41 protein-coding genes and 1 tRNA gene (2 of these 42 cut by a window edge) are annotated in these 57,671 nt (G+C 53.7%); 26 read left to right on the forward strand and 16 right to left on the reverse strand.

The window, feature by feature from the left end; all coding sequences use genetic code 11:
• Positions 1–53: the start of a DUF1475 family protein gene (locus P8N76_04590; GenBank protein MDG2380929.1), read on the reverse strand. 295 nt of this gene lie to the left of the window's left edge; the window shows 53 of its 348 coding nt (coding positions 1–53); it begins with the start codon at positions 51–53; its stop codon lies off the left edge, out of view.
• A gap of 71 nt (positions 54–124) precedes the next feature.
• Between P8N76_04590 and P8N76_04595 the strand changes: the two genes are divergently transcribed.
• Positions 125–967: a histone deacetylase gene (locus P8N76_04595; protein MDG2380930.1), complete on the forward strand. Its 843-nt coding sequence runs from the start codon at positions 125–127 to the stop codon at positions 965–967.
• Between the two features lie 462 nt (positions 968–1,429).
• On the opposite strand, the gene P8N76_04600 is transcribed toward P8N76_04595, so the two are convergent.
• Together P8N76_04600 and uvrA are read right to left on the reverse strand one after the other, a co-directional pair.
• Positions 1,430–3,325 (reverse strand): DUF389 domain-containing protein, encoded by a 1,896-nt coding sequence (locus P8N76_04600; protein ID MDG2380931.1) that lies wholly within the window; start codon positions 3,323–3,325, stop codon positions 1,430–1,432.
• Positions 3,326–3,440: 115 nt separating this feature from the next.
• Positions 3,441–6,332, reverse strand: a complete 2,892-nt coding sequence (uvrA, locus tag P8N76_04605) for an excinuclease ABC subunit UvrA (protein ID MDG2380932.1) — start codon at positions 6,330–6,332, stop codon at positions 3,441–3,443.
• Between the two features lie 320 nt (positions 6,333–6,652).
• Here uvrA and P8N76_04610 point away from each other — a divergent pair, with 320 nt between their 5' ends.
• The 3 genes from P8N76_04610 to ligA are packed head-to-tail and all read left to right on the forward strand — an operon-like array spanning position 6,653 to position 9,266.
• On the forward strand, positions 6,653–6,826 hold the full coding sequence (locus tag P8N76_04610; GenBank protein ID MDG2380933.1) for a hypothetical protein: 174 nt from the start codon (positions 6,653–6,655) through the stop codon (positions 6,824–6,826).
• Positions 6,827–6,876: 50 nt separating this feature from the next.
• Positions 6,877–7,272 (forward strand): cupin domain-containing protein, encoded by a 396-nt coding sequence (locus P8N76_04615; protein ID MDG2380934.1) that lies wholly within the window; start codon positions 6,877–6,879, stop codon positions 7,270–7,272.
• Positions 7,269–9,266 carry an NAD-dependent DNA ligase LigA gene (ligA, locus tag P8N76_04620; GenBank protein ID MDG2380935.1) on the forward strand — a complete coding sequence of 666 codons (1,998 nt, stop codon included), beginning with the start codon at positions 7,269–7,271 and terminating at the stop codon, positions 9,264–9,266. Before P8N76_04615 ends, ligA begins: the two co-directional genes overlap by 4 nt.
• A 72-nt stretch (positions 9,267–9,338) precedes the next feature.
• Here ligA and P8N76_04625 read toward each other — a convergent pair whose 3' ends face one another.
• A complete protein-coding gene (locus P8N76_04625) occupies positions 9,339–9,785 on the reverse strand; it encodes a redoxin domain-containing protein (GenBank protein MDG2380936.1) in 447 nt (148 codons plus the stop codon).
• Between the two features lie 1,080 nt (positions 9,786–10,865).
• On the opposite strand from P8N76_04625, the gene P8N76_04630 reads away from it, so the two are divergent.
• Positions 10,866–11,882, forward strand: coding sequence for a metallophosphoesterase (locus tag P8N76_04630; protein ID MDG2380937.1), 1,017 nt, complete (start codon positions 10,866–10,868; stop codon positions 11,880–11,882).
• 117 nt (positions 11,883–11,999) lie between these two features.
• Positions 12,000–13,562 (forward strand): glycerophosphodiester phosphodiesterase family protein, encoded by a 1,563-nt coding sequence (locus P8N76_04635; protein MDG2380938.1) that lies wholly within the window; start codon positions 12,000–12,002, stop codon positions 13,560–13,562.
• 631 nt (positions 13,563–14,193) lie between these two features.
• Here P8N76_04635 and P8N76_04640 read toward each other — a convergent pair.
• From P8N76_04640 to P8N76_04650, 3 genes are all read right to left on the reverse strand, one after another.
• Positions 14,194–14,667: a hypothetical protein gene (locus P8N76_04640; GenBank protein ID MDG2380939.1), complete on the reverse strand. Its 474-nt coding sequence runs from the start codon at positions 14,665–14,667 to the stop codon at positions 14,194–14,196.
• A gap of 593 nt (positions 14,668–15,260) precedes the next feature.
• Entirely contained in the window at positions 15,261–16,700 is a 1,440-nt protein-coding gene (locus P8N76_04645) for a DUF1501 domain-containing protein (protein ID MDG2380940.1), read from the reverse strand.
• 3 nt (positions 16,701–16,703) lie between these two features.
• Entirely contained in the window at positions 16,704–19,940 is a 3,237-nt protein-coding gene (locus tag P8N76_04650; protein ID MDG2380941.1) for a DUF1553 domain-containing protein, read from the reverse strand.
• Between P8N76_04650 and P8N76_04655 the strand changes: the two genes are divergently transcribed.
• On the forward strand, positions 19,939–20,289 hold the full coding sequence (locus tag P8N76_04655) for a hypothetical protein (protein MDG2380942.1): 351 nt from the start codon (positions 19,939–19,941) through the stop codon (positions 20,287–20,289). The genes P8N76_04650 and P8N76_04655 overlap by 2 nt on opposite strands.
• Before the next feature lie 211 nt (positions 20,290–20,500).
• Complete coding sequence (locus P8N76_04660) at positions 20,501–21,886, forward strand: mandelate racemase/muconate lactonizing enzyme family protein (GenBank protein MDG2380943.1); 1,386 nt, start codon at positions 20,501–20,503, stop codon at positions 21,884–21,886.
• 152 nt (positions 21,887–22,038) lie between these two features.
• Here the strand turns inward: P8N76_04660 and P8N76_04665 are convergent, their stop codons facing one another.
• The 4 genes from P8N76_04665 to P8N76_04680 all read right to left on the reverse strand — a co-directional run bounded on the left by P8N76_04665 (position 22,039) and on the right by P8N76_04680 (position 25,722).
• Positions 22,039–23,130 (reverse strand): phytanoyl-CoA dioxygenase family protein, encoded by a 1,092-nt coding sequence (locus P8N76_04665; GenBank protein ID MDG2380944.1) that lies wholly within the window; start codon positions 23,128–23,130, stop codon positions 22,039–22,041.
• Between the two features lie 27 nt (positions 23,131–23,157).
• Positions 23,158–24,129: an NAD-dependent epimerase/dehydratase family protein gene (locus tag P8N76_04670; GenBank protein MDG2380945.1), complete on the reverse strand. Its 972-nt coding sequence runs from the start codon at positions 24,127–24,129 to the stop codon at positions 23,158–23,160.
• 781 nt (positions 24,130–24,910) lie between these two features.
• Positions 24,911–25,492: a hypothetical protein gene (locus P8N76_04675; protein ID MDG2380946.1), complete on the reverse strand. Its 582-nt coding sequence runs from the start codon at positions 25,490–25,492 to the stop codon at positions 24,911–24,913.
• Positions 25,450–25,722, reverse strand: a complete 273-nt coding sequence (locus P8N76_04680) for a hypothetical protein (GenBank protein MDG2380947.1) — start codon at positions 25,720–25,722, stop codon at positions 25,450–25,452. The genes P8N76_04675 and P8N76_04680 overlap by 43 nt, the downstream gene beginning before the upstream one ends.
• A 427-nt stretch (positions 25,723–26,149) precedes the next feature.
• Here P8N76_04680 and P8N76_04685 point away from each other — a divergent pair, with 427 nt between their 5' ends.
• The 12 genes from P8N76_04685 to P8N76_04740 all read left to right on the forward strand — a co-directional run bounded on the left by P8N76_04685 (position 26,150) and on the right by P8N76_04740 (position 38,894).
• Positions 26,150–26,617, forward strand: coding sequence for a hypothetical protein (locus P8N76_04685; GenBank protein ID MDG2380948.1), 468 nt, complete (start codon positions 26,150–26,152; stop codon positions 26,615–26,617).
• A gap of 302 nt (positions 26,618–26,919) precedes the next feature.
• Complete coding sequence (locus tag P8N76_04690; protein ID MDG2380949.1) at positions 26,920–27,816, forward strand: glutamine amidotransferase family protein; 897 nt, start codon at positions 26,920–26,922, stop codon at positions 27,814–27,816.
• A gap of 3 nt (positions 27,817–27,819) precedes the next feature.
• Positions 27,820–28,521, forward strand: coding sequence for a hypothetical protein (locus P8N76_04695; GenBank protein MDG2380950.1), 702 nt, complete (start codon positions 27,820–27,822; stop codon positions 28,519–28,521).
• Between the two features lie 33 nt (positions 28,522–28,554).
• Entirely contained in the window at positions 28,555–29,883 is a 1,329-nt protein-coding gene (locus P8N76_04700) for an FMN-binding glutamate synthase family protein (GenBank protein MDG2380951.1), read from the forward strand.
• Positions 29,884–29,989: 106 nt separating this feature from the next.
• Positions 29,990–31,348 carry a type III glutamate--ammonia ligase gene (gene glnT, locus P8N76_04705; protein MDG2380952.1) on the forward strand — a complete coding sequence of 453 codons (1,359 nt, stop codon included), beginning with the start codon at positions 29,990–29,992 and terminating at the stop codon, positions 31,346–31,348.
• 109 nt (positions 31,349–31,457) lie between these two features.
• A complete protein-coding gene (locus P8N76_04710) occupies positions 31,458–32,648 on the forward strand; it encodes an FAD-dependent oxidoreductase (protein ID MDG2380953.1) in 1,191 nt (396 codons plus the stop codon).
• Positions 32,649–32,654: 6 nt separating this feature from the next.
• A complete protein-coding gene (locus tag P8N76_04715; GenBank protein MDG2380954.1) occupies positions 32,655–32,930 on the forward strand; it encodes a sarcosine oxidase subunit delta in 276 nt (91 codons plus the stop codon).
• Positions 32,923–35,835, forward strand: coding sequence for a 2Fe-2S iron-sulfur cluster-binding protein (locus P8N76_04720; protein MDG2380955.1), 2,913 nt, complete (start codon positions 32,923–32,925; stop codon positions 35,833–35,835). Before P8N76_04715 ends, P8N76_04720 begins: the two co-directional genes overlap by 8 nt.
• A gap of 12 nt (positions 35,836–35,847) precedes the next feature.
• Positions 35,848–36,474, forward strand: coding sequence for a hypothetical protein (locus P8N76_04725; protein MDG2380956.1), 627 nt, complete (start codon positions 35,848–35,850; stop codon positions 36,472–36,474).
• A gap of 495 nt (positions 36,475–36,969) precedes the next feature.
• Positions 36,970–38,037, forward strand: a complete 1,068-nt coding sequence (locus P8N76_04730) for a tetratricopeptide repeat protein (protein MDG2380957.1) — start codon at positions 36,970–36,972, stop codon at positions 38,035–38,037.
• Positions 38,038–38,242: 205 nt separating this feature from the next.
• Positions 38,243–38,575 carry a hypothetical protein gene (locus P8N76_04735; GenBank protein MDG2380958.1) on the forward strand — a complete coding sequence of 111 codons (333 nt, stop codon included), beginning with the start codon at positions 38,243–38,245 and terminating at the stop codon, positions 38,573–38,575.
• 34 nt (positions 38,576–38,609) lie between these two features.
• A complete protein-coding gene (locus tag P8N76_04740) occupies positions 38,610–38,894 on the forward strand; it encodes a PEP-CTERM sorting domain-containing protein (GenBank protein ID MDG2380959.1) in 285 nt (94 codons plus the stop codon).
• An 84-nt stretch (positions 38,895–38,978) separates the two neighbouring features.
• On the opposite strand, the gene P8N76_04745 is transcribed toward P8N76_04740, so the two are convergent.
• The 3 genes from P8N76_04745 to P8N76_04755 all read right to left on the reverse strand — a co-directional run bounded on the left by P8N76_04745 (position 38,979) and on the right by P8N76_04755 (position 43,114).
• Positions 38,979–40,691, reverse strand: a complete 1,713-nt coding sequence (locus P8N76_04745) for a CRTAC1 family protein (protein MDG2380960.1) — start codon at positions 40,689–40,691, stop codon at positions 38,979–38,981.
• Between the two features lie 1,180 nt (positions 40,692–41,871).
• Positions 41,872–42,258 (reverse strand): hypothetical protein, encoded by a 387-nt coding sequence (locus P8N76_04750; protein ID MDG2380961.1) that lies wholly within the window; start codon positions 42,256–42,258, stop codon positions 41,872–41,874.
• A gap of 721 nt (positions 42,259–42,979) precedes the next feature.
• Positions 42,980–43,114: a hypothetical protein gene (locus P8N76_04755; protein ID MDG2380962.1), complete on the reverse strand. Its 135-nt coding sequence runs from the start codon at positions 43,112–43,114 to the stop codon at positions 42,980–42,982.
• A 614-nt stretch (positions 43,115–43,728) separates the two neighbouring features.
• Between P8N76_04755 and P8N76_04760 the strand changes: the two genes are divergently transcribed.
• From P8N76_04760 to P8N76_04780, 5 genes are all read left to right on the forward strand, one after another.
• Complete coding sequence (locus P8N76_04760) at positions 43,729–45,588, forward strand: arylsulfatase (GenBank protein ID MDG2380963.1); 1,860 nt, start codon at positions 43,729–43,731, stop codon at positions 45,586–45,588.
• Between the two features lie 35 nt (positions 45,589–45,623).
• Positions 45,624–47,594, forward strand: a complete 1,971-nt coding sequence (locus tag P8N76_04765) for an AMP-binding protein (protein MDG2380964.1) — start codon at positions 45,624–45,626, stop codon at positions 47,592–47,594.
• Between the two features lie 260 nt (positions 47,595–47,854).
• Entirely contained in the window at positions 47,855–48,994 is a 1,140-nt protein-coding gene (locus P8N76_04770; protein ID MDG2380965.1) for a hypothetical protein, read from the forward strand.
• A 338-nt stretch (positions 48,995–49,332) separates the two neighbouring features.
• Positions 49,333–53,871, forward strand: coding sequence for an amino acid adenylation domain-containing protein (locus tag P8N76_04775; protein MDG2380966.1), 4,539 nt, complete (start codon positions 49,333–49,335; stop codon positions 53,869–53,871).
• A 349-nt stretch (positions 53,872–54,220) separates the two neighbouring features.
• Positions 54,221–55,279 carry a hypothetical protein gene (locus P8N76_04780; protein ID MDG2380967.1) on the forward strand — a complete coding sequence of 353 codons (1,059 nt, stop codon included), beginning with the start codon at positions 54,221–54,223 and terminating at the stop codon, positions 55,277–55,279.
• A 1,000-nt stretch (positions 55,280–56,279) separates the two neighbouring features.
• Here P8N76_04780 and P8N76_04785 read toward each other — a convergent pair.
• Together P8N76_04785 and P8N76_04790 are read right to left on the reverse strand one after the other, a co-directional pair.
• Positions 56,280–56,792: a hypothetical protein gene (locus P8N76_04785; protein ID MDG2380968.1), complete on the reverse strand. Its 513-nt coding sequence runs from the start codon at positions 56,790–56,792 to the stop codon at positions 56,280–56,282.
• A gap of 209 nt (positions 56,793–57,001) precedes the next feature.
• Positions 57,002–57,074, reverse strand: a tRNA-Arg gene (locus P8N76_04790).
• Positions 57,075–57,482: 408 nt separating this feature from the next.
• On the opposite strand from P8N76_04790, the gene P8N76_04795 reads away from it, so the two are divergent.
• Positions 57,483–57,671 carry the start of a hypothetical protein gene (locus P8N76_04795; GenBank protein ID MDG2380969.1) on the forward strand. The gene runs 543 nt beyond the window's last position, so the window shows 189 of its 732 coding nt (coding positions 1–189); its start codon is at positions 57,483–57,485; the stop codon falls past the right edge of the window.

A 57,671-nucleotide genomic window follows, 5' to 3' on the forward strand; every position in this document is an offset into this window, starting at 1 on the left:
AACATGCCGGCTAGAATGCAGCAGAACATGACAAGAAGCAGACTTCGCATCATTTGGTTTCCTGATGAAGCTTTTTTACACAGACCATTTTGACCTACCGCTTCCTCCGCGGCACCGTTTTCCGATGGCCAAGTATTATAGGCTGCGAGAGCATTTGGCGAGCGGGGCTATCGCTGCCAAGTTAGAATTCTGTGAACCGCCGTCGGTCACGGACCGACAACTCCAGTTGGCACACGATCCGGTCTATCTGCGGAAGATTGTGGAAGGTGAGTTATCGGAGGTGGAGGAGCGACGGATTGGCTTTCCCTGGTCGACGCAGATGGTGGAGCGTTCGAGACGATCCGTGGGGGGCACGCTATCTGCCGCACGCGTGGCGTTGAAAGAGCGGATTGCGATCAACCTTGCCGGTGGTACGCATCACGCATTTGCGAAGAGTGGACAGGGCTATTGCGTCTTCAATGATACGGCAGTGGCAGCTCGTGTGTTGCAGTCTGAAGGCATGGTTCATCGTGTTTTGATCGTGGATTGCGACGTTCACCAGGGAAATGGTACCGCGTCGATTTTTGCGGAAGATCCTTCTGTCTTCACCTTTTCCATGCATGCGACTGGCAACTATCCGTTTCGTAAATATGCTGCCGATTTAGATGTTGCTTTACCCGACGGTACGGCCGATCAAGAGTACCTCGATCGCCTGGATCGATCTTTGAACCTCGCTTTGAAAGAAGCTCGGGCCAACTTGGTTTTTTATATTGCTGGGGCGGATCCCTACGAGGGTGATCGCCTCGGTAAACTGCGGCTCACAAAGCCCGGTTTGATCGCCAGAGATCGGATGGTGATGAGTCGGTGCCGTGATTGGGGAGTGCCCCTGGCCGTCGCGATGGGAGGAGGATATGCCCGGCAAATTTCCGATATTGTCGAAATCCACGCCAACACGGTGGCGGTTGCCCTGCCGCTGTGTTCGTCTTGAGTCAACCAACTTGCGAACAATGAGTCGCAAGAGCCCCTCTGATTTCCATTCAACAGGAGTGAAGATCTGTGGCAAATCGCAAACCAGTTGGTGAAAAATGAGAGTCTTTTGTCGAGCGGCTAATTCGCGAGGCGAAGGCCGAAGGTGAGTTTGATAACTTGCCAGGATTCGGCAAGCCTTGTGCTGCAATCGACGAACCTTTGACTGCCAATGATTGGCTCAACAAGAAAATTAAACGCGAACGGTTATCTGCGTTGCCTCCTGCACTCCAAATCAAATACGACATTGAACAAACCCTTGGCCGACTCCGTCAACTGAATTGTGAATCGCAAGTGGTTCGGCAGCTTGAGCTGCTTAATGAACGAGTTCGTTGCGCTAATTTGTCGTCAACTTGGGCCCGGCATCGACAGCAATGGAAATTGACATCTCACGGTATCTTGTTCGTTGGCGAGCGGGACGTTGTTAGTTTGGGTCGGATTGGGGCCCTAGCCGAATGATTTTTACCAGCGGGTTTTCAATTCGAATTTGCACGGGATTTGAGAAGTTTTCGTTCGCGATGTCGGTGATCATCTCAACCAGTTGATCAGAGATCGGTTTTTCACTGTCGATCACGATTGTTACGCGATTGCCTTCGCGCCTTTTCGCCTGAACGATCGCTCCCAAACTGACGCCTGGTGTTCGATCCATCAGCTGCCGAATGTTCTGCGAGAAACGGTCCGGGAGTTGCTGTTTGGGGATTGATTCATAGATTCCCAGCGCTACAAACAGGAGGACGAGTCCGATCGCCACGCGCAGTGATCGCGATTGAAAAGCTCCGTGCGCGTGACTGCCTCGAATGCCGACCGCTAAAAAACTACAGGCGGTTCCCAATACGATGGCGACGATATTGGTGAGAAACAAGAGGCCCGATCCGATCGCCAAGTGCCACTCTCCGAGGGGAATGCTTAAACCAAGGGTCGCAATGGGCGGCACCAGGGCTGCTGCGATGGCGACACCCGGTAATGCGGAAAGTAAATTCGGCCGTCCGATCGCGTAAGCAGCGGCCATGCCACTAATCAAAGCAACGATCAGGTCGAGTACGCTCGGTGCACCCCGAGCCGCCATTTCTGGCGTCACGGTGATGCCAGGCCAGAGCCAGCCGACCGTCAGACCCAGCGCAACGGCGAGGAAAAATCCTCGGATGATTGACTCGATCGCACTACGAAGTAATACCAAATTACCTTGAACCAGAGACAAACCGGCTCCGAGAAGCGGCGTCATGAGCGGTGCCACAAGCATGGCACCGATGACCACTGCGGACGAATTCTGAATTAGCCCACCTGTCGCGATCAGGGTGGATAAGCAGACCAAGGCAATAAAATCAAAATCCCATTTTGAACTCGATTGGATTCGCTCGACCACCGCAATCCGTTGCGCCCGTTCTAGTTGCGGCACGCCGTGACGTAATGCGCGGTCGATTGAGGATAAGACGCGGCCAGCAAGGGGGGTGGACGAACGCACTGAGAGGACCGCGGGGCCCTCATCAAGCGAGAGCAGGTCTTCTGATAGACCCCGAGCAAACCACCGGTGCATCCGACCATGGTAGCGCGATCCGATTATGATGACGTCATACTCGTTTGTGATTGAGCGAATGCCGTTTTGAACGCGGCTGTCCAGGACAACTCGCCGTTCCACTTCGTTCGCCTCTTCACCCAATGTTGCTTTCAAGCGACGATCGAGGATTTGAGCTCCCACTTGTTTGGCGTATTCATCGACATTGGGTTCGACGTAAACCGCAGAGAGCTGTGCTTGGTACTGGTCGGCAAGTTTTTCCGCAAGGGAGAGCGCTGTGGCAACGTGAGCTCCTGCGCCTGTAGGTACAGCGATGGTCGAACATTCATTCATCGGGACTTTGCCGACTCGAATCTGAATCACTTCACAAGGTGCGTCACTGACGATTTCGTGAATGATTTGCCGATCGAGAGATTGATCGAGGTCCTTATTGCCTCGCCGCAGCAGGATCGATTTGATCGAAGACTTCGCAATCTCTTCACAAATTGCCTGGGCTGCTTTCGGCTGTTGAAGCTTGATGATTTGAAAGCCAACTTTGTCGTCTGGTGCGGAGGCGTCGGCGTCTGGGACATGCACACAACCCGCTTTTTTTAGATCGCTTGCGATCTCTTCGAATGAGCCCCAGTCGATCCCTTGGCTTGGATCCGATTTGGAAGGCAAACCCACTTCAGTACGCTGAACTTGTTGGCCTTGCTGACTCAAGGAGAGGATCAACAGGGATTGGCTTCTCAAACGGGCCAGCCATACTGCCCAGGGCAGCATGGCAATCGCGTCTCGGTTGTCCGAAACTACCAGGGCGATTGACATCTTGCTATTCTCGCTGGTTCCGGTCGGTACTATTCCATTAGTCTGTTGTGCGACATGCTAAGCGATCCGTCGCCAACGTGCCAGCAGAGAGACAGCTGAGCCTTGTGGACATCTGTTAGAGACTGCTGTCTGCGATTCCTTCCCGATTGCTCAGATCCTGAGCGAGTGCCTCGGCCAGAAATCGTCCTGTCGCTGATTCAGGGTTTTCAGCAACCTCCTCCGGCGTTCCTTGGCAAATGACTTCACCGCCTTGGTCTGCAGCCCCCGGGCCGAGATCAATGATGTAATCCGCCGTTTTCATTAGCTGTAAATTGTGCTCGACGATAATGAGAGAGTGGCCAACGCTGAGCAACGCTTCAAAGCAGTCGAGCAGCTTGACAATGTCGGAGAAATGCAAGCCGGTCGTGGGTTCGTCGAGTAGAAAGAGTGTGCGATTTCGTTTTGCGGATGCCAAGTAACCGGCGAGTTTAAGCCGTTGTGCCTCTCCTGCAGAAAGCGTGTTTGCGGGCTGACCCAGTCTGAGATAATCGAGTCCGACGTCCATCAATCGCTTGAGGCGTGTCTGCACTTTTTCTTGGCCGCGAAAAAAACTAAAAGCTTTCCGGACGCTCATTTCCAAGACGTCCGCGATATTCTTGCCACGATAAGTGACATCCAGAATTTCTTTGCGATAGCGTCGACCACTACATTGAGAGCATTTCATGTAAACATCGGCCAGAAACTGCATGTCGATCTGAACGAAGCCATCGCCCTGACAGGCACCACAGCGGCCCCCATCGACGTTGAAACTGAAATGCCCTGCGGAATAATTATGTGTGCGGGCTTCGAGTGTATCAGCAAATACAGCTCGAATTGCGTCGAAAGCTTTAATGTAGGTGACGGGATTGCTGCGAGGTGATTTCCCGATGGGACTTTGATCGACCAAGATCAGGTCGTCAATTTGGCCATCGCCGAATACATCGTCATAGGGTAAAGGTTTGTCTGCATCCTTTCGTTTGCGACGACAGAGGGCTGGGTAGAGCGTGTCTTGAATGAGTGTGCTCTTGCCAGCTCCACTCACTCCAGTGACCAGGCAAAGGACACCAAGTGGGAAGTCAACCGAGATGTTTTTTAGATTGTTGCCGCGCGCCCCTGTCAGGCGGACCTTGCCATGCGTTGTCGGTCGGCGACGTTCCGGAGCCACTGATCCACGCCGTCCCGTGAGGTAATCGCCGGTCAGGCTTTGTCCGGGTTTTAGCATCTCTTCGGGATTGCCTTCGAATACGATTTGGCCACCATTCTCACCTGCGCCAGAGCCGACTTCGATGATGTGGTCCGCACCACGCAGGAAGGTTTCTTCGTGTTCGACAACGACAATCGAATTGCCCCGATTCCTTAACTGGCCGACCGCACGGAAGAGCTGCTCGGTGTCCTTGGGGTGAAGACCAACCGATGGTTCATCCAGGACGTACAGCATGTTGACAAGGCTGGAACCCATCGCTGAGGTTAAGGCCACGCGTTGCATTTCTCCACCGCTCAATGTCTTTAACGGACGGTTTAACGTCAGGTAGCCGACTCCGACGGTGTCCAGGTATTGAAGTCGAGCCTGGACCTGTTCCAACATCATCCGACCCACGGTTCGTTCTCGTTCGTTCAGTTCGAGGTCCGCGAAATACTCGATCGCTTCTTTGATCTTGAGGGCCGAGATTTCTGCCAGATTTCGTTCTCCGACGCGTACTGCTAGCGCCTCGGGACGAAGCCGGGCCCCTTGGCAGTCAGGGCAGGGGCGTGAGCTGCGCCATCGACTCAGGAAGACGCGTAGGTGCATTTTATACTTTCGCCGTTCCAACCAGGCGAAGAAACCTTGCAAACCTCCAAATTCGCGTTCCGGAACACCTTCCATGACAAGCGCGCGCTGGGGCTCCGTCAGATCTTGGTAAGGAACGTCGACGGGTAATTCGTAGTCACTTGCCAAGGCAAGTAACTCTTGAAGTTCGTGTTCGTAGGCCGGTGTGTTCCAAGGCGCAATCGCACCCTCTTTGAGTGATTTCTGAGGCTCTGGGACGATCAGGTCCATATCCAGGTCGATCAGATTTCCAAATCCTTCGCAGGTTGGACAGGCACCGAGCGGACTGTTGAAACTGAATAACTGGGGTTCGAGTTTTGGATATTCGATCTGACAATTCTCACACATCATCTTCGAACTAAAACCCAGGCGATAATAAGATCGGCCGTCAATGGTCTGTAAGCTCTTGCGATGAAATCTCGTATGCGTTGCCACCGGATTGTTGTCTGGATCAGCATTGGAAAGCACAAAAGCTAAACAACGGCCGCCACCATTGCGAAAAGCCGTTTCCAACGAGTCGCGAATTCGTTGTTCAGGAGAGTCACTGGTCAAACGATCCACAACGATGTGCAGCCAGTTCTCCTGGTTGCCATTGACTTTTAGCTCGCCCAGATCGCTGAGATTGCATACGGTGTCGTTGTGGATGGCTCGTACGTATCCGTCGGATTGAAGAGCTGTAATGACACTTTCAGCAGGCTCTTCCTCACCAATGCTCGGCACAAATGAAATCATGTAGCGTGTGCCGGCGGGTAGTTGAGTGAGTATATTTGCAGCGCTTTCAGCCGTATCGCGGTGCACGGGTTGGGCGCAAGAGTGACAGATCAGTTGACCGACGCGTGCAAAAAGCAAACGTAGATATTCGTGTGTCTCTGTCGCAGTGCCAATCGTCGAGCGACTCGAGCGAGAAGGTGACTTGTGAGTCACCGCGATTGAGGGTGGAATGCCGTCGATTCTTTCGGCCGCCGGCTTGTCCAGCCTTTCCAGAAATTGCCGAGTGTAAGCCGAAAAACTTTCGATATACCGTCGTTGGCCCTCCGCGTAGAGCGTGTCGAGTGCGAGGCTTGTTTTGCCACTGCCACTCACGCCGCAAATGACTACCAACTGACGATGCGGGATCTCCAGGTCAACCTTTTGAAGGTTGTGAACCTCAACTCCGCGAAGCGTAATATGTCGGGCAGACAAACCGTTCGTCCCTTTCTGCCACGAGCGTTCGATGACGGGTAATCCCGTATGATAACGGTTGATTTCACAATCGGCTAGGGTTTGCGACTGCCCGGGTCAACGCGCAAGCATGATTTGATATAATTGGACGGGTCGCCGAAAATCGGCTGCCAACAATTAGGATGCGGGTATTCAGAAATGGTAACGCGACTTTGTTGACTCGAATCATTTAGTAACTGCCTATGTTGTCGCGCAAAAAAAGAGTAAATCCTTTCTACGTACTTCTGGTGATCGCCGGGGTTGCGTTTTGCTTGACGGCCTGTGCTTACGGTGTTATGGCGGTGAAAGAATTGCATGCTCCGCGGGCGACGGCTGCTCAAATTGCTGCCGATTCACAGTTCGTCGCCTTGATGGACGAACATGGCCCGATGGCGATGTTAATCGAATTGGCCGTTTTGGGGTTCGCAACGGTGGCCGCCATCGGTACCGATCGATTTTGGTCCGGCGAATCGTAAGCGAATCAAACGATGAATCTTTAACAGATCGATGTTCGGGAGATTGATTGATGAAGGTGAAGAATTCGCAATCGGTGGAATCACAGGTCGTCGATATGGAAGGTGCTGCTGGTTGCACCGTGCGCTGGTTAGTCGGCGAAAAAGACGGTGCACCCACATTTGCCATGAGGCAATTTGAAGTGGAACCGGGAGGGCACACACCCAAACATCATCATCCCTACGAACACGAAATCTATGTGTTGGAAGGGGATGGGCTGGCACTCGAAGGAGACCAGCAACATCCGCTCAAACAAGGCGATGTGGTATTGGTAAAACCTGGTGAGGTGCATCAATTTCAAAACACAGGGACCCAACCAATGAAGTTCCTCTGCTTGATCCCCAATTCGGCAACAGGCAAGAACGTCACCGTGGTTCCTGAGTGTGGAATTGAAACGCCCAGCCAATGAGCTTTCTCGAGGAAATTAAACAGCTGCGCGATGAAATTCGGCAGCACGACCACCAGTATTATGTCAAAGCAGGGCCGACGATTTCGGACCTGGAATATGATCGGCTGCTAGAGCGTCTGAAGCAACTGGAGTCTGAGCATCCTGAATTGGTGACAGCCGACAGCCCCACGCAGCGCGTGGGCGATCAACCGGTGGGCTATCTTACTCAGGTTGACCATCGCGTTCCGATGTTGTCGATCGACAACACTTACAGCGTAGAAGAGTTGCGCAAGTACGGTGAGCGTATTGTCAAGTTGTTAGATGGTGAGCAGCCGGAATGGGTCGTCGAATTGAAAATCGATGGTGTCGCTGCTTCGATTGGCTACGAGCAAGGACAATTGAGCTTTGCTTTGACCCGTGGCAATGGTCGCACGGGTGACGATATCACGCACAATCTTCGCACTGTGGGCGATGTTCCGCTGAGACTCATCGGCAAAACGGTTCCTGCGATGCTAGAGGTTCGTGGTGAAGTGTTCATGATGAACAGCGATTTGGTTCGTCTTAACGAACGGCAGCAGGCGAAAGGCGCGACGCCCTATGCGAATACTCGCAATGTGACCGCCGGAAGTATTCGGCTTTTGGACCCTCGTGTTTGTGCTGAACGCACGTTGCATGTGTTTTGTCACGGGGTTGGTTATGTCGAGGGGTTGAAGGCAAAGACGCACATGGAGTTTCTAGATGAAATCCGTGCCTATGGTTTGCCGGCAACGCCTCATGTCAAATGTTTCCAGTCGATGGATGCCGCGATTGAATATTGCGAGCAAGTCATTCAAGAGCTGCATGATCTTGACTTCGAAGTCGACGGCTTGGTGTTAAAAGTCAATCGTTTCGATCAACGAGAGCGTCTGGGATCGACTTCAAAAAGTCCCCGTTGGCTCGTTGCCTACAAGTTTGAAAAATACGAAGGGGTGACCCGGTTGGAGGACATTCGTGTTCAAGTGGGTAAGACAGGAGCGATTACTCCCGTCGCTGAATTGTCCCCGATTGAGTTGGCTGGCACGACGGTAAGTCGCGCGAGTCTACACAACGCGGAAGAAATCGAGCGAAAAGATGTGCGCGTGGGCGACGTGGTGGTGGTGGAAAAAGCGGGGAAAATAATCCCTCACATCGTTCGTGTCGAAAAGCACGAACGGACGGAAAGCTTGCCACCGTTTAAATATCCAATCGTATGTCCCGAATGCCAAACAGAACTCGTGAAGGATAAAGGTGGGGTTTACATTCGATGCCCCAATCTTTATTGCGCCGCACAAGTGAAAGAACGAGTGCGTTACTTTGCCAGTCGCAATGCGATGGACATCGAAGGGTTGGGTGACAAATTAGTCGACCAGCTGGTTGGTGGGGAGTTGATCGCCGATTACGCGGATCTTTACCGACTCACGCTCGACCAGCTATGTGAGTTGGAACGGATTGGTGAAAAGAGTGCGAAGTCACTGTTGACCGCGATTGAATCGAGTAAAAATCGTGGATTGTCCCGACTGCTGAATGCTCTTTCCATACGACATGTGGGTGCTCGCGTTGCTACCCTGCTTGCCGAACACTTTGGCGCTATGAATTCACTGCAGGCCGCTACGGTGGAAGAGTTGAGCGAAATCAACGAAATTGGCGAAATCATTGCCCAGAGCGTCTTTGAGTTTGTCCACCAGGAATTCGGACGGCGGTCAATCGAGCAATTGATCGAAGTTGGTGTCGAAATGCACGTTTCCGAATCATCAGCCGCCGGTGACAGTTTGGCAGGTAAGACGTTGGTGGTTACCGGGAAATTGACTCAATACTCGCGAGATCAAATTCATGAAATGATTGAAGCTCATGGAGGAAGACCCTCGTCGAGTGTGTCGAAAAAAACTGACTATCTGGTTGCCGGCGACGATGCCGGAAGCAAACTGGAAAAAGCACAGCAGCTGGGAGTGCAAGTTTTGACCGAAGCGGAATTTCAATCGCTGCTCAGTCAAGACTAGGCTCTCTCCATCGCCGCAAGGCGTTGGGCCTATGGGCCCAACGCGAATTAAAGCTGGCGGTTGCAAGTTCGCTCACTTGGCCGAGTCGATCTTTAGCTCTTTCAGCTTCTCGATGATCTGCTCACCATGAGAGCCTGCTTTGACTTGCTTTTCAATCGCCAGAAGTTCTCCGTCTTTGCTGATGAAAAAAGTCCAGCGCCGGGGGAAAGCACGGCCATCATCGGTGACGCCGAAGCTGCGTGCCGTGTCTCCTGCTGGGTCGCTGAGGATGGGATAGTCCAGGTCGAGTTCTTTTGCGAATCGGGCGTTATCTTCAGCGCTGTCGCAACTCGCAGTGAAATAAGCGATGTTGTATTTGCGGAGGGCTTTACCGCTCTCACGGAGCGATTTGCATTGGGCCGTTCAGCCACCGGTAAACGCTTTCGGATACCAGGCAATCACGACTGCCTGTTTTCCCTTGAAGTCCGATAGCTTGTACGTCTTTCCATCACTTCCTTTTAACTCGAAATCGGGAACCATATCCTTCACCTTGATCGGAGTCACCTCGGCCGTGGCAGAGGGACTAAATAAACTGGCTGAAAAAGCAACGAGTCCTATACTCAGTGCAAAACGCAACATCGCGTGGTCTCCTCAAAAAAGGATCGCTTTACGACGGAACTGTCTCCGCCGGCGGTAAGCAGTATAAACGTCTTAATCCAAGCTGGCCAATCAGATCGTCTGATCTTTTTCTCGTCCGATGCAGATGACGTGTTGAGAGTCATTGGTCTCTGCTAGGGACACCCTACCCATCTGAGATGAATTTCGTCAGATTCAGGATGAACGACTCTTTTAATAACTGGCCGTTTTCCGGAGTGACGGTGCCGGATTTTGTCTCCCGCCAACTGGTGACGAGGGCTCCTGGTCATTGGTGGCGAGGCGGGCGGCTTGAATGACTTCAAATCGGGAAATGAAGCCAAAAACGTGCTCAGCTTCCACCGAAGGAACTTGAAGTAGTTCGATCCGGATTTCGAGGCTCAATGTCTGATTTCTAAATTTCGTCGATGCGTTGACATTGGTTTGTGCGGCCTTGTGAACGCGATGAATAGATTTGTGTGGACCCGAAATGTCGCTTTGTTGTTCGCGAGTTGCGCTTGCACAAGATGATTGCTGCCAATCGGTTGACGACGACTGCTGAGATTGAAATCATACGGCGTTCCATGGATCGGAGTCCTCTGCCTGTTATTTAGCTCATGCTTCCGCGAAGGATGTATGAGTCGCAGGGGGGCAGCGGATGGAAATTCCCGTCGGAGCGGAAGAAGTGTGTTTCCTGCCGATCGGATCGGTATCGCAGTCAGTTCGGAAACGCTGTTTGCTTTTCTAGAGGGAAGAAGCTGCATCCGATCCATGGGGGGAAATCAAGCTGCTGACTTGATTACCAACCCTACTTTTCTGTCGCGATGGCCGGCTAAAGGAATTATATTGACGAACGTTGCTGGTGTTCGTTTCTGACTGCGGTTGGAAAAGGGGCTGGCGTATTCCGCGAGAAAAAGATGGGTTCATGAGCTTACCCCAGTCCGACGGTTTCGTTTCAACTGCCAGCTATCATTTAAGGAAGACACGATGCAACGTCATGGAATAACACGTCGTCGTTTTGTAAACCTAACGGCATTGGGGGCAGCCTCCACTCTCTTACCGATCTCCGCGTTGGCCGACGAGGACGCCTCTGAACCATTGCGGTTTGGGGTGATCGCCGATGTTCACAAAGATGTGATGCATGATGCGGATCAACGATTACGCTTATTCGTCGAAGAAATGAAACGTGAAAAGGTGGATTTCATCATTCAACTTGGTGACTTTTGTGTGCCCATCGATGCAAACTTACCGTTTCTCAAAATCTGGAATTCCTTTTCAGGTCCCCGATATCACGTGCTGGGCAATCATGATACGGACGGTGCTGGAGATCATCCGGACCGGTTCAAGCGATCTGAAACGGTCGAATATTGGGGGATGGAAGATCGTTATTACTCGTTCGACAAGCAAGGGATTCACTTTGTGGTCTTGGACGGAAACGATCAGGGGCCGGGCCAGCAACCTTATTACCGCTGGGTTGCCGAGGATCAACTCAAATGGCTCACAGCCGACCTCGAAAACACCCAATTGCCGACGATCGTTTTCGTTCATCAAAGTCCCGAGCGACCTGAAGATGGCGGTCTGGAAAATGGCAAGCAGGTTCAGGAAATCCTTGAGCAGGCAAATCAGAATCAGGCGCGTAAGAAAGTTGTGGCTTGTTTGAGTGGACATCATCATCGAGACTACCTGCGCCAGATTAATGGCATTTTGTATTCTCAGATCAATAGCGCCTCGTATTATTGGTTAGGGGGCAACTATCTTAAGGTTCGTTACAGTCCTGAAATTGATAAGGCTTACCCCTACATCAAATACACGGTTCCTTATCAAGACCCACTTTTTGCAGTCGTTACCTTGGATAGGGCACATGGCTTCCTGCAAATTGAAGGGCGTCGTACTGAATTCGTGGGGCCATCCCCTTGGGAACTCGGCGCGTCTCGTGAAGAACTGGATGCTGCCACCTTAATGCCCAGAATCTCGAATTGGAAAACCCCTGTCGGGATGATTTAAAGAGATTGATAGGTAATCTTGTTGGACGTGAGATGAAGTGGGTCAATAAGTATTCTCCCATCGCCTCACGCGATTGGTGACAGTTGAAAACACGACGACCGCGAAGTAGGAAATGGAATGAAATGTCGACTCGTTTTTGTCTTGGTAGCTGTCAGCGTGTTGGGCATCTTCGATCATGCAGTCGCCCTGGAAGGACTGATTTGGCGCCAGACCGATGAATTAATGGCTGCCGAAGCCTTCCAGGCCGCAGCTGCTGACGCGAAATACGTGTATGCCATCAGCAGTCGAACGGTGGCCAAATATGATCGGTTGACGAAACGAGAAGTCGCGACGAGTCGCGGGGATGCAGCACATTTGAATAGCGGTTTTCTCTGGAAGGGGAAATTACTGTGTGCCCATTCGAATTTTCCGCGATTACCAGAACAGAGTGAAATCAAATCGCTCGACTTGAACAGCATGCAGTTGTCGACCTTCCATCAGTTTTTACAGCCGCCTGGTAGCCTCACCTGGGTCGTTCGTCACGCCGGACATTGGTGGTGCAATTTTGCGCATTACGGTGCGAGGAACTCCGAAACCTTGTTGATTAAATTTGATGATGATTGGTCTGAGAAAGAACGTTGGACCTACCCGATTGCGCTGATTCGACAGCTCGGTCGCTTTAGTCTCTCCGGTGGAATTTGGCGAAATGAACAGCTGATTGTGACTGGACACGACCGGAATGAGTTTTATCAATTGAAGTTACCTAAGAGCGGCGACGTGCTGCAATGGATCGGAACGCAGGAGATACCATTTACGGGACAAGGATTCGCGCAAGATCCGTTGACGGGTGGATTGATAGGGATCAATCGAGCCAAGCGATGTGTCGTGTTTGCTGAAGCGGAAGATAAGTCAACGCAAACTGGAGTTCGTATGCCTGATCGCGGTATTTGCGCTCACCGAGGTGCGAGTGATACGCATCCGGAGAACACTTTGGCGGCGTTTCGTGAAGCGATTCGTCTAGGCGTGGCGATGATTGAGTTTGACGTCGCGTTTAGCAGCGATGCCAAGTTAGTACTGATGCACGATGGAACCGTCGATCGGACCACGGATGGAACCGGTCCTGTCTCGGACTTGACCTTGTTGGAACTCAAGAAACTTGATGCGGGTTCCTGGAAGGGGTCCCAATTTGCAAATGAACGGATTCCCACGTTGGAAGAAACTCTTTCGATCATGCCAACCAACATCTGGCTAAATGTTCATCTCAAGGGGACGCCCGAACTTGCGGCCGCTGTCGCTGCTGAAATGATTGAAACTGGCCGGTGGAATCAGGCCTTTTTGGCATGTGGGACGGAAGCGGCTCGTGCCGCCCGTCATGTCGACAAAAGAATCAAGATTTGTAATATGGATCGCCAGGCAAATTCGTTGAATTACATTCGTGAAACCATTGCCATGAAAGCCGAGTTTATTCAGCTGTTGGGAGGCGAATCCGTCGATCCTGATCACACCGCGTTGTTGAAGCAACATGGGATTCGTATCAATTACTGTTGCGCGAATGAAGCCAGTAAGATTAAGTCACTCTTTCGGTCGGGCGTCCAATTTCCACTTGTCGACCGAGTTGCTGCGATGTTAAAGGTGGCTGAACAAAGCGGTGTCAATCGCGTTGGAACGCAGCGACTCTTTCGTGGCCCATCTCAGCCCTAGTTTCGGTTGGGTTCGCTAATCAGATTCGCAACACAGTATCCAACGCACTTGATTGCCGGCTGTACCTGAATTCTACTCCGCGGACACGATCATCCATCACTTTGGAATCCGGTCTAAGAGACCCCGCTTGCGTGCTGGATCGACGCGAGTGATGCATGACAGAGTTTCGTCGATCGCTGCGAAAGTCTTCAGGCCAAACCGTACCGTTTTTGCGGAGGATTGGGTGGCGGAAATCTCATTAGCGAGTTTGTTGAATGATTCCCTCGATGCCAGCTGCCGTAGTGGAAGTGGTCGGATGATTGACTCGGCAATGCGTACGCGGTTCTCATCGAGTTCCTAGGTGTTGGGTCACATTTTCGATTGTTTCAGATGTCGCTGCTGTTTTCTGAATTCCTGCCACCGCATGTCTGAGGATCCGACTGGAAACTGTGGCATCGGATCAATGTCGCACGACAACTTGTTTTGCACTTTCGTTTGAACTTGTTTCGCCTTAACTGAGAACCCATCCCAGCAACGTTGGTGCGATCAGATCCTGGCCGAAGCGTTGCTAGTTGATCTGAAGGATTTTCCAGGGTGGGGCGATGGTATTTGCTCGTAGAGCACCCGCCTCCTCGTAAAGGCCCGCAGACACTTACGATGAGGTGGCCAAAGCGCGAAACATGAACGGAAGCACCGCGATCAAAAGAGCAATGACTCCCAGCGGACGCGTCAAACCTCGCCAGCTTCGATTACCATCCTGCCACGCCGAATGGACGTGGTTGATTGACGACAATGTTAGAAATACGAGGAGTACGGAACAGATCGCTGCTTCGGCTTGGGGGCCCCAGTTCATGGCAAAGACGGCAAGGCTCACGATGGCTACTGAGAGGTTGTTGAATGCGGACTGCCGCTGGTAGGGACCCGGATCTGAGTAACCGGAAGCCGATGCACCTTGTTTGCCAAAAAACAGACTTTCGATCCCGGTCATTCCGGCGATTGAGGCCACGACACAAACCGATAGCCAATGGAACGCTCGTTGCGGATCGGACGGTTCGCGAAAAGCCAAACAGAAGCCAATGAAAACACCGCTGAATCGTGCGATTTCAAGAATTTGACTGACTCTCATGTTTGTGTTTTTCATTTCTGGGGCGCAGGCCGTTAAGGACAAAAATCTAGCGTCAGCATCCTTCGTTTTCAGCCCGTTTGCAAGGTCTGGTACGCACTCATCGTGTCTACCAGACCTCGTCTCGTGCGAGTTTCTCGTGATCTCTCGGCAGACTGCTTTCTCCCGCAGTGCTTTGGCATCACTCTGATGTCAGCTCGTCTGACCCCAAATTTAGCTTCGAATTAGTAAATCCCTGTCACTCATAAACCGCTGGCAATCTCCTGTCACTTACAATCTGTTGTTTGTGGCAACCTATCAACCGTTTCAAAGTAGTTCTTTCGGATTACTCTCGGGGCGAGAGGCGTGTCAGGAATGTTTGTGAATCGCATCAAGGGATTTTGTGATTGCAAAACTGAAAGAGAAGATGCAAATTCGTCTGCTTCGTGACGAAAGACAAGTCTAGAGATTAAAGACAAGTCTAGAGATTATCGCGAGCGAGAGGATTTCATACTTCAATCTTGTCCAGAATGATCCTTACTGCACAATGCCGGGTGAGCGATTTTCAACAGAGATGTAGTTCATCACGTTGAGATGCCGGTAACAGTAAACTTGTGCTAAGCGAGAATTCCATCGACTAACTTACCGTGGACGTCAGTCAGGCGGTGGTGGCGACCTTGGAATTTAAAAGTTAACTGTTTGTGATGAATTCCCAAGCAGTGCAAGATGGTAGCATTCAGATCGTGAACATGAACAGGATCTTGGACGATGTTGTAGCTGTAATCGTCTGTTTTCCCGAAGGCAGTGCCTGCTTTGATTCCAGCGCCTGCCAGCCAGACTGTGAAGCAGCGAGGATGGTGGTCGCGTCCGTAGTCATCGGCGCTCAAGCGCCCCTGACAGTAAACTGTTCTGCCAAATTCACCTCCCCAAATAACCAGCGTGTCTTCCAGAAGGCCGCGTTGTTGAAGATCCTTAATCAGACCGGCGGAAGCGCGGTCTGTGTCTTGGCATTGAGTCCCGATTTTTTCTGGTAACTGAGTGTGTTGGTCCCAGCCACGGTGAAAGAGTTGGACGAATCGTACATTGCGTTCGCAAAGGCGTCGAGCAAGCAGACAATTGAACGCATAGGTTCCCGGTTTTTTTGCATCTTCCCCATAAAGATCAAACGTATGAGGCGATTCGTCGGAAATGTCAGTCAGTTCCGGCACCGACGTCTGCATCTTGTAGGCCATCTCGTATTGGGCGATCCGTGTGCTGATTTCGGGATCTCCCGATTCAACTAGTTTTTGTTCGTTGAGTTTCGCTAAATCGTCGAGGAAACGTCGCCGAAGATTCGCATCGAGTCCCTGAGGATTCGAGAGAAAGAGAACCGGATCGCCCACGGATCGAAACTTAACTCCCGCATAGCGAGTGGGGAGAAAACCACTCCCCCACAACCGCTCGTAGAGGGGTTGGCCGCCACTGCCGGAAACCATCGCGACGAAGCTGGGCAGATTGTTGTTGGCGCTCCCCAAACCGTAGGAAAGCCAGGATCCCATGGACGGTCTGCCGGCAATCTGAGAACCGGTTTGGAAGAACGTAATTGCCGGATCGTGGTTAATAGCTTCGGTGTGAAGTGATTTCACGAAACATAATTGGTCGGCGATTTTGGCCGTATGGGGCAGCAGATCACTGATCCAAGCACCAGATGCCCCACGCTGTGCGAAGCGAAACTTGGAGGGTGCCACGGGAAAGCTTGATTGTTTCGAGGTCATGCCCGTCAAACGTTGGCCCTGTCGAATCGAATCGGGCAGTTCCGTCTCTCGCAGGTTGGTCAATTTCGGCTTGTAATCGAATAAATCAAGTTGCGACGGAGCACCTGATTGAAATAAATAGATGACGCGTTTTGCCTTTGCCGCAAAATGAGGGGCATGGGGGAAATCGCCGTCGGCGTCGGTCGGCGATCCCTGTGCTGTGCTGGCATTTAGTAATGAGGTCAATGCGGCCACGCCGATGCCGGTTTGACCAAAGAAGTGGCGGCGCGTCGTCGTGAGCAAGTGGTTCTTCAGGGGATGCATGAGTTATTCCTTGGTCAGGACTTCGTCCATGTTCAGGATTAAGCTGGCGACCGTTGTAAGTGCGGCGACTTCTTCGGCTGTTAAAATTTTGTTTCGCGGGAATTCACCAACGCCACAGAGTTCTTCGGCAGCTTGTGGTTTTGCACAGAACGCTTGGTAATAATGCTGATGGCCCTGCAGCAAAACCTTTAATTCAGCTGGGGTCGGTTCGCGTGCTGTCGCCTGGCGAAACATCGTTCGAATTCGTTCTGTGGGCGTCTCGTTGATTTTGACCATGACGCTTTCTGCGAAGACACGTGCTGCTTCGACAAATCCTTTCTCGTTCATTAAGGCCAGAGCTTGCAGCGGTGTGTTGGTACGGGAACGCTTGACCGTGCAGGCTTCGCGGGCGGTTGCATCGAGCGTCACCATCGTGGGCGGGGCGACGGTGCGTTTCCAGTAAGTGTAGAGGCTGCGACGATAGAGATCGTCACCGTGTGATTGTTCATAATCCGTGTCGGTGGCAATTTCTTTCCAGAGTCCGGCGGGTTGGTAGGGTCGGACCGATGGCCCTCCCAAGCGATGTTTCAAGAGTCCGCTGACTGCAAGGGCTTGATCTCGCACTGTCTCCGCCGGTAAACGAAAGCGGGGGCCACGCGACAAAAGTCGATTGTCGGGATCTCGAGCACGCATTTCGGGAGTTGATTGGGACGATTGCTGATAAGTTGAGCTCATCACGATCAGCTTTTGCAACGCTTTTACGTTCCAACCGTTGCCAACAAATTCAGTGGCGAGCCAATTTAATAACAAAGGATGGCTCGGTAACTCGCCTTGCGCTCCGAAATCTTCTGTCGTACTCACAAGGCCAATGCCGAAATACATTTGCCAAAAACGATTGACTGCCACTCGCGCCGTGAGCGGATGATTTCCCGAGACTAACCAGCGGGCAAAGCCAAGGCGATTCTTAGGGGCATCGGCGGGTAGGTCGGGAAACACTGCAGGAACGTTGGCTGCAACGAGCGCGATTGGTTTGTCGTATTGCCCCCGAGAAAGGATGTGCGTTTGGCGAGGTGTGGTTCGTTCTTGCATCACCATCAAAGTGGGGATACTCGCAAGAAAATCCTGCCTGGATTTTTGAAGTTGCCGAAGCCGAGCGTGCGCTTCGCGTATCGGTTCAGGAGCCAGATGTTGAATAAAGTATGCCCTGAGTTTGGCGATCTGTACCTTCGTGCGTTCGGCAAGAGGGATCGCCAGGATTTCGGCAATTGTCTGTGCGGTGGCGACAAGTTGCACTTCCGTGGCGGATAGGTCTCGTTCGTAGAGTCTCACGTCATCAATGGCACCAGAAAAATCCTGGCTGCCACCACCGATCCGTACGGGTTGTTCAACGGCCGCAAAGGTTTGATTAATAAAGTCTTGGTTTACTTGCTGTGGTTCAAGTTGACCGTCAATGTAGATTTTGATCCCGTGGGATGTGCGCGAACCATCGTAGGTAATGGCGACATGTTGCCATTGATTTAAGGTAAGTTGACGAACGCTTGCGATGCGAATCGAGTCGTCGAGCCAGCGTTTGACTAGATTGACTTCAAGTTGTCCATTCTGTAGATGCACGTAATAACCATCAGATTGCGCCTCCGGTGTCATGCGAGAAATAATCGTGCCGGTGTCTTGGGTAGGAAATATCCAGGCCGACAACGAAAAACGATCAAAGTAACTGAAGTCGGCGAAGTCACCTGCATCGATGTGGTATTCGCCATTGAATTGAGCACTTTGATTGATAGGCCCTTGGACAAAGCCTCCTCCGGGGCCATTGAAGCCTGCTTGATGAGAGCCAGTAATATCGTTTTTTACGTTCCCGTCCAGCCGGAAATGTCCAATAAGGCCTTGAGTAACGGTCCAATCACTGGCGATTTTTCGGTCAACCTTTGATTCCCATGCAGCAAGTGCGGAATCCAATGGTGCGGACAACTCGTCGACTGCTTGTAACGATGTCTCAAGTTCTCGGTCAATGTTTGCAAGTTGTTTTCGTTGTGGGTTGGTAGGGGCCTTGATGAAGGGCGGGGAGTTGCCTTCTTTGATGGCACGGCCGTATTCTGGAATGTTGTTGAAGAAGGCAAAGGCTTCATAAAACTCCCGCTGTTTCAGCGGATCATATTTGTGGTCGTGACATCGGCTACAGCCGATCGTCAATCCCAACCAGACGGTGAAGGTGGTATCGACTCGATCGACGACATATTCCATTTGATATTCCTCTGGAATGATGCCACCCTCTGCGTTGCCACGATGATTTCGATTGAATCCAGTCGGAATGAGGTGATCTAAAATGTCTTTTTCGAAGACGGCAGCGCCGCGCCACGCCGGTCCCTGACCAACGTTCTCGACCTTCGTGAACTGTTTCAGGCGGTCAGGGTCGATCAGTAAATCGCCGGCCAGCTGTTCAATCGTGAATTGATCGTAGGGCATGTTTTGATTGAAGGAATCGATGACCCAATCCCGCCACCGCCACATGTATCGGGGACCGTCATTTTGGTAGCCGCTGGTGTCGGCGTAACGAGCCGCATCCAACCATAGCAATGCCATGCGTTCTCCGTAGCGTGGAGAGTCGAGCAAACGGTCCACGACTTTTTCGTAAGCCAGTTCGGATTTGTCTGCCAAAAAGTTGTCAATTTCAGTAAGCGTGGGTGGCAAGCCAATTAAGTCGAGGCTGACACGCCTTAGGAGTTTGGTGCGGCTGGTCGGTTCGGCAGGCTGCAAGCCGCGCGCTTCGAGTTGCGCTAGGACAAAGTCATCAATAGGATTTTTCCGCCACTGACTGTTGTTGGTGGCAGGATGTTCTGGGCGAACCGGAGCCACAAAGGACCAGTGTTCCTGCCAGGCAGCTCCTTCTTCGATCCAACGCGTGAGGAGTTGGATCTGGCTATCGCTTAAACGACGGTCTGCGTTCGGGGGAGGCATCTGGTAGTCGGGATCATCTGACGTGATACGGCGCACCAATTCACTCTTTGAAGCATCACCGGCAACGATCGGTTGATCGTCGCCGATTTGAGCAAAAGCGCCCTCCTTCGTATCCAAACGGAAATCAGAAACACGCTGATTCTCGTCGGGGCCGTGGCAATGAAAGCAGGTGTCCGAAAGTAAGGGGCGAACTTCTCGACTGAAGTTGACCGTTTTCACTTCGTCAGCATCCAGCCCATGATCAAGCGTCAAGCAAGAAATCAAAGCAAAGATTACGCAGCAGTTCCGCGGTTGAGGAAATGACATGGTAGAAGTTTCAGTCCAATCAAGGAAAGATCATAAGGAACCTCGCAACAACGCTAATTTTGTCACAGGACTTTTCGAAAGTCGAGTTAGTGTCGGCGAGGAAGTGAAAGATACTCACGCAACGGGGACTGGAGGGGAATCGGAGACTGGGACGTTTTCTGACCATAAAGCTGCGATTCTGGTGGAATCTTGTTGCACCATTGGAAAAACGCGACAGGGGGGGGGCGACAAGAGCTGCCAAGAGTTGGACGAAGACTGCCTTTGTGCCGGTATTGATTTGACGCAAGAGGCCTCGGTGTTGCACAATTTCATCCAGGCAGGAGCCGCATCTGGTATCGAACCCAGTTAGGACCCCATCTCGCCCGTAAATAGCCCCCTTCGGTGAAGGCAGACGACATGCCTAGCAGACATCGGCGTATTCTGATCGAGTTCACTAAGTACGAACGCGGATCTTTCATCAGATTTTGTCACGAGATGTTCAGGTTTGCCTGGACGTCGGAGGCCTCATCGCGCGGACCCTTACAAGTTCGGCTACGACTCATTGGTCAAGAGAAACGATCATGTTGACTCGCCGCCAGTTTCTCGCCACGACCGCCGTCGGTGCGGCATCTTGCTATCTCCCCCGCCGCCGACTCTGGGCAGAAGACCCTGCGATTGAAAAGAAGATGAAGGGGGCACGTTCTGCGTTGCGAATTTCGGAGATCCAAGCTCACGAAGTTTTGCTGCCTTATCATCCATACAACGCATTGAACCTTCAGCGTTACCATGGTCCTGGCATTCAGGTTCGCAGCGTCTTCGTCGTGAAGACGAATGCAGGGTTCGAGGGCATTGGCGAGAACTGGGGGCACTCTTACCTGAACGATGAAGAGATCGCCAAATATCTCGGCACGGATCCTTTTGACTGGGTCGGTGATCTGAACTGCCTGCCTCTGAACATGGCAATTTATGATTTGATGGGCAAGTTTCTTGAACTGCCCGCCTGGAAATTGATTGGACCGAAATTTCGATCACGCATTCCCGTCGCAGCCTGGACCGTTTCGCTACCCCCGGAGGCGATGGCGCTCGAGGTGAAAAGCGTCTCTGAACGTGGTTACCACTGGCTCAAGTACCACGTGGATGAGCTCCAGAATGTCATTGATCAAACCATCGCGATGCAAGATGTGGCCCCCAAGGGCTTTCGGGTTCATTACGATTTCAATGCCAATTCGACATACGAAAGAATTCAACCCTTAATCAAGAAGCTAGAAAAGTTTCCGATCGTCGGACGCATCGAGGATCCCATTGTCACCACGGATCGATCCGGATGGAGACGTCTGCGCGCGAAAACAAAGTTACCTCTTCTGGTGCATCACGGCCCGGCGGATTTTATGATCGACGGCCTCTGCGACGGACTGATGGCGGGGCATGCGCCGATCGGTGCCGCGGCAAAGGCGGCGGCGGTGGCCGAGGCAACCGAGCTCCCCATCATGCTCCAGCAGTGTGGCGGCACGATTAACCAGTCTTTTCTCGCCCACGAGGCGGCGGTCTTCAAGATGGCCGCGATCGACCATGTCAACCTGGCGCACCTATGGGCTGACGATGTTACCGTGGAGCGAATGCCGGTCGTCGACGGACACGTCACCGTGCTTGAAGAGCCGGGGCTCGGTTTGACGATCGACAAAAAAAAGCTTAAGCAGTACGCTCGCAAACGAGCGCCTGCTCAAAAGCCCTTTTTGGTTCGCATTCGCTATCAAAGTGGCCTCACAATCCTCTGCCGCCACGATCCCAAACCTGGCTCACAGGACAATCTTCGCCTGCTGGAACGTCTGTTGGGTAAGCCGATTCCGGGGCCCACTCCCGGCTATGACAACGACGTCGCGACCGACTTTTGGGACGATGTGGACTCTCCCGAGTTCCAGCAGCGGTGGAAGGAGACAGAGACTGGGCCGCTGGTCATTGGTTCTTGACGTTATCGGTCTCCAGGAAGGTGCGATCCCTGTCAAATCGTGCACCGCAGGTTTCAAAAGATGTTCCAGGACGTAACCCCATCGGCTTTTTTTGCACGTTTGCTTTTAGAAGATTCGTGTGCGGGCCGTGGTAGGTCTTAAGCATCAGCTGATCAGGGCAGATCGGCCAGTACCGCGGATGCCCTACGCCCCTGCTCGCTATCTGGATCTCGCCTTGAGATTCGTTCTAGGTGGTGCTTTGCCTTACGGTCGCCTGCGCGCGCCAGTTCCATCGCTTCATCGAATCCATGATTGGAGTATGACGCATCTCGAGGAACGACCGGGTTGTCAAGCTCTTGCCAGTAATACTTTCCTTCGTCGGATGACCAGCCTCGATATACATCCTCCCATGAGATTGGACTGAAGTTGCTCAGGTGCGGTGTCAGCATGTGCTCGGCGATTGGGTCCCCGACGCGCTGATACCTGTTGTCCAGTGATACGCGAAGTCGATCTTCGGTTAAATTAGGAAGTGCTTGATGAACGGTTAACGCTGGGAAAATCAGCGTGTCGCCGATCTCGTAATCCGTCGATCTCCAGTCACCTCCCAATTCGGCATGTTCGTCGGAGTTGAGATGAAGGCTACCGGCTCCCAATGAAAAATGATGCTCCAGGACTCGACGGACCTTGTGCGAGCCTCGAAGCACGGCAAGTCCGCCGAGTTCGCGAGGACAATCGCCCACGGGTGCCCAACAGGTCAGATTACGAAATGTACCCTGGAAATGCACGAAGTCTTGATGCACCGGAGTTGTGTGGTCCGTGTACTTGGGGAACCAGAGCCGAGCCACTTTTTGAGGTTGCGGCATGACTTCACAATCCATGATTTGCCGTAGCAGATGCATCACTTCCGGCCAGTGGCCTGACTGGTGGAATGATTGAAGTTTATACACCTTGTGATAAACCTCCGTGTACTCCAGGTCACCCTCGGTACACCGTGCGTTTAGGTTTACGATTCCTTCACTGGGATCTGTACCGGGGATGAGCCAGCCGCCTTGCTGCATGACAGTCAACATTTCGCGCCGCAGCTGACGCAGCTTATCTGGATCTTGCAGCTGGCGAAAAAAAAGATAACCGTCTTCATCCATTCGTTTCTGCAGCTCCACGCCGTCGTTCTCTGCGTCGTTCGACGCACGCAGCTCTTTGAAATTAGGAACCACTTCTTCTCCCTTATTTTTACTGTCCGTCAAACACAATTCTGTCGGTGACAACCCGATCCTACGTTGTCCTAGCAGTCGCTACGAGTCGCTTTGATTGCTTCGCTCCAGGTCTGTGAAATACACGAGCGAACGACGTATGCCATCCCGCAACGTCGTCAAAGGCATTTTGGGAAACGCCTGACGCGTGGCCTCGTCATCAAGATCACAGACAAATAGATTTGCGACGACGCCATCGTCAATATCCACGTCCACCGGTGAAATCTCAAGTTCCGCAGCTACGTCTCGCACGATCCGTAAAAACTCTGTTCCCTCAACGGTCTGGCCACGCAAATTGAACACGCCGTAACCGTCAAATGGTTCGATCGCCGCCTGTCCGAAACCAGCTCCCACATCGTCCACGAAATGATAATGCTCGCGGCCCTCGTAGGGTATGCGAAACGGGCGACCTGCGGCCACGGCCTTCAGCGCGGTCGTTGGTGCAGCGGTTAGGCCCTGATCACGACCCGGTCCGTACGTCGTTGCTAGACGAAGACTGACGGTGGCAATTCCCGTCTCGTGATGAAAGGCCTGGGCCATTCCTTCACCCGCCACCTTCCAGTAACCATAGAGATTCGGCGGAGACATCGCGCTGGACGTCGCAACCCCCGATGTGTCGTACATGCTACGCGGTCCGTAGACCGCTGCCGAGCTCGCGAATACCATTTTTTGCAACTGCTCGCTACACTCAGAGGCTGCCTGCAAAAGGGCCATCGTTCCGCCGACGTTGACCTGCAGGCCGCCAAGCGGTAACGCGTCACAGTCCGGAGTCTGAAAGGCCGCCAGATGAATGATCTGGCTGGGTTGATGCTCTCGTAGCACATCCCGGATCATGCCAATGTCCGTCACGTCGCCGGCAATTAGCGTGATACGGTCACGCAATCGTTCATCGATCCGAGACGCGTCACTCCGACGGCTCAGGCCGATGACTCGTTCAACACCGTTGTCGAGTAAATATCGTACCGTCGCGGCGCCGATGCATCCCGTCGGACCGGTAACAAAAACAGGATTCATAACGAATGCTCTTCGGATAGGTAGATGAATTTTTCGGTGTTCGCCATCATATCAGCCGCATGGCAACAGGTATATCTTGTGCCCGATCATGTAGCGCACTACGAATCTCAATCGACTCGAAGACAACTCATCGATAAACGGAAAATCTCACACACTCCCCGCCAGAGGAAGATATTCTGCCCCTCCAAAAAATCTACCCATATCGGTCATTTTGGAGCAGCAACGTGATAATTCGGAGTACGGCGAGGGTCGGGCTACCTTTGGAGAATCCGTCTTTACAGTATTTGCTCGAGCTTTCCGACGAGGCGAGGCACGTCGACTGAAAAGTTATCGTGCCGACCTTTGGCCGTTCCACACTGGTAGTGATATCGCAGCTGTCTCGCTTTACAGATGAAGTAGAAATGTTACCAAACCCAAGGCTGTCCGAATAGCTCGAATACATCCGCGTCAGCGCAGAAGAAAAGGTTCGCTAACCCGGCACCATGGGGTCCCACGACGCATCGCGCGTCGTAGAAGAGTTCGATCTGCTGTGCAACTGACAGGTCTTCGAGAACGAAAGCCTCGAAACCAAGCGGCCCAATCGCTGACTCAAGCTCAGATTCGTTGTTTATTCGGCGCCACTTTGATGCTTTCTTTCGTGTAATGTAGATGAGTCGATCTCGCCTACGGGGTCTCGAGGGGCAAAAGTCTCGCAGAAATCCGTCGAGATAAATCGAAGGTAGGAATCCAGAGTTAAGATTGAAAAGGAACAATGCGAAGACGTACTTCGATAGCACATAGGTCATACCCGGTTCCAGTGGCAGTAGTTCCACACCAGACGGTAGCCGTGGTAAAACGAAGTGTTCTTCGAAGGGGCGCAGCGGTGGCAGATAGACAAGACAAGCTGGATCGGTTGATCCAGCTCCGCTGCCATCTGGCCGAGAACGTAGAGCATCGGTATTTGATCGACCAATGTTTGGTAGTCGCTCCACCGAAACGATCGCAAGCTGGTGTAAAGGCCTTCGAGTCGTGTCGAGCGGTGAAACAAGAAAGGTCGTGGGTCGAGATTTTCCGGGCGAATGGTACCGTGGTTCGGCGATAGGATCACCTTTCGCTGCGCAGAAAGAAGTAGGTTTTGATTCGGCCAGTAGAGCGGCTCGTGAAGAATCGTTGCTTCACCGGGGCGAGATCGGTGATTCGGGACGGCGAGTCGTTGACATGCAGGGGCCAGCGGCAGATCGAGAATGTCGGTGGTTTCGATGAGCTCAGATTCGACGAACCGCCGAGCGAGCCCGCCGGCACCGATTTCCTCGAGGGTTACGTTGTGCGTCAGACGCGAGACTACACCTCGCCTGGCCCAGCGGATAGCATTACAAATCGGCATCGAGCAGCTCGCTGTCGATCGATTCCATGGTCGAGATAGGTCGATCGAATGTAAATCGGGTCTCGTCTGGGGTGCGGAGGGATCGTCGGTCGATTGCGGCGAGTCATCCCGTCGCTGCCATCGGCCAGCTGCTCTGGGGAGCCGGGAGGCACGATGATGCCGCTCTCACCCGCCGCCCCGACGTCGGTGATCATGCAGGGTGTGCCACGCGCCATCGACTTCGCGACCATACTCGGAAATCTCTCGCGATGGAAGAGTATGCTGGCGCCAGGTGTTCGCGATCGAGCTTGCGCCAACAATCTGTAGTGCAGCTGCTTTCCCTCGCTGTGGCCGCTGGAAGGAAAGATCCTACTACCCGTTTATCTGGGCAGCCAGCGCGATGGCCTCGACACGCTGTGTTGGGGCGTCTGCGGTAGCTGGGCTGTCAGGACGGGCCCCTGGAAGCTGGTTGCTTGTGAGGCAAGCCGTGGGAGCTGTCGAGTCTAGAGACCGACCGGCGCGAAACCCGTGACCTGGCCGGCCATCATCCCCAGCGAGTAAAAACCATGGGGGCCGTGAAGACCCGCAGCGATTAAAATCGCTGTTAATAAGTACACACGACAAAGAAAGCGACACGACAGGACGCGCCGAATCATCTAACTGGTTTTTGCGTATTCCATGATCCTAATCACAGGCTGCGCCGGAAATGGACAGCACGATTCCCACAGTGAATCAAGACTGTCGAGCAAACCCGATGTGGTGGTCTACTGCCACGAGTCCTTCCTGGAACGTATCGACATCGGCGAGGCCGACCAGAGTCACGGTGACATGGTCACCTGGTCGGCAGACGTCTTCCACGAGATGCCGTCTAGCCGAAAGCCGGCCGATGGCGAGATCGTGGGCATCGCCAGTGGTTACATGATCGTAACGCGACCCAATCACGAGATCGGGACCGACGTCGATCGCGAGTTCCGCCTGTCCAGGATGACGGTGTCATGGGATGACACCGATGGCTCGTTCATCATGACCGGCCCGCATTCCTACGGACACCACTCGCCTCGCCTGGACAATACCGTCACGCGTCCGATCGTCGGTGGAACCGGACGGTTCTTCGCCCGACCGGGTGTGGTCGGTGTCATTCGTTAGTTATTAGTTTTTTTCGCTTCGGAGAGGGATCTGAGGATGGCTTGCGCTTGGAATCTCGAAAAGAGGTAGCACAAAGCCGCTTGGTCGTAGAGCGGATCGAGACATCGACTTTTCCGTCTACTTGGATTGCCAAGATCGGGCTGCAGCCGGGCCACGGAGCAGCGATGCATCGTAGTCCTTTCAGAGGACGGGACTCCAAAACGGTATTTCGGGCTATTGTTCTAACAGGCGGTAGCCATTTATAATTCCGGATCTCTGAGGGCGGATCATGATTGGACGTAACCGGATTGGAGCGTAGCAGCGTGTGTGGAATCGTCGGCTTGTTCTTGAAGAATCCATCCCTCCAGGGGCAGCTCGGTGCCTACATGTCTGAGATGCTCATTACGATGAGTGATCGCGGCCCTGACAGCGCAGGAATTGCGATCTACGGACAAGCGACCACCGGAACAATCAAGCTCACGGTGCAGTCAGCAAAGCCCACTAGCGATTTCCCCAAATTGCGTCGGGAACTTGCTGCACTTCTGAGCGACAAACTCGAGATGGAGGTAAATGACACCCACGCCGTGCTGCGGGTGGAAACTAGCGAGGTCCCGAGGGTGCAAGCGCGGATCGCAGAAGGATTTGCGGATTTGCGGATCATGAGTGCGGGCGAGGCCGTCGAAATCTATAAGGAGGTGGGCCCACCGACCGAGGTGGTATACCGTTTTGGACTTGGCAAGATGGCAGGTAGCCACGGAATTGGACACACGCGGATGGCGACCGAGTCGTTGGTCACTACGCGGGGAGCCCATCCCTTTTCCACCGGACCGGATCAGTGCCTGGTCCATAACGGGTCGCTATCGAATCACAACAACCTCCGCCGCCAGCTGCAGCGCGCGGGGATTGGTTTTGAGACCGAAAACGACACGGAAGTTGCCGCCGCCTATCTCTCTTCTCGCATCGATTGCGGGGTTTCGCTGGACGCTGCCTTGCAAGGTGCCCTGGAAGATCTGGACGGATTTTATACGTTCCTCGTCAGTACACGCAGCGGTTTTGGCGTGTTGCGAGATCCGATTGCCTGCAAGCCCGCTGTCCTTGCCGAGAACGACGATTACGTCGCCTTTGGTTCGGAATATCGCGCCCTGGTCGTTCTGCCCGATATTGAACAGGCAACGGTTTGGGAACCGGAGCCGGCGACCGTCTATTTTTGGGAGCATTGACGCATGGCAACCTTCGACCTCGCAGATCGTGATCTGAGGGAATTGAACCAGGAATTGCACAGGCAGTCGGACTTGCTGCGCGGCGAGAACAAGGCGGAAATGCAGTGGGAGATACTCAACCCGCGAGGGAGCCATGCAGTGGCGGTCGGTATCGACGCCCCGCTGGAAGTAACCATTCGAGGAAATGTCGGCTACTACTGTGGAGGCATGAACCAGGCAGCTGCAATTCGAATCGACGGCTCGGCGGGCCCGGGAGTTGGCGAGAACATGATGTCCGGTTCGATTGCGGTGGCAGGCAACGCCAGCCAGTATGCTGGGGCGACCGGACGGGGGGGACTGCTGGTGATCGAAGGCAACGCCTCATCGCGGTGCGGGATCTCGATGAAGGGAATCGATATTGTGGTGCGGGGCAATGTGGGGCACATGTCCGCATTTATGGCGCAAACCGGCAATCTGATCGTGCTGGGGGATGCGGGCGATGCATTGGGAGACTCAATCTACGAAGCGCGACTCTTTGTGCGGGGCCAAGTCCAAAGCCTGGGTGCGGATTGCATTGAAAAGGAGATGCGAGAAGAACACGTTTCCTTACTGGAGAGTGTGTTGTCCCAGGCGGGCATTTCCGATCTGAAAACCAGTGAATTTACGCGCTATGGTTCGGCCCGGGAGCTTTACCATTTTGATGTCGATCAGGCCGATGCGTATTAACAAAGAAAGAATCTTCAGTAGATTAGGACGACCGTGACTGATTCCCATCCCCCTACTAGGCCGCGTAAGTCTTCACGGTTCGACGACTACACGCTCTCCGAAATCCGTCGCGCGGCCGCGACCGGGATCTACGATATCCGGGGTGCCGGTGCGAAGCGTAAGCTGCCAAGCTTTGACGAGTTGCTGTTTCTGGGGGCGTCGATGTCCCGCTATCCGTTGGAAGGATATCGTGAAAAGTGCGCCACCGATGTGGTGTTGGGCAACCGATTTGCCAGCAAACCCCTGGAATTGAAGATCCCGATCACGATTGCCGGGATGAGCTTCGGCTCGCTCTCAGGGCCTGCCAAAGAGTCGCTTGGTTACGGGGCGACCTTGGCCGGGACCTCGACCACGACTGGCGATGGCGGGATGACGTCCGAAGAACGGGAACACTCGCAGTTGCTGGTGTATCAGTACCTGCCTTCTCGCTACGGGATGAATCCGGATGATCTCCGCAAGGCGGATGCGATTGAGATCGTGGTTGGGCAAGGCGCAAAACCGGGCGGTGGTGGAATGTTGTTGGGCCAGAAAATTTCCCCACGGGTCGCCGAGATGCGGACGCTGCCCGCGGGCATCGACCAGCGATCTGCCTGTCGCCATCCCGACTGGACCGGGCCGGACGACTTGGCGATCAAAATTCTCGAACTGCGGGAAATCACCGACTGGGAAAAACCGATCTATGTCAAGGTCGGCGGGGCGCGGCCCTACTATGATACAGCGTTGGCGGTCAAGGCGGGCGCTGACGTGGTGGTACTCGACGGGATGGAGGGGGGGACGGCGGCGACTCAGGAGGTGTTCATCGAGCATGTGGGGCAGCCGACCCTTGCCTGCGTGCGGCCTGCGGTCGATGCCTTGCAGGAGCTCGACATGCACCGCAAGGTACAGCTCGTTCTCTCGGGCGGAATTCGCAACGGGGCAGACGTTGCCAAAGCACTTGCCCTGGGAGCCGATGCGGTTTCGATCGGCACCGCCGCGCTGGTGGCCCTTGGAGACAATGACCCACGATGGGAAACAGAATACAACGCCTTAGGCACGACCGCCGGTGCCTACGACGACTGGCATCAGGGGGCCGATCCGGCCGGGATTACGACCCAGGACGCCGAGCGTGCGGGGCGACTCGATCCCCAGGCGGCGGGTCGCCGTCTGGCAAATTATCTCAAGGTGATGACACTCGAAGCGCAGACGATTGCCCGCGCTTGCGGCAAAAGTCACGTCCACAACCTAGAGCCGGAAGATTTGGTGGCCCTGAGCGTGGAAGCGGCCGCGATGGCCCGGGTGCCCCTGGCCGGAACGGATTGGATTCCCGGGCAGTCGGGATTATGAGGTAGGTTGGGTAATGCGAGAGTAGAAAGCCGACGGTATTGGAAGTAGACCTCGGCAATACGAGTTCAATCAAGACTCCGAAGTTTTTTTGGCAGGGGTTAAAACGATGGCTGACGGCGAACAGATTCGCAAGCAAATGGCAAAAGATGGTGTGGAATTCATCCTTGCGCAGTTTGTGGATATCCACGGAACGGCCAAGGTCAAAATGGTCCCCGTTTCTAGTTTTGATAACATGCTTGACGAGGGGGCCGGTTTTGCCGGAGCGGCGGTCTGGGGTGTCGGACAGGGACCTCATTCGCACGACATGCTCGCGCGGATCGACCTAGCCAGCTACACACCGCTCCCTTGGATGCCCAATACGGCCCGTTTTGCTGCCGATTTGTTTGTGGATGCGGTCTCTTACCCGTTCTGCCCACGGACCAACTTGAAAAGAGTCTTGGCCGATGTCCGCAAACGGGGCTATGTGTTTAATGTTGGCATGGAGCCGGAGCACTTTTTGGTGACTCGCGCTGCCGATGGCAGCATTGCACCCTGGAATCCCGATCAGGTCGACAACCTGACCAAGCCGTGTTATGACTTCCGCTCGATGGCCCCGGCGATGGATTATCTGCAGGAGTTGACCAGCAGCCTCAACCGCCTCGGTTGGGGTGTCTATCAGACCGATCACGAGGATGCCAACGGCCAGTTTGAAGTCAACTTTGATTTTCAGGACGCGCTAACCACGGCCGATCGGGTCACGTTCTTCAAGATGGCCACCTCGCAGATTGCAAAAAAATACGGCGCCATCGCCACGCACATGGCCAAACCGTTTGCCGAGCAGACCGGTAGCGGTCTCCATGTTCACTTCCATCTGGCCGATGCGGAGACAGGCGAGGGTGTCTTTGAGGATCTCTCTGACGAGCGGGGCCTGGGCTGTTCGGAGCTGGCCTATCATTTTGTGGGGGGTATCTTGCACCATGCCCGCGCGCTCTGCGCGGTGACGAGCCCGACGGTCAATTGCTACAAGCGGCTCAAATTGGGCGCCGGGTTGCAATCCAATCGAAGCGGTTATACCTGGACCCCTGCGTTCATCAGCTACGGAGACAACAATCGCACCCAGATGATCCGCACCGCCGGTCCGGGGCACTTTGAGGACCGCACCGTTTCGGCCGGATGCAATCCCTATCTGGCCTTGGCCGCCTACGTGGCCGCCGGGATGGACGGGATTGAAAAAAAAATGCAACCGGGGGAACCCAACCTGGGCAACATGTACGAGCGCACGCTCGCCGAAATTCTCGCCGAGGGTACCAAAATCTTGCCACAGTCTTTGCAGGAATCGATCGCAGAATTGCGTCGCGACGAAGTCGTCTGCAGCGCTTTGGGCGTGATTGCCGACGAGTTTATTGAGCTCAAGAGTCGGGAATGGGAGACCTACGAAGGGCAGGTGACTGCCTGGGAGATCGATCAGTACCTGACATTTTTCTAATAACCTTGTCACGGCTCCGCGCCCGCGGGCTAAAAAAACAGCTCCTATCCTTTCCATGCCCCATCGCCTGCTCAAGTTTGGTTTCAGCAAAGACTATCCGGAGTCGCGGATGTTCCGCGCGCCGGAGCAACTTCGCAACGAATACGATGTGGTAATTATTGGCGGTGGCGGGCACGGCCTGGCAGCCGCCTATTATCTCGCCCGGGAACACGGGATCACGAATGTCGCGGTCCTGGAGCAGGGCTACATCGGCCGGGGTGGCACGGGCCGCAATACGGCGATTATCCGCTCCAACTATCTGACTCCTGAAGGAGCCCGTTTTTATCAGGCCAGCGTCGAACTGTTTCAGGATCTTTCGCGACAGTTCGACCTCAATTTGTTCTACAGCGAGCGGGGCCATTTCACCCTTGCCCATTCGCCAGCCTCGCTGCGGACCCAGCGGTGGCGTGCCGAAGTGAACAAACATTTGGGGATCGACAGCGAGTTGGTGACTCCTGCCGAGATCAAGCAAATGGTCCCGGAAATCGACCTTGATTGTGGAGGGCAGCAGCCACCAATTCACGGGGCCCTCTATCATCCCCCGGGGGCCATCGCCCGGCACGACGCGGTCGCTTGGGGCTACGCCCGGGGTGCCGACCAGCGGGGCGTCGAAATTCACCAGCAGACACGGGTAACCGATATCGAAATTCGCGACGGGGCGGTCTGCGGTGTGCATACCGACAAAGGTTTTATCAAAACCCGCAAAGTCCTCTCCGCGGTAGCCGGTTGGACGACCGGCATCACTGAGATGGTCTCTCTGCGGACCCCTTTGGTGATCCACCCACTGCAGGCAATGGTGACCGAGCCACTCAAGCCCTGGCTCAATAAAATTGTCGTTTCGGCCAGTTTGCACCTCTATGTGAGTCAGTCGTCGCGCGGAGAACTCGTGGCGGGTGCGTCGCTCGATCCGTACGAACTGATTTCCATGCGGTCCACCTTGGATTTTGCCGAAGGGACTGCTGGCCATCTGATCGACCTGTTCCCCATGCTCGGCGATATCAAGATCCTTCGACAGTGGGCCGGGCTCTGCGACATGACGCCCGACTTTTCCCCGATCATGGGGACCACACCGATCGAGGGTTTTTACATCGATGCCGGTTGGGGGACCTGGGGCTTCAAGGCGACGCCGATCAGCGGGTTGACGATGGCCCATACTGTGGCTACCGGGAACGACCACGAACTGATTGAGCCATTCAATCTTTCTCGGTTCAGCCGTTGGCAACTGGTAGGTGAAAAGGGAGCTGCCTCCGTAGGGCATTAACGCACGATGAAGATCATTTGCTGTCCCGTGAACGGTCCTCGGCCACTGCAGGAATTCCACTTTGGCGGCCAAGTTCGCCCGCTGCCTGTCACTGGCGACGAGGGCCAGTTGAGCGACGTAGAGTGGGCCGACTACGTCTTCAACCGCGCCGGCGAACCGGGCGTCCAGCGGGAATGGTGGTACCACACGCCGAGCGGTACTTGGTTTATTGCCGAGCGGGATTGCGAGAACGATGAATTCCTTCGCACCTACCTCCACGGCCAGCGGGGAACGGATGAATAAACGATTGCCCGAGCGTGAAGGGGAGTGGATCGACCGCGATCAGCCGGTTTCGTTTCAGTTTGAAGGCGAGTCGCATCAAGGTTTTGCGGGCGATGTGCTCGCCAGTGCGCTGTGGGCAGACGGGGTGCGGCTTTTGGGACGCAGCTTCAAATACCACCGGCCGCGCGGCATTTACAGCCTCGCCGGAGCGGATGCCAATTTGATGGTGGAAGACGGCCAGCGGACGAATCTCCGCGGCGACTTTTTGCCGATCGAAGCGGGGCTCAATGTCCGCTCGGTCAACACGGCTGGGGGACTCAAACGAGATTGGCTTAAGATCACCGACCGCTTTGGCCGCTGGATGCCGGTTGGGTTTTATTACAAGGCATTCCATACGCCCCGGCGGCTGTTCCCCTTTTATGAAAACCAGATGCGCAAAATTGCCGGCCTTGGAAAAATCAATCCTGCCGGCAAGCGGCAGCCGTCACCCAAGGATTATGCGTTTGCCGATCTTTTGGTTGCCGGTGCAGGACCCGCAGGTCTCGCCGCCGCGATCGCTGCCGCCGAGCAGGGATTGGAGGTGTTGCTTGTCGATGAGCAGCCTCACGTGGGTGGCAGCCTCCACTGGCAACATGCGCAAGATCAGACGGCTGCCGGATCTTTGCAGGAGCTCGTGCGCCGCGCTGCGGCACTCGACAATCTTCAGATTCGCACCGGTACGCAGGTAGCCGGCTGTTACGCCGATCATTGGATCGCCCTGGTCGACGCGCAGCGGCTGACCAAACTTCGTACGCGGGCGACCCTCTTTGCCACGGGCTGTTTCGAGCAGCCGGCCGTTTTTCAGAACAACGACCTCCCTGGAGTGATGCTTGCTTCGGCCGCCCAACGCCTGATTTATCTCTATCGGGTACGGCCGTGTCGGCGGGCTGTGATCCTGGCGGCAGGCAGCGAGGGTTATCGACTTGCGCTGGATCTTCAAAAAGCCGGTGTGGAGGTGGTAGCCCTGGCGGATTTGCGCGATGAAGGCGAGGCGGGCCCGTGGGGAAAGGCGGTCACCGCGAGCGGGATCATGATTTACAAGGGCCACACCATTTACGAAGCGATTGCCAGTCGCGATAAAAATGCGCTGGCCGGCGTGATGCTCTGTCCCTTGGACAAGACGGGCGGCCCCCAGAGCATTGGCCGTGCGAAGCTGGCGTGCGACGGCGTTTTGATGAGTGTGGGCTGGACGCCCGTGTCGGGGATCGCCTATCAGGCGGGGGTCCGGTTCCGTTACGACGCGCGTGTGGAGCAATTGGTGCCCGACAGCCTGCCGGAGCGGGTGTTTGTGGCCGGGCGGGCGGCAGGGATTTTTGAATTGGCAGATCAGCTTGCCGATGGTAACCGCGCAGGCCTAGCAGCCGCCGCAGCATGTGGTCAATTCAGCGGGAAAGTTCCCCAGCCGCTCATACCTACGGGACCCCCGCGGAGTCATCCCTATCCGATTGTTCCTCACCCGGGCAAGAAAAACTTCGTCGATCTAGATGAAGATCTACACCTGGTCGATTTTCAAAACGCCCATCAGGAGGGTTATGACAGCATTGAATTGATCAAACGCTACACCACCGTGGGTATGGGGCCGACTCAGGGCAAGCTCTCAAATGTGAATGCAGTCAGAATTCTCGCCCGGCTCAATCGCGCCACGATCCAGGAGACGGGAACCACCGTCTCACGGCCTTTTCACCAGCCCGTTTCACTCTCCAAATTGGCCGGACGTCGCCTGCACCCCTTGCGGCGGACCCCGCTGCACGGAAAACACCTGGAGTTGGGTGGGCAGATGATGCACGCAGGCACGTGGTTGCGTCCGGAATACTACAAGGTTGAAGGCAGTTCGCGCGAAGATTGTATCCTTGCCGAGGCGGAGAATGTTCGCCGTGGCGTGGGCCTGATCGACGTCAGCACGCTCGGCAAACTGCACTTTTCTGGACCCGATGCTGGCCGCTTCCTGGAGCAGATTTATACGGGGGGCTTTTTGGATCAAAAGCTGGGCCACCTGCGATATGCCCTGGCCTGCGACGAATTGGGGATCCTGATCGAAGATAGTGTGGTGGCCCGGAAGGGGGAAAACCATTTTTACGTGACGGCGACGAGCAGTGGCGTGACCGCCTTTTACCGCGATTTGCAGCGTTGGGCACTGATCCTTGGGATGGATGTTACCTTGGTTCATGCTACGGGACAGATGGCCGCGATCAATCTGGCCGGTCCACGATCACGCGAGGTCCTTGCGGGACTGACTGAACTGTCGCTTGCCGCAGACGATTTCCCCTATCTGGCTGTTCGCGAGGGCCGCGTGGCAGGTGTCGAGGCCACCTTGATGCGGCTCGGTTTTGTAGGTGAGCTGGGATATGAAATCCATGTGCCGGCCGGTGCGGCCTGCCACGTCTGGCAAGCGTTCCTGCAGGCGGGCCGACAGTTCGAGATCCAGCCGTTTGGGGTTGAGGCCCAGCGGTTGTTGCGGTTGGAAAAGGGCCATCTGATCGTGGGTCAGGATACCGATGCGCTGACCCATCCTTTCGAGGTTGATTTGGGTTGGGCGGTCAAAATGGAAAAGCCGTTTTTCGTCGGTTCGAGAAGCTTGCAGATTCTCGCCGCTCGCCCGCCAGAGCGACAGTTGGTCGGTCTGGCACTCCCTGCGGATGCCACGGCGCCGCTACCGGAGGAATGTCATTTGATAATAGAGGGTAACGAGATTGTGGGCCGCATTACCAGCGTGGCCCATCGCACGACACTCGGACAGCCCATTGCCCTGGCCTTCGTACGGCCCGCGCAGGTAGCCGCCGGCACGCAGGTCAGGATTCGCGTGGCCGCTGGCAAGCTCCTCACGGCCAGCGTGGTGCCGCTGCCGTTTTACGATCCAGACGCCTTGCGGCAAAGATTGCCAGACTAAAGAAAGCGCCAGATGCCCGAGACAATCCGTCAGAGCCCGCTTCACGATCTGCTACAAACCGCACCGCTGCCCGGGGGTGCGATCCAGGCCAAGCGATTGCGGAGAGTCGGGCTCTGCGATGTTAGCCTGCTGGAAAAGCTTGGTCTCAAGGGTCCAGGGGCTGCTATGTGGCTTGGCGACCTGGGGCTCGCTGTTCCGGCAGATGTTTATGCCAGCGGGCCACTGGAAGCGGGCGGTCTGGTCGTACGACTCGGCGTGAATGAATTCCTGCTCGAGGCCGGTTCACCGGATCGATCGCTTACGCCACTGCGCGAAGCGTTGCCTGGAGACAGTGCGCAGTTAGTGCCGGTCGTGCGTGAGGATGCCACGCTTCTGCTTTGTGGTCTGCGAGCGTTGGACCTCCTGGCTCAATGTTGCGGATACGATTTTTCCAGGAGCCCCTCCGCCCGGCTCGTGTATACCCGCATCGCAGGCGTGAGCTGCGGCATCCTACCGCAACAGGTCGGCGGCAATCCGGTCTATCGCATCTGGTTCGATCCGAGCTATGCGATCTACCTCTGGGAGACCCTGGCGGAAATTGCTGACGGGTTGGGGGGCGGCGCAGTCGATGCCGCGGCGATTTTTGCGAAATCCCACTAACCGATGATCGACTACCGCAGCTTACTTGGGCGGCAGACAGATCCTCGTCGCGATTCTAGGCATCTTCGAAGTTGAATGTTGAGCGGCGCTTCTTACTCGCCTGTCGTTTTCGCTTTTTCCGAGTCAACGCTGACAGTTTATTCATCATGCTATCGTCCCAGACTTTGAGTCGATTTGGACTGGTGTGCGATCGTTTCATTGGAACCTTACTCGTCTGACAGTTCGGAAATGGTTGCCGCGGATTCGTGAAACTTGTTTCGTCGCCTCCCTGAGGTCTCCGGGACTGCGGCATCAATCGATGAGATCGTCACCAGGAACAGTAGCAACTACTTGTTTCTACTGGACACCAGTTCAATTGCATTCCATAACCTCCGAAGTGTAAAATGCTGAATCAGACGGATGAAATGACGAGTCCTATGGCGTCAATTAAGTGCGATCGTAGTCGGTAAGACACACCACACGCATGCTTTTTCCGGGGAAGGTAAATTAAACCGTATGAGACCCGGGGATGTTGATCATGGTATGACGGAGCCAGCCGCGGCCAGACGGTGGTGGTCCCGGATTGTAATCCGCTGCGGCGCGCGTCCCTTTGCGCTATTGCTATTCGCCGTTTGGGCAGCTGTGATGTTGACATCGGCCGGTTGTATCGACGACACCCCACGAAGCACGGCTACCACGGAAGAGGAGGCGTTGACGCAAGGGAAGGCGCTGATGAATTCGGGAAGACATGATGACGCGATTATCGAATTCAACCGGGCGATTGAGCTGAACTCCAATAGTGTGGGCGGTTTCAAGCATCGCGCGCTGGCATACTTCTACATACGACAGCTCGATAAGGCAATCCACGATCTGGGACGCGCGATCAACTTGGCTCCTGAAGACGTCAGCCTGTATCTCGAACGAGCCCGCTTCCATCGCGCTGCCGGGAATCACGAAGGTCTATTGGCCGACTGTACCGCGGCGCTGGAGCGGGCTCCTGAAGCCGCCGATGCATGGTCCATGCGCGCCGGTTCATACTGCGAACGGGGGATGAATGGTGAAGCGATTGAGGCAGCTGAACAAGCGATACGGCTCAATCCGGAGCATGCGCCGGCCTACAACAACTTGGCAGTAGTTTACATGAATCAGGGAAAGTTTAGTCGGGCGATTAAATACTTCGACTTGGCAATTAAAAACAATCGGCAGTTCCCGACCGCCTACGGCAACCGGGCGAAAGTCCATCTCACGACGGGGCAACCCGATTTGGCCTACGCCGACTGGGCTGAGGCCATTCGGCTTGAACCCAACAACGCCCAATATTGTCTCGACCGAGGAATGGCCTATCTGGACCGCGATCGAGTGGACGAAGCGCTGCAGGATTTCGAGACAGGAATTGGCCGGCTGGAACCGCCCGACGGCAAGGCCCGAGCCCCCCAACCCTTTCTTGCCAAGCTGTACACGGCTAGCGCACAGGCTCAATTTACCAAGGGGCGGTTCGACAAGGCGGTGGCCGACGCGAACGAGGCGATTCGATTGGACGAAACGTCTGTCGGTGCTCATTTCGTTCGGGATCTAGTGAAATAGAAGGACGAGACGCAACGGGCCAAGCAAAAACCGCCGCCGCACTAGCTGGGGAAATTCGGCTGTGCGTGGCAGTCCACCCACCCCCTGATAGGGGGGTTCGGTGAAGTGAAAGAAAAAACTTGCAAGACAAGTTGATGCCGTCATAATCGCCACTGGTAAACGTGTAACAAGATGCTCACCGCAGACGGTCTATCGAGGTAACCACATGACTAGCGTAAGTGCAAAGCTCTTGCTGTTCGCAGTGATTTTTACGGTGTCTTCTTCATCGGTCTTCGCTGGGCCGGTCTACTATGGTGATGCGGTCATTCAACGGGCGGGGCCAGACTCGGCGCCCGGACTGCTTGGCATACACGAGATAATTTCTCAGACTGGCGTGGCCACTACCTGGAATTATTGGGCTGACGAAGTCGGTAATCAGTTGACGCCTGTCATTTTCAAAGTGAGCAACGACGAATTAGAAATCACAGGGATCGGCGAGACGCATTCGGCGACCGCGTTGGGCGACCGCGTTGGGCGACCAGGGCGGGCTTCCGTTTAACCTCGCATCCGGCACCGCAGACGTGGTGGAGGGTATGTATCGCTTCGGGCATTATGATGGCGACCCCGATGGAGAAGCGAACACGGGAACGGTTTCGTTTGACGGTGGAGGTGCATCGAATTGGGCCGCTGGCGGCGAACAAGACCCCGCTACGGTAGCTGTGGGAAACATGGTTACTGAAAGCCCGCTCGGCCGCCAATATTCAATTCAAATTGGCATTGAGGAGCCGGTTCCGGAGCCGTCAAGCATTGCGATTCTATTGGTTGGGCTAATCGCAGGATTTCGCATCTTCGGACGTCGGCGTCGCGCCGCAGCCTAGGGCGATACGTCGTACGCATCGGTAAATCTATCCACAAGCCGCGAGTTGGATCTCGCGGTTTTTTTGTTGCGTTCCGGACGACCGTCAAGGCGATTGCCCGCTGCCTTTCTGAACGACGATCTGTCGGTCCACGCCGGCCGCGGCAAACCGCTCGCGTGTCCGATCCGGCCACACGACATCGATCGACGCGATGGCTTCGGCTGTCCCCACTCCGAAATGGGCGGTAGGGTCACTGCTGGATAGATAGCCGACCGTGGGATGGGCGATCCGCATCTGCTTTCCTTTGTCGGTCGTCACTGTCACCACCGCACCATATGCGTCACGTTTTCCCGTCATGGGTCGCACCATCACCCAGTGGTAGTCGTCGATCGGCGCGTCGTTGCGAAAAACGCGAAGGGTATTGTCCAAGTTGTTGGTCACGAGGTCGATATCGCCATCGCCGTCGATGTCGCCCAATGCCAATCCTCGGGTATTCTCGATGTGCTGGCTGACACCGCCTGCCCGTTGACTTGCGTGCTCAAACCGAAGTTTCTGGCGGCCTGTATTCTCAAACACCTGGTTCGGTTCGGCGTACCGTGACCAAAAGGGACTACCGGAGCTGCCAGCCTCGACGGCTCCTCGCGCGACGCGACCGTTCACCAGGGTCAAGTCGAGGTCGCCGTCGTGGTCCAGATCCAGAAACCCGCATCCCCACCCCGTACGAATCATCGAGGGTGCTCCCACTCCAGAACCGGCCGAGTGGTCACGATACCGTAGTTTTTCATCGGCCAGATACAGTGTGTTGGTCTCTCCTTGGAGGTGGGTTATGAACAACTCCAAGCTGCCATCTTCATCAATGTCTCCCGCTGCGACTCCCATTCCTGCCTCGGCGCTACCCATCCCGTTAACAGCGGCTCCGCGACCGAACGCCTCGTCACGAAACTTGCCATCTCCCGAGTTCGTCCACAGAATGTTCGGCTCGCTATCGTTTGCAACGTAGATATCGACCAATCCGTCGCCCGTCAGGTCGGCGCACACGATACCCCAACCGCGAGATGGCGCGGTGATCCCGGCCGATTTCGACACGTCGGTGAAGACGCCGCTACCGGTATTGCAATACAGTACGTCGGTGACTCCTTCGAAAAGCTGAGGACCGCAATAGTCAGGCTCCGGTCCGGACGGATTGGAGCACCGGTGGTGCGGATCGAATCGGGCGAAACGAGCGACGTAAAGATCGAGGTCGCCATCACCGTCGTAGTCCAGAAAAGCGGCCGATGAACTCCAGCCCTCGGTTGCCACGCCCGCGCTGCGAGTCACATTGCGGAACGTGCCGTCGCCGTTGTTCCGATACATCGCGTCCGTTCCGTAGTTTGTAACGTAGACGTCCAGGTGCCCATCGTTGTCGATATCGCCGACGGCGACGCCGTGTCCATATCCGGGATCTCCCAAGCCCGAGGCGGCCGTAACATCGACGAAAGTGCCGTCGGCCTGTTGCTCGAACAGTCGGTTAGGTGCGGGTTTCTCGAAGGCCGCCGGAAACGCGGCAGGAGGAGGATGGCATACCTGGTAGATATCCAGGTCCCCATCACCGTCGTAGTCCCAGACCGCCACCCCGCCCCCGGTTATCTCCGGCGTCAGATAATGCCCGTTTGGCCACGACTCGGACGTATCAGCAAGGCCCAGCTTGTCGGTAACTTCGACGAAAAAGGGCACGTTTGCGGAAGGGGTGTCCGCTGGCTGCTCGTCGGACTGACAGCCGACCGTGATGATCGTTAACAGCAGCGGAAACCAAAAATAAAATCTCGGTTGATGGACCATAGCCCTGGCCTCGGATCGCTCGCACACCATTCATTCTATCTGGTTTAGTCTCGTCGAGTCAGTTTTATCGTCAAACAAAATAGCTTCACTGTCAGATCGCCAGCTGGACTCGAAACCCCAAGAGGCGACCGACTTACCGGACGAGCGCCCGGCGACGTAATAATAGACCACAGGGGTGATAATACGCCGGCCTTCTGGGTTAGACTGCGTTGGACTAGCCTCATTTGGGACTATTGGTGCTTCGGTTAGAAAAGCCGGCGGCTGAACTTTTCCCGATTGCCCTGCCCACGCATGATAAATTCGCGTTTTTTTGCGCGACCGATGCACGCTGCGCAAACAGGCTAGGATCATGCAATACGGCACCACCATGGTTTCCTGAACTTTAGCATACGATTCGTGCCATGGCGCAACGCCGACGGAACGCTGCGCGACGATACCCCATTCACCGTTTCGATTCAGCAAATCTGTCGCCTGATGCGTAGCCGGCAAACAACGTTGAAGACCGATGCGGGAAGATTCGATATTCCGATATTAATTTTGTCATCCACTCACGACCAGAATCAGCCTTACGCATTGCAAACGTTCGGCATGCAGGTGTAAGAAAACTGCACCAAAGGCATGTGACCAAAAAAAATATTAGTTAGCCCCCTCGCACGCGATTTCTTTTTGCGAGGGGCTAACTAATACGTTTTCTGGGAGTGTTTGCAGTGGCTCTCATGAAAGCTTCCTAACAGTAGTTTATACGAAAGTTGAGCGTATCTTACAGAATTTACGATTAATGACATTCTATCCTGTGATTTCGATGTTTTCACTCGTGGTGCTGGACGGTACAGCCGTCGTTAAGAAGGCTATTGCAGTGAAGTGAGGATGGTGTGACAGGCTATAAGCCTATTCCCATGGCACGTCTTAGAATGAATCGAGATATTCCGCACAGGCTAGGGGCTCGTCTGTTCCAATTGATTAAAATCATGCGGTAGCGTGGATTCGGCCACGGACGAGGGTATTCAGGCGGATATAGCAAAAAATGGGCATTGGGTTCCGTAAAAAGATAAACCCGAGTGACGATGGAATAACATGCTCAAAAAGAAAAACCTCAATCGACGCCAGTTTGTCAGGATGGCCAGTGGCCACGGGAGCGGTTGCGGTGCCTTACTTCGCGCCGACTACCGGTTCCCAACAGTCACACGGTGTAGAGGGGAATTCGGATAAAATCCAGCTGAAGTTTGGCTTCATTAACGACCTGCACCATACAACGATCGAGCACAATTTGGCGCCGGATATTGGTTGACATAGCGAGTCGATCAAGGCCTTCGTAGAAGCGATGAACGCAGCGGGCGCAAGCTTCGTTGTCTCCAATGGTGACCAGGTTCACGAAGGACATAAGGGCGGCATTTCGTCTCGATACAAGACTGAAGAGTTGGCCAAAACCTAGAAACGTACCAAGTGAATATGAAGTTGTTTCAGGGACCGTCGTACTACGTGTTGGGAAATCATGAATCGTGTGGCGCCATTGATATTGATAAGGACGGTATCCGAGCGGTCTGGCATCATCTCGATGACAACCCATTCATTCCGGACAATTCTTTCGAATTTGATTATCCCGAACAAAATCTGCGGTTCATCGTGCTCGATTCGCAATACGAGCCCGACGGTACCGACAAAAGCCATTTTGCATTGGCTACGCGGAGGGCTACATTCCACGCCAGCAACGACAATGGCTCCGTGAGCAACTGGAGGACGCCATGCGCAAAGATTATTAGGCGATTATCTTTAACCACCAGATTCTGGCCGGTATTCATTATCCTTACGAGATTAGCAATGCGGGGGAAGTTCAGAAGCTAATCGAATCCTACTCCGACGTCGTCAGGGTGGCTTTTCATGGGCAGCTACACGACAATTTTGTACAAAGGCAAAATGACGTGACCTATGTCAGCGTGGGAAGGTCGGTTACCGATCTCTCGGCCGGCTGGGCAAAAAGGTCTGGTTACTGGTCGAGGTCTACGCGGACAACCGCATTGAAATCACGGGGCACGGAACAGCGTTCAGTTTGAGAGTTTGATGGCTTATCCGAGAACCTACATGTCCGGACACTAATGTTCATAGCCCTAGTGGGACAAGGGTGGAAGTCACCATTCTCGATAATGAGAACGGACATTTGCGTAACGTGAAGCAAGGCTTCGGCGCTTACGAGTGACTGCCAGTAAGACACAATAGCGTTTGTGGCACGTTGCGGCCGAGCAACAGCCAGAGACAGCCGACGGCCAGTACTAGCAGGCTTGACGGCTCAGCTACAGCCCCGTTGCCGGATTACTGGCCTTGGTGAAGTTGATAATCGCCGTGGTCAAGTCCACGGTATCTGTGTCACCATCACCGTCGGTGTCACCGGTGAGCCAGGTTGTACCGGTGGCGCGGCGATAGTTCATCGAACCGCTGCAGGCAGATGTGATCGAAGAGATTCTCAAGGACTGCCGTTTGTGGCAATCGCGCTCTCCAAGGTCGCCAGCTGCGGTGGATGAATGGGGCCTCCACCTGGATGCCGCCTACTCGGGCAGCCCGATCGCTTTGTCTGATTCAGCCGACCCGTCTCAGCAGCTGACCTACGTCGACTCGACATCTTCCTGGAGAGCTTCTAATTCATCCCGACGCAGATCGGCATGGGGCGATGGGCACCCGCTGGGAAGTTTTGCCTCCATCGACCTGCATTTTCCGCTCAGGCAGGCCCCAAATGGGCTCACCATCGAGGGGAATGGTCGAGGTACGTGTGTGCAAGATGGCCACGGCTGCCTTACACACACGCACCCCTTGAATTAGTGGTTCTTCCATGTAGGCTAGTTGGGAATCAAAATCACTATCTGTTAGCTGAGGTGATTGGACCGGATCGCAGGTTCCTCTTCTTTGCGGTTTGTCTGGTGGCGGAGGCGATGTTTGTCTGGCTGGTCTTGCCCAAGACAAAAGACGTTTTCGCGAACAGCGGCAGCAGAAACCCGGAATTGACTGATCCGGGGTGGTGTAAAATAGCAGATGTCTTGAAGTCTTGTTGGCCAAACCGATGATCGACACCCACAAACAGCGTCGTCCTCGACCCGATGGCTCTTCCTTACGTCTCTACGGGTTACTGCTGGGGTTCGCGTTCGTGCCGCTCGCAGAACCTGGCGCCGTCCGGGCTGATATGCGCCCCAATATCATTGTCGTTCTTACCGACGATCAGGGGTACGGCGATCTGGGAATCCACGGCAACACGAAGATTTCGACGCCGAATCTCGACGCCTTTGCACGCGAGTCTCTCGAGATGACTCGCTTTTACGTTGAACCGGTATGCTCGCCGACTCGAGCCAGCCTACTGACGGGACGTTATCATATGCGGACTGGCGTGCTTGCCACCTCGCGCGGTGGCGCTCGTATCTTTGGCGATGAAGAGACAATCGCAGAGATTCTCGCCAGGAGCGGATACCGCACGGCCATCGCGGGTAAGTGGCATCTTGGCGACAACGCGCCGTCTCGTCCGCAGGACCAAGGCTTTCAACAAGTTCTTGTGCATCGGTCTGGAGGGATCGGCCAAATACCCGATGATGATGCTACTTACTTCAGTCCCATTCTTTGGCGCAACGGCCGGCGTGAGATTGTTGAGGGCTATTGTACGGATCTCTTTTTCGATGCGGGTATCGAATTTATTAAGGAAAATCGCGCTCAGCCGTTCTTCCTCTACCTGCCCACAAACGTGCCACACACACCGATTTCAGTCGGGAAGAAGTATTGGAAACCGTTCGCCGATTCCGGCGTTTCCGAGGAGACTGCGAAGCTCTACGGCATGATGAAGAATCTCGATGATAATTTTGGACGCCTGACAAAAACTCTTGCGGAAACTGGGCTTGCGAGAAATAGCATCGTGATTTTTATGTCGGACAATGGACCGACCCCGGGTCGATTCAACGCTGGACTTCGCGGCTCGAAGGGCAGAGTTTACGAGGGCGGCATTCGCGTGCCTTTTTGGGTGCGCTGGCCGAAGCGAATCACTGCAGGGGCACACGTGGACCGCATTGCGGCGCACATCGATCTTCTTCCGACGCTTGCTGACACCGCGGGAGCGTCACCCTCTGAACCCGAGCGACTCGACGGCGTCAATCTGCTGAAACTATGGACCGGTGAGATCGAGCCAAAGGCTTGGCCAACACGAAAGATCTACATCCAGACGGTCAAACGCATTCTTCAAAATCGTTACCTCAACGCCGCCGTGATCACCCAACGCTACAAGTGGGTATCGCATGCGGGAGTCGGCCAGGTTGACGATTTTGATGCCTCGAAGATCGAGCTCTACGACCTTATCCGTGACCCCGGAGAGTCCCAAAACGTTGCCCTGCGTCATCGGAAAGTACTCAGTGATCTCTCATTGGGATACGAGGCATGGTTCGATGAGATGAAACGAGAACGCGAATTTGCAATAGGTCCGATCGATCTCGGGAGCGCGCTCGAAAATCCGTCTTATCTCTGCCGCTATCAGGACGGTCAGAATCTCTCAGGCCATTCGCAGACCGATGGTTGGCAAGTGCGCGTGCGGCGCGCCGGTCGCTATCGCTTGACGATCCAGTGGCCCGACCACGATGGCGGAGTGCTGGTCGTGAACTGGCGCGGGAAATATTCTCGCCACCCTCTCGCCGAGAATGAACGTAGCGCGATTGTCAATCTCGACGCGGGTAAAGGCTTGATCGACGTTGGTTTTGAGACAAAGGCGGGCCGGCAGATTCGACAGCCGTGGAGCGACAAGACAGAGCAGGGGGACGTCTGGGTTGAGCGAATCGACGAGCGTGAGCGAATCTGGCCTGCGATGAAGACTCCCTCTATTTTTTTGCCAGAACACAACGTTCGAGAATGTTCTCGTGAACTTCACATCTTGGACTGATCGTCATCAATTCGCGCCTAGCTGGAATTCGGCTCATGCCAAAATTGAACGATAGGAAGGGGGCTGGAATGTCAGAAAAAGATGTGGTTTGGCGCGCGTCAGCCGAAGTGGATGCAAGATCCAACACCCGCCGCTTCATGTCAATTCATGGCATTGAAACGTATGAGGAACTTGTTCGACGATCTTGCACGGACCCAGAGTGGTTTTGGCCTGAAGCGATTTCTTTCCTGGGTATTCCTTTTTTTCAACCGTATAAAACGGTGCGAGATCTTTCGGAAGGAAAACCTTTCGGTAAATGGTTTCATGACGGACGAGTGAACTTGTCGGCAATGTGTGTTGATCGATGGGCTGCAGAAACCCCTGGGAAAATTGCAATCAAAACTATTCGAGAGGATGGTCGACGTCGTGAACTGAGCTATTCCGAGCTGCTGGATTCGGTTTCTCGGACTGCCGGTTGGTTAGAGTCCGAGGGCATGCGGCCCGGCGATACGGCCGCCTGCTTTCTTCCCCTGGGCGTTGAAGCAGCGATTGTGCTTCTTGCTGTGGCCAGGGTCGGCGGCCTTTTCGTACCAATCTTTTCTGGCTTTGGAGCCGAGGCGATTGCGAGTCGTTTGCAAGACTCGAAGCCAAACATTCTTTTCACTGCGGATGGTTTTTTGCGGCGTGGAAAGATGGTTCCAATGAAGGAGACCGTCGATGCGGCAATCGATTTAGGATGTGAGATTTCTAAAGTGATTGTCGTTCCTTACACCGATCGTTCAGATACCCCATGGTGCGATGGTCGGGACGTGCCATGGAGCGATGTTGTAGGCTTTCACCACTTCGTTCCCCCGCGACCCATTCCATGCGAAGAGCCCGTGCTTTTAGCTTACACATCTGGCACCACGGGGAAACCTAAGGGGATTCTTCTTCCTCATGGGGGGGCCGCGATTAAGATCATCCAGGAGGGAGCCTTTCAACTCGACTACCAGACGACCGATGTGGCTACCTGGGTCACCGATATGGGATGGATCATGGGACCTTGGCTTATCATCGCCGGTCTTGGAAACGGCTCAACTCTAGCACTGATTGACGGAGCACCGGATTTTCCAGATCCAGGAACCCTTTGGAGACGGGTTGATGAGCTCGGGATTACCGCGTTGGGAGTATCTCCTACACTTATTCGAGCGTTGCAGTCTCACGGTGATCGGTTTCTGGAAAATACGTCTCGCTCTTCACTTCGTATTTTTGGTTCGACGGGAGAGCCTTGGAATCCCTCTCCCTGGTGGTGGCTTTTTGAGAAGGTTGGACGGGGGCAACTCCCAATCATCAATATGTCGGGTGGCACCGAGGTGGGGGCCTGCTTTCTCGCCGCCAATGTTCTGCAAGGCATGAAGCCTTGTTCAGTCGGTGGGCCTAGTTTGGGGATGTCCATCGACGTTTTCGACGAAGCTGGTGCGTCACTCCAGGGCGGAGTCGGAGAACTCGTGTGTACCGAGCATTGGCCGGCGGCAACGCGAGGTTTTTGGAACGAGAGGCAACAATATTTAGATACCTATTGGAACCGTTGGCCTGATGTCTGGGTCCATGGTGATTGGGCTATGGTGGATTCCGACGGATTTTGGTTTTTACATGGTCGCTCGGACGATACCCTCAATATCGCCGGGAAACGTATAGGACCTGCCGAAATCGAAAATGCTGCAGTCTCCCATCCTCAGGTAGCAATGGCTGCCGCGATTGGAGTTCCTGATGATTTGAAAGGCGAGGTGATCGTCGTCTACGTTGTTCCAGGTCCTGGTATTTCATCGGACGCTGACTTGCTTGATGAAGTCGAGGAAACGATTGTGGATATTGTCGGGAAAGCTTTTCGCCCAAAATATGTTTTTGCCGTGCCTGATGTTCCTCGGACTCGGTCACAGAAAATCATGCGACGAGTGATAAAGGCCCTCGCACTCGGTGAAAAGCCTGGCGATTTGTCGAGCTTGGAAAATCCTGATGCGCTCTCGGAAATTCAGCTTTTAAGCTGAGTTGAATCTCAGGCTCACCGCCTGCGATTCGAAAGGGAATGGGCTTCCGCTCAGAACTCATTTCTGATTTGCCTTGAGTAACCTGAATTTTTCGTTCAAACTGGCTCAGTTTTTTCCATTATTCCGCCATTTCACAGAAGCATTCCGTTGGGAAAATAATTCTGCATATTAGGCTGGAATAGTTCTGCTCGTTAGCCGAGTTGGAGCCAAAATTCTGAATAGGAAGTTAAGCCTGCCAGTTTAGTAAGGAACAGCGATATATGTCACCATCGAATGGGATGCCCAGGATCTATCCGTGGCAATGGATGAAGATGTGGTATCAGTTTAGCCTCCCCGGACGATATAACCTGATCGGTAAGCAGTGGGGAAAGGCTGACTCTGATTTGCCGACTGCCTGGGATAACCAAAAATTTCTGAAAGAGCATCCGCTCGACATGGAACGTCTACGTTGTCCCCAGAGCAACGAGTCGCTACTCGTCGTATCTCCCGAAGAGCTCCAATGCAGTGAAGTGTGCGATGAGGTTCGGGCGGCGCTCAGGCGTCGAGATCGGATCGTACTATTTAAATCATTCTTTGCAGACGAAGAAGAGTTACTGGATTGGGGGCGCGAACCAGCCAAGCACTTTGAGAACAAGCCTTATATTTTTGACGTTCCCGCTGCTGAGCACACGTCGGGAGAGGCGCTCCAACCTCAAGGGATGGACCCTGACCAATGCGTGAAACCTACCTGGTACTTGCGGACGTCGGGAGCGGCGCTCCAATCTCAATGGATGGACCTCTTTCCTGCCTTAGAAAAAATGGCCGCTGGGGTGCCGATGTATCTTGGGTTTAGTGTCACGTTGGCCCAGAATAACCCCACATTCCGAGCTCACCTGGAGCGGATCCTGCTGAAAATTGTTGACCTGCTTCCACCTAAGGATGACATCAGACGCTGCTATACGCACTCTTTCCTCTATCACGGAAATAAGTACCAGGCGCTTTTGCATCAGGCGACGACACCTGACTTTAGCTTCCAGATTGCGAACTCAAAGTACTGGAGGTTTGTGATGCACAAGTGGTCTCCGCTCATGCGTGCCATTCCTCTTTCGGGGGTACCTGGCGTCTGGTTGTCCAAGCACGAACTGATCCACCACACCGATATTCCTTTCGAGGAAGTGTTGGCAGAGCCCGGAGATATCTTGTTTTTTCCGGAGCATCTTTGGCACGAAGTACACAATGTGGAAGAGGGTCCTGGCTTAATGTGCGGCCTGCGGAGTCAATACTCAAAACGAAAAATAATTGAGGAAGTCTTGAAACGCGAACACATCAGTCGTTCATTGGCGTGGCATAAGTTTTCCAGCCTGATTTCGTTGAAGTTCACTAAACCAAATATGGATCGTCCTGAGTTTCAGTCTGAGTGAACGATGAATGGGCGAGTCTTCTTGGTCTTGGATCATGCCCCGTCGGAAACTCTTGCAAGGCCCGACGGATTGACTGTGGCACGACAGAAATGATGAACCTTGCGAAAGACTCTCTGCGCTGGGGTGTCAACTTACCTAACTGCTTCGAATGATGGGAGGCTCCTGAGTCTGTTTCTCATCGCCACGCAAAACTTTTTCGTATCAGGCGGACGTGTTTCGTTTCTTATCGATCCCCCAATTCGACTTCTTCTGCAGTGACTCTACAGTGGTGAATGTGCGGAGTGACTCCTAATGTCGACTGGCCCGTTAGAAATCATGCTCGTTAGGAAGCTATTCGGATGTCAAAAAGCTTGACGGTTTCGGATTCGTTACTGGGATCTCACGATCTGACGGAGTTGCAACGTGCGATGTTGATGGCCTCGCTGTCTGCACCGGAGGCAGGCTGGTACGTCCAGCAGTTGTTGTTGACCTTGGAAGAGCCATTTTCTGCTGACGTTTGGTGCAAAGCATGGTGCAAGCTCGTGGAACGCCATGATGTTTTACGGACTGCCTTTGATTTTGGACCGACGGGCCAGCTAGTTCAGCGGGTTCAACCACCAATCTCCGAAACTCTCCCGTTGCAAGTTTGGCAAGAGTGGCCGGAGGAAGTCACTGCACACGAAATGGAGTCGTTCCTTGTCGCAGATTATCGCCGTGGCTTTGCGCCAGGGAAGCTGCCGTTTTGGCGATGGAACCTGTTTAAAATGCCCGATCAGCATTTTCAACTCCTTTGGACATCGCATCATGCGTTGTTTGATGGCAGGTCGCGACGGTTGCTGATGCAGGAACTGTTCACGCTTTATGACGCATTCGCTCAGGGGCAGTCCACTGAATTAAATAAACCTTATCAGATCGCGGACTATCTTCAGTGGCGGGCAGATCAGTCCGATGAGCGAAGCAAAGATTACTGGCAAGAACGGTTGGATGGGTATACGCTCAAGGCTACTTTTCCCACGCGAAATACGAATGGAAGATCGTCGATCGGGAAGCAGGCTTATCGCACTTTGGACGGCTGCCTGTCAAGGAATCAAACGAATCGTTTGGAATCTGTCGCAACAGAGGTAGGAGTTACTCTCAATACAATGTTGCAGGCGGCCTGGGCTCTACTACTTTGCCAACACAGCGGAAGCGATGACGTCGTCTTCGGTGCAACACGTGCTTGTCGCCATTCCTCGCTGGAAGGCAGCGAATCGATGGTTGGATTGCTGATCAATACTCTTCCCGTTCGCGCAAAGAGAATGAGTAACGTTCAACTCGTTGATTGGTTGCGGGATTTGCGAGACCAATGGATTACAACTGGTGAACATGAGCACACTTCCCTGGGGAAAATTCAATCCTGGACTTGCCTTTCGGCTGAAGAGTCACTGTTTCAAAGTCTTGTTGTCTTTGAAAAATACCGTCTGCAAGAATCATTGTGGCGACAGAATTCGGCTTGGCGAAAACGCAAGGTCGAGCTCCAGGCAATAACCCCTTATCCACTCGTGTTGTCCGGGATCTGTGAAGCTGATCTGTCGCTCGAAATCAGTTACGATCGACAGCAATTTGAAGATGAAACGATCGAGCGATTACTTGTTCAGCTGAAGCATCTGTTAGTTGAGTTCAGCAATAATCCTCATCGAACTCTTGCGGAGATTCCATTACTTGAAAAAGTTGAGCAACAACGGTTGACAGTCGATTGGAATGATACTTCAACCGATTATCCTTGTGATAAAACCGTCCATGAATTGTTTGAAATCCAAGCGGATTTGCGACCCGATGCAGTCGCCGTGGTGTTCGAGGATGAATCGTTGACTTACCGGGAACTAAATCAGCGAGCGAATCAACTGGCCTGGCATCTGAAAAGTCTGGGAGTAGAAAAAGGCGATTTCGTTGGCTTTGGTGTCGAACGTCGTTTTGAAATGATCATTGGGTTGTTGGGGATTCTTAAGACCGGCGCTACCTATCTTCCGTTGGCCGCCGAATATCCGAATGATCGCTTGCACTACATGTTGCGGGATGGCGGCGCGGATATCTTGGTCGCCTGGGGAGAAGTTGGTGGTCGTCTCGCAGGGCAAGTGAAGCATGTAGTTGATTTGGAGACCGATTGGGTGCATGGTCAATCAACGTGTAATCTCGACGTTGACATAACGGCCGATGATCTTGCCTACGTGATGTACACCTCAGGTACGACTGGGAAACCGAAAGGGGTGATGATTCGGCATCGGTCGATCGCTCGCCTTGTGTTTGGCGTTGACTACGCAGAATTTAGTGCTGACGAAACCGTCTTGCAAGTAGCGACAATTTCTTTTGATGCCTCGACCTTTGAGTTGTGGGCAGCACTCTTGCACGGAGCAAAATTGATTCTCGCTCCTGCGGAGCCGACTGACTTAGGCCAATGGTCGCAACTGATCTCTCGCCATCAAGTGAGCACGCTGTTCTTGACCACTGCCTTATTTAATCGGTTGATCGAGACTCTGCCAAAGGCCATTCAGGGTGTTCGGCAGATTCTTACCGGTGGCGAGCCAATATCGGTCCACCATGTTCGTTCGTTCCTTCCTTACCTGAGATCGGACCAGCTTCTTGCCAATGTTTATGGACCGACGGAATGCACGGCGTTTGCTTGTTGTTATCCGATTCCACATGATTTGGAAAAGGATGTTTGCTCGCTGCCTATCGGACGGCCCATTGGAAATACGCAGGCTTATGTGCTCGATCCTGATTTGCGACCGGTGCCGATTGGTGCTCGAGGCGAGTTGTACCTCGGAGGGGATGGGTTGGCAAAAGGCTATTGGAACCGGCCCGAGCTGACAGCTGAAAAATTCATTGAAAATCCTTTTGGTAAAACAGCTTCTGATCGACTCTATCGAACCGGTGACCAGGTCCGCTGGTTGAATGACGGAAACTTGGAGTTCCTTGGTCGTTTGGACGATCAGATCAAAATACGGGGGTATCGGATTGAGCTCAATGGAATCGCAGCGGTGTTGCGAGAGCAGACGGGTGTTGCGGATGCCGTTGTGGATCTGTGGAAAGACCTTGCTGGGAATCCGCAGCTGATTGCTTATTTTGTTCCTGCTGATACCGCTGAAACGACGGAGTTAGAAATTCAACAAAAAATGGAACCGTTGCTACCTCGATACATGTTGCCTGTAGCTTATGTGCCGTTGCCGTCACTGCCGCTGACAATTAATGGAAAGGTCGATCGTCGCGCCTTGCCAAAGCCCAGATTTACACGAGCGTTGTTGAAGGCAAGTCCTGTTTCCGCCCGGAATGCTTTGGAGGAACAACTGATTGAGATCTGGTCGGATCTGTTTCCTGAACAATCTATCGGTGTCGAGGATGAATTTGTGATGCTAGGTGGGCATTCGTTGCTGGCCATGCAGCTTGTCTTTTACATTCGACAGGAACTGAATTATGAGGTGAGTGTTGCCGATATTTTCAGTTGTCGAACGATCTCTCAATTGGCTCAGCACCTTTCTTCGCAGGATGCAAATCAGAATGACGTGAGATTGGCTAAACCGGGGGCTGTGCCGGAAAGCGATTCCTCGCCTTTGCTGTTTTCGCAGATGTCATGCTGGGATGTCCATCACCAATGTCCCGGTTTGAGGCCGCCGAATACGAGTCGTGCCTATCGTTTGAAGGGTGATCTCAGGATTGACAAGTTGCATGAGGCGATCGATTTGCTCCTCGCGAGGCATGAGTCGTTACGCACGAATATTCGCGAGGTTGACGGGACGCCAAGGCAGTTTGTCTCGGCTGCAAAAACGACTGCGTTTCCCTGTGTGGATTTAAGACATTTTTCTGGAAAGATCAGGAAAGCGGAAGTTCGCCGATTGTTTGATGCTGAAGCCGTGCATTCGTTTGATATCGAACGAGATTTACTGTTGAAGGCAACGCTCCTGAAGCTGCACGACGACGAGCATGTGTTGGTGTTGACGATTCATCATATTGTCATGGATGCCAAATCGTTGGCAATCCTGACTCGAGATCTTGCTGAGCTTTACGACGCACTTGTCATTGGACGGCCTGCTGATCTTCCTGATCTTCCTCTGCAGCCAAGCGATTTTGCCGCCTGGGAACGAGAGCAGTTGAAACACAATCACCTGCAGCAAAGTATTCTCTATTGGCGTCAGCATTTAAGCGATTTACCTTTAGAAAATGAAACGCCCCCACTCGATGAATTGGTGCAGATGGGTGGCTGGGACTGCTTGCGTCATCGGATGGATGTACCGGCAAACACGAGAGAATTGCTCCAGGAACTAAGTGTGCAAGAAGGTTGCACTTTTAGTGTTGCTGTTTTTGCCGCGATGAATGTCTTTCAGTATTTCATGACGGGACGAGAAGTCAGTTTTGTTGGAATGCCTTTAGGGGCCCGTGTGCACCCAGAGAGTGAGAATTTGATCGGCTGTTTTCGGAAACGCGTCGTCTTGCGCACTCGTGTTTCGAAAGAGCTTAGCTTTCGCCAGCTACTTCAACGGAGTTGCCGATCCATGATGGAGGCTTATGCCCATCTTGATGTGTCGCAGGAAGTCGCCTGCCCTGATAGGGGGATTCGGCATCCAGGCCACTGGACACGAATTGGCTTTAATATCAATTTTATTCCCGGTGCAAATGTCGATTTGAAACTTGGGCAACTGGATGTCACTTCGATCGATCGATCAAAAGAATACTCGTTTGTACCCAGGAATTTGCACGTGGTCGATCGACCGGAAGCGACTACTCTGATTCTTAAACTCTATGAGAATCAGTTTTCTCAAGCTGAAGTCAACGCCATGCTCGAGCGGTTTGTCGCCGTATTGGACTGCTTTGCAGAAAATCCCGATTCGCCCTTGCAGTTGAAAAAGTCGGAAATCGTTTCTTAACGGTTAGAGCTTTCAGCTTTGAATTCTGTTTGCCGTGCAACGATGCGATCGACCTGCAGTGGTCGATCCGGTCATCCTGTGCCCTGTTGTTCAAACACGGCAACGTTCGTGGCTTAGAATTAGGACTGGAAAACGCAATCTTCAAGCTTCTTGGCACAACTGGTCGGAGGAATTGCCGGGAAGCGTTATACTGGACGAACTGATCGGAAAAAGAACTGGTAGGGGGAACGCCAGGTTTTCACGAGGTCGTCGATAGCTGGGAAGCTCGCTGTGTTGAGGCCAATTGGAGCCGACATGTTTGAAAGCCCGATCCTGTAGTATCAACGATGAAGAGAGGCAAGAAGATTCAATGGGCAAACGCTTTATCGATCGATTTCGCCAGCACGTGAATCGGCTGACCGGTTTTGAGTCGCTTGAGTCGCGGCGCGTCATGGATTGTTACGGACTCGGATCCGTTGAAGTTTGTGTGCTCGGCGATAGCAATGCCGATGGGCAGTTTGATCAACAAGATTTGGTGCGCGTATTTCAGGCTGGGAAGTATCAGACCGGAGATCCGGCTGATTGGACAGAAGGTGATTGGAATCAAGATAGCAAGTTTGATTCGGGCGATCTCGTAGCTGTCTTCCAGGCAGGAACTTACTTGCAAGGCAAGTTGATTGACGATTTGTCTCCACTTGTCGCGCGCTCGCCCGGTAATTCGGGGTCCTTTGGTCCACCGGTAACAATTACCAATACCGAACAGCTAATTGCAGCCATTCACGACACCAAAGCCGTGGATGCGGTTGCCGAAGAAGTCGACTTTGATCATCAGTCGCTGCTCTTCTTTTCATGGAGCGGTTCAGGTGGCGACAGTCTGGTCGGCCAACAGACAGTTGTTGATGGCGTTGTTGATATCAAATTTCAGTTTGAATTTGGTTTTACCAGAGATCTACGCCAACATCTGGGGCTGTTCGCCGTTCCGCGGAATACGACCTGGGATATTGATGTCGAGAGGCGTGTCATTCAAACGGACACCACAGGCTACGAATTCGATTTGGATCAAAGCCGATTTATTGTCTCGGGTGGTTTTGCCGGTTTCACGGACGAGTATCAGATCGAAGGGCCGATTACCCTGGTTCGTAACTCGGATGGCTCGGCATCTTTTCGGCAAGTCGAGGCGGTTTTGCGAGGTTCGGGACGATCCTCACTGGATGGGAAAACACTGGACTCGGTTTTGAGTCTCAGCGAGCTGACCGGTCTTCAGACTCTTGGATCGAGCATGGTTTTCGCTGGCTTCTCTGCTTCGCAAATGACCATGGTCAGGCTGTTTGTGTCGGTTGACAACGGAACGCTCACCATTCGTGGCGGCGACCTTCCACCATGCTGTGACTTTATTCAGCATGAGATCAACGCGGTTGCATCGACTTAGCCCTTCAGGTCATCGCAGTTGAAGTAGGAAGTTTCAATGTAATTTCAAGCCGTGAGGCTCTTGCTGAGCCCTTCTGTCGGTGGCACGCCCGGTATTTTTTCGATTTTGATTTACCTGGTAAGCAAAATTTGAGCTTCGAAGCGGAAGGCATACTGCCAGTAATCGACTCGCGAGTTAAATCTTTGCTCAGTACACCGAAGGCAACCTTCTTCGAACCCACTCTATGTCGAACGTTTGACGCAACGTCTTTGTGACACCGAGTTGTGGCGAGTACGAAGAGGATCCAAACTTAGACCTGACTTGGCGTCTAGCAGCGGCTGGAACTGACAAAACCGAGAGTCGTTTGAGATGCATCGTTGTCGTAAGGTCTTGCCAGGAATGCATTAAGACAGGGTTTTTCAGCAGGCGTTCGAGCCGCCTTTGAGGATCAACTTTTGGTGCGGGGTCGGGAGACGAGTAGAGCAAGCAGGCCTGCCCGCTTCGAACCTGCGACCTTTGGATTAGGAATCCGCTTTTTCCCGTGAGGCACAGCTAATCGAAGCCTGTAATGCCCAGGCTAACTTCGCTTCCGGTCTATACAGACACCGGAACTTTACTACCGTCATTAGTCCGGGTCTGTTTTTTGAAGTAGTGACATGCTGCGGTTACATCGGCCAGGTAGCTGTTTAACAGAGAGATCTCTGAGGCGATGTCAGAAGCAAAGGTGCTGATTGAGCGTTAGAGAGTTAGGTGCAACACCAGAATACAGTGGTGGGGTACCAACGCTCAGCTCCGAAAACGACCCAGCAACGCAAGTGGTCGTCCGCCACTTGCCTGCAGACTTACGCGGCTAGAGAATCAATGTTGAATTCACTAAGCTGGAAACTAGCGTGGTCGGTGAGCGCAGTTCCCAGGTTAAATAAAGAACAAGGTTTTTTCGTTTTGAAATTCTTCATGTCACAGAGGGATGGTGGTTTTGGTAGAAAAACAACGACCAAAATCTAAACGCCGTCGGTTTTGGTTAAGTTTGCGAAGTTTGTTGATCTTGGTCACGCTCATAGCCGTTGCGTTCGGCATTTATGAGCCCGTTACACTCCACTTCAAGGCGGTGCATTTTCTTAATATCAATAATTCGGTTAGGGCTACGCGTCCACATCCCACGAAATTGTTGTACCACATTGAGGGTCGGGGCAACGCGATCTTGTGCCATGTTGAGCAAGTTAGAATTGTATTGCTCGGGCGAATGCGTGCTGGTGGAACTGCGGGACGTATTCCGATTGCTGGAGACACACCGCAACGAAGTGGTGATGCATCGGTTCACGGTGTGGTTTACTTCTCGTATTCGTATGCTGACGGCGAGACTGAATGCGTTGTCCATGGATTTCCATTTGTATGTCATGGACGAACTATCGAGATTAATGAGCAGTCGTTTGATGTCGACACCCCCACTGTCATCCTTGTCGGCATTGATGATCAAATTATGCACACTTATTCGCGGTAGTAACGAAGCACAAGCAACCGAAATAAATTGCATGGTATCTCGATTATAGAAAACGAAAAGCAGTTTTCTGGTGGGGTCGTCGGTGATGGAATTGGGGACCTCGGTGTTGTCATGGTTTCACTTGTTTGTACTGCGCCGTTCGTTCGAGATGTTTCTTTGTTCTTAGCAGTTGTATTGATTCTAGTGGGAACTGCTGTTCCGTCATGTAATTCCACGACGCCGTTGAATTGACGTAAGTCCAATACGCCTGGCAGGATTCGAACCTGCGACCTACGGATTAGGAATCCGTTGCTCTGTCCCCTGAGCTACAGGCGCTTGACGACCCCCATTGTAAAGGGAATGCTGCCTTCTCGGGTAGCCGTCTCGATCGCCAGGAGGCCCGGGGTACAAGGAGATGACCTGTAGCGAATGCTGAGGATTTGCCGTCGACATACGTGTTCTCGCCGGCCTGGCTTTTTGATTTTGGAGAGGTGCTGGCGCCCGGCAAAGAGGATCGATAAGGCTCTGACATTTTTTGTCAGAGCACGTAGAGTTTCTGCTCCTTCGGGAGTATCTTATACTCGTCCCAGTAGGCGGGTTTTTTATTGCGCCGACCGTGAGCTGCGGATCAACGAGCTGGAGACGTTCAGCACACCGTCGAGAAGGTTGCTGGATACTTGCAATTGGGCCTTACGGTCTCAACAATAAATAGCTGCCGTTCGGAAACGCCTTTGGAGATGCAACATGTGCAAGATACCGATTCAACTGCTTTTTCGTTCTCTTATCGCCACTTTTATCGTCTGCGGGGCTGGGCATGTCCACGCTTCCTGGGAATTCGATGAATCGGTAGTTGGCTTGGATCCCGGTAGTTCGTATCGTTTGGCTTTCGTAACTTCTCAAGCCAGAGATGCGGCGTCGAGCGAAATTGAGGTC

The organism is Pirellulaceae bacterium, from assembly GCA_029243025.1.
Taxonomy (GTDB): domain Bacteria; phylum Planctomycetota; class Planctomycetia; order Pirellulales; family Pirellulaceae.

Coding starts and splice junctions, on each gene's coding strand:
- P8N76_04595 (MDG2380930.1), top strand. CDS start 125: ATGGCCAAGTATTATAGGCTGCGAGAGCATTTGGCGAGCGGGGCTATC.
- P8N76_04600 (MDG2380931.1), bottom strand. CDS start 3,325: ATGTCAATCGCCCTGGTAGTTTCGGACAACCGAGACGCGATTGCCATG.
- P8N76_04615 (MDG2380934.1), top strand. CDS start 6,877: ATGAAGGTGAAGAATTCGCAATCGGTGGAATCACAGGTCGTCGATATG.
- ligA (MDG2380935.1), top strand. CDS start 7,269: ATGAGCTTTCTCGAGGAAATTAAACAGCTGCGCGATGAAATTCGGCAG.
- P8N76_04630 (MDG2380937.1), top strand. CDS start 10,866: ATGCAACGTCATGGAATAACACGTCGTCGTTTTGTAAACCTAACGGCA.
- P8N76_04635 (MDG2380938.1), top strand. CDS start 12,000: ATGAAATGTCGACTCGTTTTTGTCTTGGTAGCTGTCAGCGTGTTGGGC.
- P8N76_04640 (MDG2380939.1), bottom strand. CDS start 14,667: ATGAGAGTCAGTCAAATTCTTGAAATCGCACGATTCAGCGGTGTTTTC.
- P8N76_04645 (MDG2380940.1), bottom strand. CDS start 16,700: ATGCATCCCCTGAAGAACCACTTGCTCACGACGACGCGCCGCCACTTC.
- P8N76_04655 (MDG2380942.1), top strand. CDS start 19,939: ATGGTAGAAGTTTCAGTCCAATCAAGGAAAGATCATAAGGAACCTCGC.
- P8N76_04650 (MDG2380941.1), bottom strand. CDS start 19,940: ATGTCATTTCCTCAACCGCGGAACTGCTGCGTAATCTTTGCTTTGATT.
- P8N76_04660 (MDG2380943.1), top strand. CDS start 20,501: ATGTTGACTCGCCGCCAGTTTCTCGCCACGACCGCCGTCGGTGCGGCA.
- P8N76_04670 (MDG2380945.1), bottom strand. CDS start 24,129: ATGAATCCTGTTTTTGTTACCGGTCCGACGGGATGCATCGGCGCCGCG.
- P8N76_04675 (MDG2380946.1), bottom strand. CDS start 25,492: ATGCCGATTTGTAATGCTATCCGCTGGGCCAGGCGAGGTGTAGTCTCG.
- P8N76_04680 (MDG2380947.1), bottom strand. CDS start 25,722: ATGGTCGCGAAGTCGATGGCGCGTGGCACACCCTGCATGATCACCGAC.
- P8N76_04685 (MDG2380948.1), top strand. CDS start 26,150: ATGATCCTAATCACAGGCTGCGCCGGAAATGGACAGCACGATTCCCAC.
- P8N76_04695 (MDG2380950.1), top strand. CDS start 27,820: ATGGCAACCTTCGACCTCGCAGATCGTGATCTGAGGGAATTGAACCAG.
- glnT (MDG2380952.1), top strand. CDS start 29,990: ATGGCTGACGGCGAACAGATTCGCAAGCAAATGGCAAAAGATGGTGTG.
- P8N76_04710 (MDG2380953.1), top strand. CDS start 31,458: ATGTTCCGCGCGCCGGAGCAACTTCGCAACGAATACGATGTGGTAATT.
- P8N76_04715 (MDG2380954.1), top strand. CDS start 32,655: ATGAAGATCATTTGCTGTCCCGTGAACGGTCCTCGGCCACTGCAGGAA.
- P8N76_04720 (MDG2380955.1), top strand. CDS start 32,923: ATGAATAAACGATTGCCCGAGCGTGAAGGGGAGTGGATCGACCGCGAT.
- P8N76_04725 (MDG2380956.1), top strand. CDS start 35,848: ATGCCCGAGACAATCCGTCAGAGCCCGCTTCACGATCTGCTACAAACC.
- P8N76_04730 (MDG2380957.1), top strand. CDS start 36,970: ATGAGACCCGGGGATGTTGATCATGGTATGACGGAGCCAGCCGCGGCC.
- P8N76_04735 (MDG2380958.1), top strand. CDS start 38,243: ATGACTAGCGTAAGTGCAAAGCTCTTGCTGTTCGCAGTGATTTTTACG.
- P8N76_04740 (MDG2380959.1), top strand. CDS start 38,610: ATGTATCGCTTCGGGCATTATGATGGCGACCCCGATGGAGAAGCGAAC.
- P8N76_04745 (MDG2380960.1), bottom strand. CDS start 40,691: ATGGTCCATCAACCGAGATTTTATTTTTGGTTTCCGCTGCTGTTAACG.
- P8N76_04750 (MDG2380961.1), bottom strand. CDS start 42,258: ATGGGTTGTCATCGAGATGATGCCAGACCGCTCGGATACCGTCCTTAT.
- P8N76_04755 (MDG2380962.1), bottom strand. CDS start 43,114: ATGAACTATCGCCGCGCCACCGGTACAACCTGGCTCACCGGTGACACC.
- P8N76_04765 (MDG2380964.1), top strand. CDS start 45,624: ATGCCAAAATTGAACGATAGGAAGGGGGCTGGAATGTCAGAAAAAGAT.
- P8N76_04770 (MDG2380965.1), top strand. CDS start 47,855: ATGTCACCATCGAATGGGATGCCCAGGATCTATCCGTGGCAATGGATG.
- P8N76_04775 (MDG2380966.1), top strand. CDS start 49,333: ATGTCAAAAAGCTTGACGGTTTCGGATTCGTTACTGGGATCTCACGAT.
- P8N76_04780 (MDG2380967.1), top strand. CDS start 54,221: ATGGGCAAACGCTTTATCGATCGATTTCGCCAGCACGTGAATCGGCTG.
- P8N76_04785 (MDG2380968.1), bottom strand. CDS start 56,792: ATGCAATTTATTTCGGTTGCTTGTGCTTCGTTACTACCGCGAATAAGT.